Annotated in this window: 63 protein-coding genes, 6 tRNA genes and 1 pseudogene (1 of these 70 cut by a window edge); 33 read left to right on the forward strand and 37 right to left on the reverse strand. The window is 57.8% G+C overall.

Translation table 11 applies throughout. From position 1 onward, the window contains the following. A pseudogene (locus tag BM083_RS13825) lies at nt 1-432 on the reverse strand (IS5/IS1182 family transposase); the annotation flags it as partial. A 1,543-nt stretch (nt 433-1,975) separates the two neighbouring features. Between BM083_RS13825 and BM083_RS13835 the strand changes: the two are divergent. The 6 genes from BM083_RS13835 to BM083_RS13860 all read left to right on the forward strand — a co-directional run bounded on the left by BM083_RS13835 (nt 1,976) and on the right by BM083_RS13860 (nt 7,807). Continuing rightward, nucleotides 1,976-2,599: a hypothetical protein gene (locus BM083_RS13835; protein ID WP_089870100.1), complete on the forward strand. Its 624-nt coding sequence runs from the start codon at nt 1,976-1,978 to the stop codon at nt 2,597-2,599. Between the two features lie 609 nt (nt 2,600-3,208). Beyond that, nucleotides 3,209-3,541, forward strand: a complete 333-nt coding sequence (locus BM083_RS22840; RefSeq protein WP_143085734.1) for a hypothetical protein — start codon at nt 3,209-3,211, stop codon at nt 3,539-3,541. Nucleotides 3,542-3,857: 316 nt separating this feature from the next. Beyond that, the gene (locus BM083_RS13840) at nt 3,858-4,496 is read left to right on the forward strand and encodes a hypothetical protein (protein WP_143085735.1); all 639 of its coding nucleotides are present in this window, start codon (nt 3,858-3,860) and stop codon (nt 4,494-4,496) included. A gap of 476 nt (nt 4,497-4,972) precedes the next feature. Next, nucleotides 4,973-6,058, forward strand: coding sequence for a CRISPR-associated protein Cas4 (locus BM083_RS13850; RefSeq protein WP_089870103.1), 1,086 nt, complete (start codon nt 4,973-4,975; stop codon nt 6,056-6,058). Then, nucleotides 6,055-6,873, forward strand: coding sequence for a transcription initiation factor IIB family protein (locus BM083_RS13855; protein WP_089870104.1), 819 nt, complete (start codon nt 6,055-6,057; stop codon nt 6,871-6,873). Before BM083_RS13850 ends, BM083_RS13855 begins: the two co-directional genes overlap by 4 nt. Further along, complete coding sequence (locus BM083_RS13860) at nt 6,866-7,807, forward strand: recombinase family protein (protein WP_089870105.1); 942 nt, start codon at nt 6,866-6,868, stop codon at nt 7,805-7,807. The genes BM083_RS13855 and BM083_RS13860 overlap by 8 nt, the downstream gene beginning before the upstream one ends. Nucleotides 7,808-7,813: 6 nt before the next feature. Here BM083_RS13860 and BM083_RS13865 read toward each other — a convergent pair whose 3' ends face one another. Together BM083_RS13865 and BM083_RS13870 are read right to left on the reverse strand one after the other, a co-directional pair. After that, nucleotides 7,814-9,172, reverse strand: coding sequence for a recombinase family protein (locus BM083_RS13865; protein WP_177197645.1), 1,359 nt, complete (start codon nt 9,170-9,172; stop codon nt 7,814-7,816). Nucleotides 9,173-9,414: 242 nt separating this feature from the next. Continuing rightward, nucleotides 9,415-10,311 carry a tyrosine-type recombinase/integrase gene (locus BM083_RS13870; RefSeq protein ID WP_089870107.1) on the reverse strand — a complete coding sequence of 299 codons (897 nt, stop codon included), beginning with the start codon at nt 10,309-10,311 and terminating at the stop codon, nt 9,415-9,417. 415 nt (nt 10,312-10,726) lie between these two features. Between BM083_RS13870 and BM083_RS13880 the strand changes: the two genes are divergently transcribed. Next, nucleotides 10,727-10,885 carry a TRAM domain-containing protein gene (locus tag BM083_RS13880; RefSeq protein ID WP_089870519.1) on the forward strand — a complete coding sequence of 53 codons (159 nt, stop codon included), beginning with the start codon at nt 10,727-10,729 and terminating at the stop codon, nt 10,883-10,885. A gap of 171 nt (nt 10,886-11,056) precedes the next feature. Here BM083_RS13880 and BM083_RS13885 read toward each other — a convergent pair whose 3' ends face one another. Then, nucleotides 11,057-11,875, reverse strand: a complete 819-nt coding sequence (locus BM083_RS13885) for a hypothetical protein (protein WP_143085736.1) — start codon at nt 11,873-11,875, stop codon at nt 11,057-11,059. Between the two features lie 83 nt (nt 11,876-11,958). Between BM083_RS13885 and BM083_RS22845 the strand changes: the two genes are divergently transcribed. From BM083_RS22845 to BM083_RS13910, 5 genes are all read left to right on the forward strand, one after another. After that, nucleotides 11,959-12,708, forward strand: a complete 750-nt coding sequence (locus BM083_RS22845) for a hypothetical protein (RefSeq protein WP_143085737.1) — start codon at nt 11,959-11,961, stop codon at nt 12,706-12,708. Nucleotides 12,709-12,977: 269 nt separating this feature from the next. Continuing rightward, on the forward strand, nt 12,978-13,376 hold the full coding sequence (locus BM083_RS13895) for a hypothetical protein (RefSeq protein WP_089870111.1): 399 nt from the start codon (nt 12,978-12,980) through the stop codon (nt 13,374-13,376). Next, nucleotides 13,373-13,774 carry a hypothetical protein gene (locus tag BM083_RS22850; protein ID WP_143085738.1) on the forward strand — a complete coding sequence of 134 codons (402 nt, stop codon included), beginning with the start codon at nt 13,373-13,375 and terminating at the stop codon, nt 13,772-13,774. The genes BM083_RS13895 and BM083_RS22850 overlap by 4 nt, the downstream gene beginning before the upstream one ends. 69 nt (nt 13,775-13,843) lie before the next feature. Then, complete coding sequence (locus tag BM083_RS13905; RefSeq protein WP_089870113.1) at nt 13,844-14,242, forward strand: hypothetical protein; 399 nt, start codon at nt 13,844-13,846, stop codon at nt 14,240-14,242. Beyond that, nucleotides 14,235-14,648 (forward strand): hypothetical protein, encoded by a 414-nt coding sequence (locus BM083_RS13910; RefSeq protein WP_089870114.1) that lies wholly within the window; start codon nt 14,235-14,237, stop codon nt 14,646-14,648. Before BM083_RS13905 ends, BM083_RS13910 begins: the two co-directional genes overlap by 8 nt. Here the strand turns inward: BM083_RS13910 and BM083_RS13915 are convergent, their stop codons facing one another. The 8 genes from BM083_RS13915 to BM083_RS13945 all read right to left on the reverse strand — a co-directional run bounded on the left by BM083_RS13915 (nt 14,649) and on the right by BM083_RS13945 (nt 20,317). Then, the gene (locus tag BM083_RS13915; RefSeq protein ID WP_218148968.1) at nt 14,649-16,376 is read right to left on the reverse strand and encodes an ATP-binding protein; all 1,728 of its coding nucleotides are present in this window, start codon (nt 16,374-16,376) and stop codon (nt 14,649-14,651) included. Between the two features lie 125 nt (nt 16,377-16,501). Beyond that, nucleotides 16,502-17,422 carry a hypothetical protein gene (locus BM083_RS13920; protein WP_177197646.1) on the reverse strand — a complete coding sequence of 307 codons (921 nt, stop codon included), beginning with the start codon at nt 17,420-17,422 and terminating at the stop codon, nt 16,502-16,504. 19 nt (nt 17,423-17,441) lie between these two features. Then, complete coding sequence (locus tag BM083_RS13925) at nt 17,442-17,855, reverse strand: hypothetical protein (protein WP_089870116.1); 414 nt, start codon at nt 17,853-17,855, stop codon at nt 17,442-17,444. Between the two features lie 26 nt (nt 17,856-17,881). Further along, nucleotides 17,882-18,376, reverse strand: coding sequence for a hypothetical protein (locus BM083_RS13930; protein ID WP_089870117.1), 495 nt, complete (start codon nt 18,374-18,376; stop codon nt 17,882-17,884). Between the two features lie 329 nt (nt 18,377-18,705). Further along, nucleotides 18,706-19,056: an IclR family transcriptional regulator gene (locus tag BM083_RS22855; RefSeq protein ID WP_143085739.1), complete on the reverse strand. Its 351-nt coding sequence runs from the start codon at nt 19,054-19,056 to the stop codon at nt 18,706-18,708. A gap of 9 nt (nt 19,057-19,065) precedes the next feature. Beyond that, entirely contained in the window at nt 19,066-19,893 is an 828-nt protein-coding gene (xerA, locus tag BM083_RS13935) for a site-specific tyrosine recombinase/integron integrase (protein ID WP_089870118.1), read from the reverse strand. A 131-nt stretch (nt 19,894-20,024) separates the two neighbouring features. Beyond that, nucleotides 20,025-20,099, reverse strand: a tRNA-Ile gene (locus BM083_RS13940). A 113-nt stretch (nt 20,100-20,212) separates the two neighbouring features. Beyond that, nucleotides 20,213-20,317: transfer RNA gene (locus BM083_RS13945), tRNA-Asn, on the reverse strand. A 57-nt stretch (nt 20,318-20,374) separates the two neighbouring features. Here BM083_RS13945 and BM083_RS24150 point away from each other — a divergent pair. Further along, nucleotides 20,375-20,614: a group I intron-associated PD-(D/E)XK endonuclease gene (locus BM083_RS24150; protein ID WP_089870119.1), complete on the forward strand. Its 240-nt coding sequence runs from the start codon at nt 20,375-20,377 to the stop codon at nt 20,612-20,614. Between the two features lie 80 nt (nt 20,615-20,694). Here BM083_RS24150 and BM083_RS13955 read toward each other — a convergent pair. Next, nucleotides 20,695-20,767 (reverse strand) — tRNA-Asn (locus tag BM083_RS13955). 125 nt (nt 20,768-20,892) lie between these two features. On the opposite strand from BM083_RS13955, the gene cca reads away from it, so the two are divergent. Continuing rightward, nucleotides 20,893-22,293 (forward strand): CCA tRNA nucleotidyltransferase, encoded by a 1,401-nt coding sequence (cca, locus tag BM083_RS13960; protein ID WP_089870120.1) that lies wholly within the window; start codon nt 20,893-20,895, stop codon nt 22,291-22,293. On the opposite strand, the gene BM083_RS13965 is transcribed toward cca, so the two are convergent. The 4 genes from BM083_RS13965 to BM083_RS13980 form a co-directional block, all read right to left on the reverse strand. Beyond that, complete coding sequence (locus BM083_RS13965) at nt 22,272-23,285, reverse strand: histone deacetylase family protein (protein ID WP_089870121.1); 1,014 nt, start codon at nt 23,283-23,285, stop codon at nt 22,272-22,274. The genes cca and BM083_RS13965 overlap by 22 nt on opposite strands. After that, on the reverse strand, nt 23,285-23,716 hold the full coding sequence (locus BM083_RS13970) for a histone (protein ID WP_089870122.1): 432 nt from the start codon (nt 23,714-23,716) through the stop codon (nt 23,285-23,287). The genes BM083_RS13965 and BM083_RS13970 overlap by 1 nt, the downstream gene beginning before the upstream one ends. A 134-nt stretch (nt 23,717-23,850) precedes the next feature. After that, nucleotides 23,851-25,329: a single-stranded DNA binding protein gene (locus BM083_RS13975; RefSeq protein ID WP_089870123.1), complete on the reverse strand. Its 1,479-nt coding sequence runs from the start codon at nt 25,327-25,329 to the stop codon at nt 23,851-23,853. A gap of 174 nt (nt 25,330-25,503) precedes the next feature. Beyond that, complete coding sequence (locus BM083_RS13980) at nt 25,504-26,016, reverse strand: hypothetical protein (RefSeq protein WP_089870124.1); 513 nt, start codon at nt 26,014-26,016, stop codon at nt 25,504-25,506. Between the two features lie 223 nt (nt 26,017-26,239). Here BM083_RS13980 and BM083_RS13985 point away from each other — a divergent pair. Continuing rightward, nucleotides 26,240-26,332: transfer RNA gene (locus tag BM083_RS13985), tRNA-Arg, on the forward strand. A 129-nt stretch (nt 26,333-26,461) separates the two neighbouring features. Here the strand turns inward: BM083_RS13985 and BM083_RS23375 are convergent. Then, the gene (locus BM083_RS23375; protein ID WP_177197647.1) at nt 26,462-26,611 is read right to left on the reverse strand and encodes a hypothetical protein; all 150 of its coding nucleotides are present in this window, start codon (nt 26,609-26,611) and stop codon (nt 26,462-26,464) included. A gap of 233 nt (nt 26,612-26,844) precedes the next feature. Beyond that, nucleotides 26,845-27,093 (reverse strand): DUF7564 family protein, encoded by a 249-nt coding sequence (locus BM083_RS22860; RefSeq protein WP_143085740.1) that lies wholly within the window; start codon nt 27,091-27,093, stop codon nt 26,845-26,847. Nucleotides 27,094-27,318: 225 nt separating this feature from the next. On the opposite strand from BM083_RS22860, the gene BM083_RS13990 reads away from it, so the two are divergent. Beyond that, complete coding sequence (locus BM083_RS13990; protein WP_089870522.1) at nt 27,319-27,933, forward strand: DUF309 domain-containing protein; 615 nt, start codon at nt 27,319-27,321, stop codon at nt 27,931-27,933. Between the two features lie 70 nt (nt 27,934-28,003). Here BM083_RS13990 and azf read toward each other — a convergent pair whose 3' ends face one another. After that, complete coding sequence (azf, locus tag BM083_RS13995; protein WP_089870125.1) at nt 28,004-28,783, reverse strand: NAD-dependent glucose-6-phosphate dehydrogenase Azf; 780 nt, start codon at nt 28,781-28,783, stop codon at nt 28,004-28,006. Between the two features lie 93 nt (nt 28,784-28,876). Here azf and BM083_RS14000 point away from each other — a divergent pair, with 93 nt between their 5' ends. Both BM083_RS14000 and BM083_RS14005 read left to right on the forward strand, forming a co-directional pair. Beyond that, on the forward strand, nt 28,877-29,221 hold the full coding sequence (locus BM083_RS14000; protein ID WP_089870126.1) for a dihydroneopterin aldolase family protein: 345 nt from the start codon (nt 28,877-28,879) through the stop codon (nt 29,219-29,221). A gap of 95 nt (nt 29,222-29,316) precedes the next feature. Next, a complete protein-coding gene (locus BM083_RS14005) occupies nt 29,317-29,850 on the forward strand; it encodes a DUF5790 family protein (protein WP_089870127.1) in 534 nt (177 codons plus the stop codon). Nucleotides 29,851-29,866: 16 nt separating this feature from the next. On the opposite strand, the gene BM083_RS14010 is transcribed toward BM083_RS14005, so the two are convergent. Continuing rightward, entirely contained in the window at nt 29,867-30,604 is a 738-nt protein-coding gene (locus tag BM083_RS14010; RefSeq protein ID WP_089870128.1) for a creatininase family protein, read from the reverse strand. Between the two features lie 99 nt (nt 30,605-30,703). Between BM083_RS14010 and BM083_RS14015 the strand changes: the two genes are divergently transcribed. After that, nucleotides 30,704-31,021 (forward strand): DUF5789 family protein, encoded by a 318-nt coding sequence (locus BM083_RS14015; RefSeq protein WP_089870129.1) that lies wholly within the window; start codon nt 30,704-30,706, stop codon nt 31,019-31,021. A 34-nt stretch (nt 31,022-31,055) separates the two neighbouring features. On the opposite strand, the gene BM083_RS14020 is transcribed toward BM083_RS14015, so the two are convergent. The 4 genes from BM083_RS14020 to BM083_RS14030 all read right to left on the reverse strand — a co-directional run bounded on the left by BM083_RS14020 (nt 31,056) and on the right by BM083_RS14030 (nt 34,225). Continuing rightward, a complete protein-coding gene (locus tag BM083_RS14020; RefSeq protein ID WP_089870130.1) occupies nt 31,056-32,996 on the reverse strand; it encodes an ABC transporter ATP-binding protein in 1,941 nt (646 codons plus the stop codon). 155 nt (nt 32,997-33,151) lie between these two features. After that, nucleotides 33,152-33,301 (reverse strand): hypothetical protein, encoded by a 150-nt coding sequence (locus BM083_RS23380; protein ID WP_157572844.1) that lies wholly within the window; start codon nt 33,299-33,301, stop codon nt 33,152-33,154. A gap of 122 nt (nt 33,302-33,423) precedes the next feature. Further along, complete coding sequence (locus tag BM083_RS14025) at nt 33,424-33,690, reverse strand: DUF7538 family protein (RefSeq protein WP_089870131.1); 267 nt, start codon at nt 33,688-33,690, stop codon at nt 33,424-33,426. Between the two features lie 40 nt (nt 33,691-33,730). Then, nucleotides 33,731-34,225 carry a DUF192 domain-containing protein gene (locus BM083_RS14030; protein ID WP_089870132.1) on the reverse strand — a complete coding sequence of 165 codons (495 nt, stop codon included), beginning with the start codon at nt 34,223-34,225 and terminating at the stop codon, nt 33,731-33,733. A gap of 84 nt (nt 34,226-34,309) precedes the next feature. On the opposite strand from BM083_RS14030, the gene BM083_RS14035 reads away from it, so the two are divergent. The 3 genes from BM083_RS14035 (at nt 34,310) to BM083_RS14045 (ending at nt 35,561) form a co-directional block, all read left to right on the forward strand. Further along, nucleotides 34,310-34,383: transfer RNA gene (locus BM083_RS14035), tRNA-Val, on the forward strand. 472 nt (nt 34,384-34,855) lie between these two features. After that, entirely contained in the window at nt 34,856-35,428 is a 573-nt protein-coding gene (locus BM083_RS14040; protein ID WP_089870133.1) for a hypothetical protein, read from the forward strand. A 59-nt stretch (nt 35,429-35,487) separates the two neighbouring features. Then, nucleotides 35,488-35,561, forward strand: a tRNA-Phe gene (locus tag BM083_RS14045). Nucleotides 35,562-35,706: 145 nt separating this feature from the next. Here BM083_RS14045 and BM083_RS14050 read toward each other — a convergent pair. The 3 genes from BM083_RS14050 to BM083_RS23385 are packed head-to-tail and all read right to left on the reverse strand — an operon-like array spanning nt 35,707 to nt 36,979. Then, nucleotides 35,707-36,471 carry a Gfo/Idh/MocA family protein gene (locus BM083_RS14050; RefSeq protein WP_218148969.1) on the reverse strand — a complete coding sequence of 255 codons (765 nt, stop codon included), beginning with the start codon at nt 36,469-36,471 and terminating at the stop codon, nt 35,707-35,709. Continuing rightward, nucleotides 36,425-36,763, reverse strand: coding sequence for a Gfo/Idh/MocA family protein (locus tag BM083_RS23675; protein ID WP_218148970.1), 339 nt, complete (start codon nt 36,761-36,763; stop codon nt 36,425-36,427). The genes BM083_RS14050 and BM083_RS23675 overlap by 47 nt, the downstream gene beginning before the upstream one ends. 42 nt (nt 36,764-36,805) lie before the next feature. Continuing rightward, nucleotides 36,806-36,979, reverse strand: a complete 174-nt coding sequence (locus tag BM083_RS23385; protein WP_177197648.1) for a hypothetical protein — start codon at nt 36,977-36,979, stop codon at nt 36,806-36,808. A gap of 194 nt (nt 36,980-37,173) precedes the next feature. Between BM083_RS23385 and BM083_RS14055 the strand changes: the two genes are divergently transcribed. Then, nucleotides 37,174-37,599: a DoxX family protein gene (locus tag BM083_RS14055; RefSeq protein ID WP_089870134.1), complete on the forward strand. Its 426-nt coding sequence runs from the start codon at nt 37,174-37,176 to the stop codon at nt 37,597-37,599. Nucleotides 37,600-37,645: 46 nt separating this feature from the next. Here BM083_RS14055 and BM083_RS14060 read toward each other — a convergent pair whose 3' ends face one another. The 5 genes from BM083_RS14060 to BM083_RS14080 all read right to left on the reverse strand — a co-directional run bounded on the left by BM083_RS14060 (nt 37,646) and on the right by BM083_RS14080 (nt 41,629). Next, nucleotides 37,646-37,993, reverse strand: coding sequence for a hypothetical protein (locus tag BM083_RS14060; protein WP_089870135.1), 348 nt, complete (start codon nt 37,991-37,993; stop codon nt 37,646-37,648). 77 nt (nt 37,994-38,070) lie between these two features. Further along, nucleotides 38,071-38,844, reverse strand: coding sequence for a methionyl-tRNA formyltransferase (locus BM083_RS14065; protein WP_089870136.1), 774 nt, complete (start codon nt 38,842-38,844; stop codon nt 38,071-38,073). A gap of 311 nt (nt 38,845-39,155) precedes the next feature. Then, entirely contained in the window at nt 39,156-39,806 is a 651-nt protein-coding gene (locus tag BM083_RS14070) for a hypothetical protein (RefSeq protein WP_089870137.1), read from the reverse strand. 83 nt (nt 39,807-39,889) lie between these two features. Further along, nucleotides 39,890-40,345, reverse strand: a complete 456-nt coding sequence (locus tag BM083_RS14075) for a pyridoxamine 5'-phosphate oxidase family protein (protein WP_089870138.1) — start codon at nt 40,343-40,345, stop codon at nt 39,890-39,892. 63 nt (nt 40,346-40,408) lie between these two features. Then, nucleotides 40,409-41,629 carry an MFS transporter gene (locus BM083_RS14080; RefSeq protein WP_089870139.1) on the reverse strand — a complete coding sequence of 407 codons (1,221 nt, stop codon included), beginning with the start codon at nt 41,627-41,629 and terminating at the stop codon, nt 40,409-40,411. A 116-nt stretch (nt 41,630-41,745) separates the two neighbouring features. Here BM083_RS14080 and nucS point away from each other — a divergent pair, with 116 nt between their 5' ends. Beyond that, nucleotides 41,746-42,561, forward strand: coding sequence for an endonuclease NucS (nucS, locus tag BM083_RS14085; RefSeq protein WP_089870140.1), 816 nt, complete (start codon nt 41,746-41,748; stop codon nt 42,559-42,561). Here the strand turns inward: nucS and BM083_RS14090 are convergent. Next, the gene (locus BM083_RS14090; RefSeq protein WP_089870141.1) at nt 42,550-43,227 is read right to left on the reverse strand and encodes a type 1 glutamine amidotransferase; all 678 of its coding nucleotides are present in this window, start codon (nt 43,225-43,227) and stop codon (nt 42,550-42,552) included. The genes nucS and BM083_RS14090 overlap by 12 nt on opposite strands. Before the next feature lie 231 nt (nt 43,228-43,458). Here BM083_RS14090 and BM083_RS14095 point away from each other — a divergent pair, with 231 nt between their 5' ends. Both BM083_RS14095 and BM083_RS14100 read left to right on the forward strand, forming a co-directional pair. Then, nucleotides 43,459-43,989: a 50S ribosomal protein L16 gene (locus BM083_RS14095; protein ID WP_049893654.1), complete on the forward strand. Its 531-nt coding sequence runs from the start codon at nt 43,459-43,461 to the stop codon at nt 43,987-43,989. A gap of 45 nt (nt 43,990-44,034) precedes the next feature. Continuing rightward, complete coding sequence (locus tag BM083_RS14100; protein WP_089870142.1) at nt 44,035-44,910, forward strand: ATP-grasp domain-containing protein; 876 nt, start codon at nt 44,035-44,037, stop codon at nt 44,908-44,910. Nucleotides 44,911-44,984: 74 nt separating this feature from the next. On the opposite strand, the gene BM083_RS14105 is transcribed toward BM083_RS14100, so the two are convergent. After that, nucleotides 44,985-45,356: an Hsp20/alpha crystallin family protein gene (locus BM083_RS14105; protein WP_009366667.1), complete on the reverse strand. Its 372-nt coding sequence runs from the start codon at nt 45,354-45,356 to the stop codon at nt 44,985-44,987. 245 nt (nt 45,357-45,601) lie between these two features. Between BM083_RS14105 and gap the strand changes: the two genes are divergently transcribed. Both gap and BM083_RS14115 read left to right on the forward strand, forming a co-directional pair. Next, nucleotides 45,602-46,651 (forward strand): type I glyceraldehyde-3-phosphate dehydrogenase, encoded by a 1,050-nt coding sequence (gene gap, locus BM083_RS14110; protein ID WP_089870143.1) that lies wholly within the window; start codon nt 45,602-45,604, stop codon nt 46,649-46,651. A 181-nt stretch (nt 46,652-46,832) separates the two neighbouring features. After that, entirely contained in the window at nt 46,833-48,041 is a 1,209-nt protein-coding gene (locus BM083_RS14115) for a phosphoglycerate kinase (protein ID WP_089870144.1), read from the forward strand. Nucleotides 48,042-48,050: 9 nt separating this feature from the next. Here BM083_RS14115 and BM083_RS14120 read toward each other — a convergent pair whose 3' ends face one another. Beyond that, nucleotides 48,051-48,356 carry a hypothetical protein gene (locus BM083_RS14120; RefSeq protein ID WP_143085741.1) on the reverse strand — a complete coding sequence of 102 codons (306 nt, stop codon included), beginning with the start codon at nt 48,354-48,356 and terminating at the stop codon, nt 48,051-48,053. A gap of 81 nt (nt 48,357-48,437) precedes the next feature. Between BM083_RS14120 and BM083_RS14125 the strand changes: the two genes are divergently transcribed. Continuing rightward, nucleotides 48,438-48,929, forward strand: a complete 492-nt coding sequence (locus BM083_RS14125) for a metallophosphoesterase (protein WP_089870146.1) — start codon at nt 48,438-48,440, stop codon at nt 48,927-48,929. Between the two features lie 25 nt (nt 48,930-48,954). On the opposite strand, the gene BM083_RS14130 is transcribed toward BM083_RS14125, so the two are convergent. After that, nucleotides 48,955-50,028: a type II glyceraldehyde-3-phosphate dehydrogenase gene (locus tag BM083_RS14130; RefSeq protein ID WP_089870147.1), complete on the reverse strand. Its 1,074-nt coding sequence runs from the start codon at nt 50,026-50,028 to the stop codon at nt 48,955-48,957. Between the two features lie 198 nt (nt 50,029-50,226). On the opposite strand from BM083_RS14130, the gene BM083_RS14135 reads away from it, so the two are divergent. The 4 genes from BM083_RS14135 to BM083_RS14155 form a co-directional block, all read left to right on the forward strand. Beyond that, complete coding sequence (locus BM083_RS14135; protein ID WP_089870148.1) at nt 50,227-51,216, forward strand: aminopeptidase; 990 nt, start codon at nt 50,227-50,229, stop codon at nt 51,214-51,216. A 532-nt stretch (nt 51,217-51,748) separates the two neighbouring features. Next, a complete protein-coding gene (locus BM083_RS14145) occupies nt 51,749-52,411 on the forward strand; it encodes an HVO_0476 family zinc finger protein (protein ID WP_089870150.1) in 663 nt (220 codons plus the stop codon). 68 nt (nt 52,412-52,479) lie between these two features. Beyond that, the gene (locus tag BM083_RS14150) at nt 52,480-53,466 is read left to right on the forward strand and encodes a class I SAM-dependent methyltransferase (protein ID WP_089870151.1); all 987 of its coding nucleotides are present in this window, start codon (nt 52,480-52,482) and stop codon (nt 53,464-53,466) included. 92 nt (nt 53,467-53,558) lie between these two features. Then, nucleotides 53,559-53,839, forward strand: partial view of a protein-L-isoaspartate O-methyltransferase family protein gene (locus tag BM083_RS14155; protein WP_089870152.1) — the start only. The gene runs 487 nt beyond the window's last position; 281 of the gene's 768 nt are visible here — the first part of the coding sequence; its start codon is at nt 53,559-53,561; its stop codon lies beyond the right edge, outside the window.

The following is a 53,839-nucleotide window of genomic DNA, read 5'->3' on the forward strand; positions in this document are numbered from 1 at the left end:
GACATCCACGAGTGCCGTGACTTTCAACGTCCGAACATGGTAGTGCGTTTGGTTAGCGTAGTGTCTGCTCGGCTGGTCACGGTCAAAACGAGTCGAATCGAGTGCGGCGTGGCCTGTGCGTTTCTCGGCTGACACGCCGAGAAACGCACGCCACGTCTTCGTCGAAATCCGAGCGAACCACCGGCGGAAGACGGTGAAATGAGGCAACCGTGTGAGTTCGAGTTCTTCGAGAACACCGGGCATCTCGCCGAGCCAATCAAGCGTCACACGATATGATTTCCCGAATTCGATGCGGAGTGCATGAAGCGCGAGCATCGCCCATTCGGCGAACCCGCCGCCCCCTGCGGGGGCGGCAGGTTCGTCAGGATTAGCGACAACTAGTTTAGCTTTCGCGACCGCATTACGGGTGAAGAGGCGGATCTCAGATACCACAACAATCTGCCTCTTCGTATTCTACGGCAATAACGCGGTTGTCGCGCTTCCGTCTAGCGAAGCTACAGAGCCGAATATAGAGGATGAGTCTATCACTGTAAGTCAGAACGGTTGGACTATTGTGTTAATTTATCAATAGATATTTTGTCATAGAATCCCTTGCGAAGAATATCGTCCCCATGAGTCAAACTCGTCCACGTCGTGAGATTCTGAAGATTGGGTTGGCTGGAATAACCCTTTTGAGTGGCTGTACTTCGTTTTCGTCAGTCAATACTGAAGCTCAGAGAGAAACGAAAACGGATGTTTCACCAGGAAAAGTAGACTGCTCAGACGCTACACTCTCAGACCCAAAGATTACACCCCTCACCTCCGGTGACACCCTCGTTGTAACTGGACGTGTTTTCCATACACCTGCACCCGACCTTCGGGGGTATATCATTGAAAGGAGTTGTCCCGAACAACGACGGGATATCCACGAGCCACTCGATTCTATCGGCGATTTTAGATTCACCTTCGAGTACGGACATCACGGAATAAAAGACAGTGCATTCTGGTTAGAGGGCTGTGAATCACCCACTCCAGAGCCTGAAACGACGGACTGTTCAGATTCCAATTCCTGATGTTTCTGGTGACCGACTTGCGCGCTGTATTCAGCACGGCCACAGAAACCTCACCGAATGCTGTCAGAATTGTCGTGCAACACTTAGAGAGTGAGTTCAGCACACTTGTTCAGGTCTCGTCACGGATTAGCGACGGGTGAGCTACGCTGATAGATGAACCCGGCTAGTCCGAGACCCACGAGTAAAATGAGAAACCCGGGGATGAGATAGAAGAAATTCGGATTGCAAGCCTCGATTATTCTCTCGTGAGGACACATGAGGTTCTCGGGCTGGAAGGCGAGCCAAATCAAGATTCCACCACTCGTGACGCCGAGAAAGCTGAGTGCTTGAAGAAGCCGAACTTGAACCATATCTCCCAGAAATCAGGGAGAATCTAAGTATCTTCTCTAAGCACAAGTGCTGATTTTTGTCACCAAATTACGTCGAACAGAGAGCGTTGACTGATATTTTGCAGTGACCGACTCGCGCTATGAGTTCAGCACGACCTTGAAAAGCTACCCAGTTGTTGTCAGGTGTGGCGTGCAACACTCAGAGGGTGTATCGGTCAGTGGTGCGAACCCTTTTTGTGTATTATTCTATACATAATCTGTGAACGAATATTCTGCAAGAAGCACTCTTACATACGTCGCGTAGATAATCGTCCTGCTCCTCCAAGTAGTACTCATGGGGGTGTAGCCGTGGTAGTCACGTTTCGTGTCGGTCATCAATACGGCGGGTATGACGTGCTGAAGAATAAGCGTCTCAAGAATCATCACCGAACGTGGATCGACGGACGCCGTGCTGGTCAAGGATCACCAGTCTTCGGTCCATGGCGAGCAGAACGAGACGAACTGACTCAGTCGCCAGCAAATCACACACTATTTCTCTGACTGTTTAGCATAGTGGAAGAAAATGCCAAGCGTACGGAGGCTATAATTTCACCAATGAATCCGACGGACCTCACGATTGAGATTGTCGACGCGACGACTGTGGTGGGGATACAGCCCGACGACCCGAATGAACCGTTTCAGATAGATTACTCGGTCAGGATTCCAAATAATCTATTCGCAATTGAGTGTCGTGTAATCCGCCAGAGCAGTGCTGAAGCGCCCCCGGCTATCGAGATTGGATTGCGGAACGTTGCTGACGAATCCCTCGCAGTGTGGTTCGGAATCACCCCACCGTTCGATGGATTCCCAGACATGGAGACAGGAGGCCAATCGTTGTGGCTCATCCCCGAGAAAGATGAGAAAGCGTACATCGAACCGAATGCCCTGATTCCGACCCAGCCACAGGAGGGTCTGTGGCGGCTCATCCGCCGCTTCGATATCCCCCAACCAGCCACTGTCATAGAGATGGACCCGGACGAGGTGGTTCGACGGACGTATTCTATGCTGTTTCCTCCCGGATCTGAGTCGGAGGGCCAAGCCGCCACTAGCGACCTGACCAAAGTCTCTGGAATCTATACATTCGAAGATCAGCATCGAGTGAAAGCACAGCCAGGGAAAGGAGGCGAGTCCTCGTTATGGGTGAAGACGACAGTCTCTGTCCGTATCAAGAGAGAATAACAGACAGAGAGCGAGTTCAGCAGATCGATTAGTTGGTCAGGTGCCTTTTCATCGCGTTTGTGGTAGCTCAATCTACAATGGGGTTATTTTGACCGTAGAGTTTTGCTGTATCTCGGTGGAGTGATGTCTCTGTACGTTCTCACGTGGTTGCTGCAAATCACGCTCGAACCAGACACATACCGATGTCAGACCCACTTCTAACAGGCGTCGTCTTCACCACTCTACTGGCAGTGGTCTACGTAGTCTTCGAGCGATGAATTCGCGCGCTCTATTCAGCACGATCACAGAAACCTCCCCGAACCCTGTCAGGAGTCGCGTGCAACACTCAGAGGGTGAGTACAGCACGGACTCGTGATGTAGTACTCGTTCAGATTTCGGTATCTACGCTTGGCTATTGTAACAGAGGCTCTGCTGTGGCTCCGCAGAAAGTATTTATTGCAACGTCTGATAGTCTTGGTAAGAACCATGCCCTCCTCTCGGCGGAACTTTGTACAAGGGTTCGGAGTCCTATCATTGGCTTGGCTCGCGGGTTGTACATCCACCCCCTCGTCACCTGCCTCTACAGAGTCCAGTACTACTTCCTCAACGGCTTCACCTACTCAAACTGGTGTGACCCCTGAGCCGTACAGTCCAGAACTCACTGTGGTGAGTCTCTCGAACGATGTACACACCGTTGGAGTGCGGTTAGGAGAATTTGAACATATTCCAGACGGAAGGGGAACGCCAGTCGAGTCTGGAACATATGCATTCAACGACGAATTCGAGTTGGCACCAGCAGAGGAGGTAAAGCTACGTGAATACAGAAAACCCGGTGAACATTATAATCTCGTGCTAATTATTGATGGGAATGTAGTTGTTGATGAATTCTTGGACGGCTATGAGGGGTTAACGATTGAGATATTAGATGCTGAAACGGTGAACGTCGAACGATACTTTATCTGAACGAGCTACATCGGCGCAACGACAATCAGCCGATAGGGGACAGCTGCCCGTGACCGACTTGCGCGCTCTATTCAGCACGACCACAAAAACCAATCAACAATTGGGGGATTTCAACAAGGCAAGGTCAAGCTATCTGACTGACCGAGAGACTTATAAGATGTTAGATAAATCTGGATTTGTGATTAGTCATCAACAGAAACGGATGCGACTCGGGTTACTGACAGGAGGGCTTGCGTTTTGTGCCGGGTGGGCTGCTATCGCACTACTGGCCCCGCAGGCGGTTTTCGACGCTCCTCGATGGCAGAGTACGCTATGGATGTTCCTTGGCGCGAATGCTATCACACTGACTCAAGGGGCGTTCAATCAGAACACTGTCCAGCCAGTCACTGTCGCCGAACTGCCAGAGCTCGTCTATCTCATCCCAGTGGTAGCCGTCACCTTTGCCAGCGCCTACGTCTGTTACAATATTCGGACAAGTCGTGTGAAGCAAAACGTTTCAAACGCGATGGCCGCCGGAACTGGTTACTTCCTCACCGCTCTCGTAGCGATGATACTCTCCGACATTCGTCCCAGTATCACGGTTCTTCTAATGATAGCTCTCGTCTTCGGTGGCGGTCTTTGGGTCGGTTCAACCGTGATGGGCACACTCAGTCGGGGCATCCCGTTCTTAGGTGTTGCATCACTCGGGACGGTGGTGACTGTTGGCGTACTCGTTCTCTTTGGAGGTGTAGCAATCCTCTCGGTAATCCAGGACTTTCTCGTAGTTACATTCGCGCCGACTGTTGCCGTTGGTGCAGGCTTCGGAGTTAGCCGTCAACTCGAGCGTCGCGGTAGGCGATCGGACTACCCCCGGATTTCCGGGCTTCAGCAGTTCTTCGAAGAATCATGGAAGGAAACGCTGGTAGTATCGCTGATCTTTTTTGCACTCTTGATCGGTCTCACCGGGGGTATGTGAACGCGGAGGTGCTGAACCGCTGCTAAAGCAGGTTCTCGAAGAATCCCGATGTGTCCTACCAATTATATTGGCATGTTTAACAACAACTACTGGTTTTCTAAGTCAACGGCCTCCAATTCACCGCTCAGGTACATCTCACCCAATTCAGTAATCCGATACATCGCCTTTGATTCATGCACGCGATTTAACAGGCCCTTCTCCACCAAAATTCGGCATCGTTGGGAGATATATCGCCGATTGTAGTCAATATTAAAAGCGATAGTACTCGGGTTCGCCGCGATCCCCGCTTCACTTAGCAACTCAAGTATGGCATCGTCCGCTCGGGTCATCCAACTAACACGGGGACGCATTGAGACGTGATATTCAAAGCCACAGTAAAACCACACCGCTCTCAAAGAAACAAATGTACAAACGTACTCTACAACTTACGTTTGTGCATATAGTTATCTCCTCAGGGCACCTACGAGAATGATGTCATGGAGCCAACTGCCGCCACCCTCGTCCCGAAAATCGGGAAAGAAAGCTTCACTCAGTGGCAACAGCACCGTGAAATCAGGCAGAACATCAAATCCGGTAAGACTTGGTTCAATCTGCCTCCACCAGAGAAGCCCCCGGAGCGGCACAGCCCACATCAATTGAATCAATGTCACCGGAAAGTCTACTACCAGCAACTCAACGCGCCCGAAGAATCGAGAGACCCATCAGGAATCTTCTGGACAGGAACGCAGTTCGAGGAAGAGTGGATGATGCCGTACCTCGAACACATCGCAAATGAAAGCGGTGCCTACATCCGGAATTCAATGTGGGTGGACTACACAGTCGATACGGATGTCGGTCCGATCCACATCCGAGGGATGACCGACCCGGTAATCGTTGACGAAGACAGCCGCCCAATTCTCCTCACAGAGATTAAAACCAAACAATCGGTGAAGTACGCGACAGAACCAAGTGACCATCATGTCGCTCAAGCCTATGCTTACCTACGGGGATTATCTGAGGAGTGGGAAGTCGACCTCAGGGACGCGGTTCTCATCTACGGTGACCGAACAACACTCGAAATCCAGGTTTTCCATATCGAGTTTGACTTAGACCGCTGGCAGGATCTCGTGGTTGCTTGGGCAACTAATCATACTGTGTTTCGGATGAATCGAGAACTCCCTCCGGCTGACCCCGAGTTTGGGTGGGAGTGCAAGTTCTGCTCGTTCAAGCACCGGTGTGGTCGAGCGAAAGATTCGAAGTTCAGTGACGTCGATGCTTACGGGTTCTTGCCGCTCTTCAACGAGTATCCTGAAGCCAAGGTCATCGAGTACTTGGACAGTCATGATGGAGCGAAGCTTACTCCAACGCTTGCGAGTCGTTACCCGGATTTGATTGATCAGTACGAAGTATATGAGTGGGCGTGTCAGCGATGCTCTGCAATCTATTCGTTCGGCGTGATTGAATGGGACGGTAACACCGAGAGTCTACCATTATGTCCAGGGTGCGCTAATGAGGCGATACCTGTTCCGCTCGCTGAACCTGGACCGGAAGCACAGCGAATTCTAGATGAGGACGCACAATGAGTAAGTCCTCGAAAAACGAGCAGCTTTGGTTACAGAATCCCTCTCAGACAAAGCACTGTCCAAGCTGTGATTCTATTGACTTGGATTGTTCGATGAAAGGAATTGACGCGATTTGTAACGCTTGTGGATTTTTAATTCGGAGCTTCGCGAACATTGACCCTGAAAGTATTCCAAACAATCGCGGGTCCTCTGAAGCCGATGACGAGGCGAATTTGTCGTGGTTTGACTATTGCAAAGTATCGAATAGCACCGAATCTCAAATTGCAGCCGCGATTTCTGTGTTGGATGCCGTCTCAGATAAGTTCGACATTCCGGACAATGTGCGTGTTCAAACCGCTGAACTGTATGGGGCGGTCGCAATCCGAAACTTCACCGATGGACGACTAACGGAATCTATCGTCGGATCACTCATCTATCTCGTTGCTCGTAAGTCTGGAAATGCAATTCCGCTTAGCCGGGTTGCCGAGCACCTAGAACTTGAGTCATCCAGACTTGACCGTCTTGTTCGCTTAGTTCAACAGGAGTTGGGAATGGAGCACGCTGGTTGTCTCCCCGAAGATTATCTGGTTTTCCTCTGCGCAACCCTTGGGTATTCGGAGGACGCCCGCCTTAACGCGTCTGAATTACTTTGTCAAGCCCATACAGCGGGAATAACAAATGGTCGAAATCCTGTGGCAGTTGCTGGGGCGGCTTTGTACTGCTCTTCGGGTAGAGTTCACTCTCAGCAAGAGGTTGCGAAGGTAGCAGGTGTGTCAAAAGAGACCATTCGGGTCAGAATTCGTGAATTCCGCGACGAGGGCTTAATAGATGAGTGAGTCTACAAAGCACTTATCTGACATTGCTGTGGAGGATGAGCGAGTTACAGCCGCAATCTACGCACGGACATCATCAATCGTCCAAAGGTTTGGTTATTCATTGGATGAGCAAGTTCGACTTTGTCTCGAACGGTGTCAACTGCTCGGGTGGGACACTCAGTATGTCTTCCGAGATGAGGCAGAGAGTGGAAAGAACATTGATAGACCGATGTTCCAGACAATGATGACGACAGCTGAGCAGGGACTTTTTGACGTCATTGTGTTTTGGAAGCTCGACAGGTTTTCACGAAGTCTACTTCATGCAGTACAACTTGAATCCGAACTACGTGGGTTTGGAGTTGGACTTCACAGTATCACAGAACAGATTGACACAACCACATCCTCAGGTCGTTTCAATTTCAGAAACCTCGCGAGTGCAGCAGAATTTGAGCGAGATATGATCAAGGAGCGGACAAGGATGGGTCTGAAAGCGCTCGCGGTAGATGGTCGATGGCCGAACTCTCAGCCACCATTAGGATATGAACTGTCAATAGATGGGCGGCTACGTATCTCAGCCGAAGAAGCGAGACTCGTTAACCAGATTTTTGAACGGTACGTCGAGGTCAAATCAATGCCAGAGGTAGCTCATGAACTCAATAGACAGGCAGTTTCTACAAAACGGGGAAATGAGTGGACGAGTCGTGCTGTTAGGGATGTATTGAGAAACGCGCTCTACATTGGCTGCTATGTCGTTTCCGAGATTTCCAAGGATATTCCTGAGTACCAAATCGTATCAAAGGAGCTGTTTGAGAAAGCAACAACTATTCGATTCCGATTTCGAGGCCAAGGAAGCAGTCGTTCACGAATGGCGTTGCATCGGAAGCAACAATCAGTAGACCACGTGATTGATCAGTATCAATCCTTTATAAATCAAGACAGACCAGTCGAACTCTGAAGGGATTCAATTTCTTTGAGCCCTTCGCATCCTCTCCAATGAGCTTTGATTGGGCCATTTGGATTGGTGTGAGCATTCCTTACACTCGTAATTGTGGACGGTAAACTCACCAGTCTCTCTAGTTCCGTACTTTCTCAGCTCTGTGCTCTCACAATTAGGACATACAATCTCGATTCGTGGGGCGGAACTATACAGGCAATCGATTCCGAATTTGTCGGCGAAGTTGAACGGATTCATGCTCTGGTTTGAGCTTGAACTCTTTTTTGAGATCTCTTCGATAATCTCGTTTGCTTCCCTAAACACGGACTCATCAACAACTGCGAGCTCGGGACTATCTACCACTACTTTATCTCTCTCCACACGGTCCGTTTCGAGTTCCATCGTCGGTTTCCCGATGTGTAGTGGCTTTTTCAATCTCCGTTTCACTTGCCCGCCATCGAATGTAGGGATCTCGGGGTACTCCTCGCTGAGAATTTCACCGGTTGTGGAGTATGTCTTTTCCTCAAGGAAGATCTCGTACATCCGCTTGACAACTTCAACTTGGTTTGAATCAGTCTCGATCCAATTGTCACCAGATTCGTGTTCAATCGCCTGGTAACCAATTGGAATATTGGGTCGAACAGACTGCCAACTTATCTTCTCCTCAAACTTACGCACCATGGTCTCAGTGGAACGAGTCACTCGCGCTTCCATCGAGACCTGGGCCATGAGAGCCTCAAGAGTTGTGTTTATCAAATCGCTTATCTTCCCAGTAATGTCGACATTTTTCGTACCCATTATGAGCGTGATGTCGAACTTTGACTGTAGAAGGTAGACAAAATACAGCGTTTCAGCCGCGTTACGGCCGATTCGGCTGATTTCGTTCACATAGAGATGTGTGATTTTTCCTGTTTGGGCGAGCTCAAACACCTCCTTGATGCCTGAGCGGTCGAAGTCGGTGCCTGTCTCTCCATCCTCTGTTATTGGATCTCGGATTAATGTGACACCGTCCTCACGTGCGCGTACAACGAGTTTCTTGACCTGTGTTTCCAGACTGTCGCCGTCTTTTGCCTGCTCTGCTGTGCTCACACGGGCATAGATAACTCCTCTTTTACCGCTGTCTTCCACGGTAACGTTCTGAGCGTCGAGGTATTCCCGGGCAGACTCTTCTGACTCACTGGCACACTGTGTCTGACCATCCATTACTCGGTCATTCACCGACTGTTCAACGACCGTTTCTGGCTCAGGCTCACACTGGTCATCAGACGGTTGAGACTCGACATCGCCCTCGCTACTTGCTTCATTTTTCTCTGAGTCGTCGTCGTATCTGTCGAAAGACGACTGATGCCCTTCTCCGAGTGTTGCTTGATGAGGACCGAACGCCATTAGCAACCACCTCCCGGGAAATTGCTCGTATGGTTTTGTGGAAGGTATGATCCCGGGAGCGTCTTGAACTCGTGTGGGATGTATGATTTCGGAGTGCGTTTTAAGCCATGGACAGACCTTTTCACCGGAGGTATGATACGTGCAGCGTACGCTGACCGAATCATACATCGGTTATATACTCTGTCCAAATCGCCGTGGCTGTCGCTGTGAGGGGGGTGTGCGTACATAATTATCTCCTGTAATTAGTTACCGGAATTAGAGCTAATACTGTTGAGCAGATTCTCGTGCTCCTCACGAAGTTCGTCCTTGTCCATCTTCAGGTATCGAACAGTGGAGCGAATATCACGATGACCCATCAGCTCCTTAATTTGGTAAATGTCCCCACCATTTCTCTGAATCCGGTTTGCGAAAGAGGCACGGAATCGATGAGTATACACATTCTCGATACCTGCCCGGTCACCAATTCGCTTGATGACCTGAAGAAGACCGTTCCGAGTGAGACGATTACCAGTTCGTGACTCGAACACCGGATCATCAGCATCCGCGTTTCGGACATTCCGATACCGCTCAAGTACTTCTGCGCACTCGTCAGAGAAAATCGCAGTGTACTCAGTGTGACCTTTCGCCTCAGTGATTTCAGCAGTCTTCTCATCAAGATCCACGTCACGGAATTCCAAATTCACTGCCGCCGAAGCTCGGACACCGGACGAGCTGAGAAACAAAACCAGAGCCTCGTCACGAAGCTTAGTAGTGTTCGTCACGAACATCTCAAGCTCTTCCTCAGAAAGCGGTTCGGGGTCTCCGCAGTGCCGTGGAAGGGAAGAGTAGTTCCCGAGTTCATCCATGCGCCCTGCGTGCTCAAAATAGTACTCAATCGCATTTTGCGTGTTGTTGATGTGGCTGTTCGAGTAACCTTCGTCAATCATCTCCTCTCGGAACTTCATCACGTGAACATCAGTAGGGGCGAGGGTCTCAACATCTTGGAGGAATGCCTTCGCCATTGTGACGTGCTGACTGACGGTTTTCGATGAGAGGCTCTTCTTAACGCGCAGGAAGGTTTCAAAACCCTCCATGCTCTCCCGAAGACGCTCAGAAAACGACGTGGGCTCGTCTTCTTCAAGGGCAGTTACGACACTCATTGGCTCTCCTCCAATTCTTCAAGACACGTATCGGGTACCAGCATCGGAAGTTCGTGCACTCGCTCCAGTTCGGTGGCCAACACTTGCTGGCTCGGAACGTGAGCGCGGTCATTCTGGCTGTCAGATCGGTGCCGGTCGATGGTTTGAGTTTGGGTTTCACTCATGGATATATGGTTCTCTATTAGCGCAAGCGACGTCGGAATCTCCTTTCCGGCGGGCGTCCTTCGTCGCTGCGTACCTCAGGATTCACGCAATTAATAGATAAGCGTTTATGGGTCCCAGAAGTCCTCTATCCCCTAAATTGGCATAAAGAAATATATAGCAAGAACAGCGGTGGTTGCTGTGTGGTATCAAACAACGCAGTACCGAACTCAGTGACTGAGTCAGCCACAGTAATCTCGTTCATGAGGTTACGATTGAGACGCTCGGTGAGCAGGGTGAGGCTATCGCGAAGGTTGAACGCGGTTACGTCATCATTATCGACGGCAGCCAGCCTGGCAAAACGGTTGAAGTGGACATTCATGCGGTTCGTGAGAACGTCGTCTTCGCCGAGATTGTTGCATCTGAGTCGTAGCGGATTCGGTTTAGACTTTTTCTGGTGCTGGTCGCAGACACACTCTGAATCAACACTACTGTCTGCCTTCTCCAATACATCCGTACACATCAATCAGTTTGTATCCTAATAGCCCTCAATTATATTAATATTTTTGAACAAAGCTATATTTTGTATGTAAGGACGGAAAATCTAATTTCTATCTATAATCTTATCAATCTGCTTGACAGCATCATCAGTAAATCCTATGAATTCTATATTAAACTGGTCTTCAAACCACCCTCGGTTGTTCTCAATTATTCTGATAATATTGATTCCTGCCTCTTCAGCTAATCCTCCAGCAAGGTGTATAATCATTTTCCTGTCTGTCTTTGAGGAAAATGCCTTTACTTCAACCTCATCAGAGAGGGCCTCTGGGGTGATTTGTTTCACAAGCGCAAGCACTGCCATCCGACCAGTCCAGTTTTCTTCTATATCACCCTCTTCGTCATCAAATCTACCTAGATGATCTGGTGGTTCCCCAGCACCTTCCAATACAGAGGTCGATGGCCATTCGGTATCATCCTCGTCAGGGTCAGGAAGAATATCAGGATCGAATAATCGGATTTCATCTTCAGAGATTGATTCTGGAAATGGGAACCGATCTTCACCGAATGCTTGAATGATATTCCCTGCTGCAAGTGCAGGTCTCAATATGTTAATATCGCATCGCTTATTCCACATTGCAATACCTGCAAGAAGATCTTCTCCTGATTCTGCACGTGCAACTTCCTTCTGGAAGAGCTCTGCCTGTTGTAGTGCATTGTTCTTAATAGATTCCTCTACCTCTTCCTCACCTAACCGGCTCATTCCGATCTCCGAAGACTGAGTGTCAGAACGCAGATAACCCTCCTGGAACATCTCGCACACAAAGTCGGCGGCCTCGCCTTTTGAGGTCTCTTCATACTTGTTCGCTAATTTCTGAAGCATTTCCTCCCGAGAAACCCAATCAGTATTTCTGTCTTCGTCCACGAACTATGTATCAACTGAGAATGGTTAATGGTTGCTCCTGTGTAGTAATTAAAGCACAAGTATTGCGGCAGGATTATTAGTAGATGAGGTTATATGACTCTCTCTCCGCTACATTCAATAACAAAAATGTCCAGATACTATTCTTAGCATTAGTGGTATTTACGTGGTCGTTTGGTCTAATAACCATCATTTCATTGGGCATATCAGATGAGAATTTCCTCAATACGACAAGCTCCTTTGCAAATGTGGTCATTTCAGCAGCTCTAGCATATCTATACACCAAAATGATGAGTGTTCAAAACAAACAAGCATCGATACAAGGCACCCAAACAGAATTGCTGAGAGCAAATCACGCACCGTCTATCGATATTTGTTCTGTTAATATTGTAAATAACAACGAAATACAAGTTGAGCTATCAAACTTCGGTAACGGGATTGCACAGGATCTTCAAACAGAAACCGAAGTAGAGTATTCCGCTGATTGGTGTATTATGAACGTAGGATATAGTAGTTTGAAATTGTCAGATGATGATATTAATGATGAGCGAGATATATTACAACCTGGTGAAAGATGCCTACCGTATAAGGGGAACGTGGTTGTGAAATTCTACGATAAAGAAGAAGATAGAGAACAGAAGATGACTATATCTGGATTTTTCAGAGAGGTTGCTAGGCACGATGGGGAATCTAAAATGTCTATAAGGGTAAATGTATACTACGAAAATATCATGGGCAACTCTGATTGCGATGAGGCATTTGTATCGACAGATTTGGTTATTGATGAAGAGACCGAATTTGGCGCTATTTCTAAAGATGTGGAACTAGAATTCTAAGCATGAAATGAAAAAATCCATAAACAACGATGTAAGAGACAAACTCGCTTGAACGATCAGCCAGTGAAAGGTAACGGACGCGCTAAATCACCAAGCGGCCAATCGGTAATTGTAGTTATGCGACTTGGAGTGAGACTCTTCGTACTCAGTATGGACATGAGACCGCTGTATTCAATAGCTACTCGCACCCAACCGATCTCTCTGAGAGTGCTGGCAAGTTAACAAGCCACCCAAAATTATAAGTTTGTAAGTGAATAAGGCAAGAGTGGATGACTGATCAAGAAGGAAAATTAAGCGATCTACTTGTCGACGAAGAGGAACTAAACGAAGAATTGCTCTTTGAAATACTGTCTGACTACATCCGAATCGGTAGTGAGAGCGGTAATCTGGTTACTCAGCCTGCGTTTCGAGATCTCGACTCGAAACAGAAGGTACTAGTTGTTCTACTGGCACGGAAGGCGTGTACTGCACTCAACTTAGCCGACTCGGAGTGGATGACACCGACGGAGATCAGTGGCGAGAGTGGAGTAAAGAAAGGAACAGTATATCCGACAGTCAGAAAGCTCGCCGAGGATCTCAACATAGCAGAATCGGATGACGGGAATTACTGCATCCCGACGCATAATCTGGATAAAGCACGTAGCCTTATTCGAGGAGATTATCAATGACACTTGAAGACAAAATACAGAACCGTCTTGTCGCCGACACGGAATCGATTCTTGAAGATAACTTGGATCGCGTAGAGAAACTCTTCCAGTTCCATTCTGACGGTACAATAGATATTCAGCCACAATATCGGGATATCACGCCTCAGAACCGAATCATGATTTATTTCACCGCTCAAAGATTTGCTAAAGAAGGAAATATTTCGGATACAGACACTTTAGATACGGATTTCTTCTACGAGCGCTTCGATAGAGGAGAACGAACTATACGCAACGATTTACAGGCTCTTCGAGAGTCCGGCTTCATTAGCAAAGATGGGCGTAGCAGTCATCGAATTGTCGTTGAGAACCTTCCAAAAGTGCTTACTCAGATCGAAGAAGACGTGAGCACAAACGATTAAGATCGAGCTCATGCATGCCTTGTACTGTAGGACAAAATTGGAGATATAAATAAGGCTGAATTTCATTTCATGGAAAACAAAGAACCCGACAATCCGTTAGATGAGGTATTTGTTGATGAGACCACAATCGACGAAAAACGAGTTGCGTCGATACTGAACAATTACGCCCAGATTGGAGAAAATTCCGGGCGTTTGATTCCGAATTCGGAGTATGACGCTCTTACAGCAAAAGATAAGATACTGGTGACGCTTGTGGCTGAACGAGCCAAGCTGATTCGGGAAGAAGTCGAATCAGCATCTCTTGGACCATCCGCAATCAGCAATGCCAGTGGTGTCGCCGAAGGGACCGTCAAACCCACTGTGCGAGACCTTGCAGAAGATGGCTTAATTCGTGACGACGAAGATGGATACAGTGTTGAACCCTCGAAACTGAGACTTGTCGAAAACCGACTCGAAAACGATGAGTGAGAGTACAGAAGACCTTCGCAGCCAAGTCGAAGAGCTTGAGTCTCGAGTCGAGAAACTTGAAGAGCTCGCTAAGGAGGGGAACCTCCGAGACGATACGCCCGCGATGCGGGAATATGTTGAAGCAGCGAATCCTAACTCGCATGTTGAACGGGCAGTCGTCATCGGACATTTCCTTGAGCGATACGGTGGGGAGTCTTCCTTCAACACAAATGATGTCTCGGGAGGCTACGAGACTTGTCGTGTTCCGACCGCATCTAACATGAGTGACGTGTTACTACGTGCTGAAGAACGAGGCCTGATTATGGTAGTCGACTCAGAGAGTCAGCAGAAGGAATGGAGAGTAACTGCCGAAGGAGAAAGATTCGTTGAGGACCTTCGTCAGAGCAATCAAGCTACCGAGAGCTAATCACACACCCACTAACTCTTCTGCTTCTTCCCGTCGTCGAGAACGTTTTCGGATTTCGCTGATATCATCGATAGCTAAGTCAACGTAGGTCCGGCTACTGCGGGTCTCTTTTTTAACTACGTCTTCGGCAGCAAGAGCATTTACGGCGCTGCCGACATGGCTAGTCGTACTAATGTTGAGATGGTCTGCAATGTCTTCGTATGTCACAGGTTCACCATGCTCAATAATACACCCTATAGTTCCATCAACATATCTGGGTGATGAGGCGCTCTCCTTTGCAATCTCAATCGCGTCCCTCACTGCATCGTTCGAAATGAACTCACGGTATGTTTGTATTTCTTCAGATGGTTGATCTGCGTCGTAATTGCTTGCTCGGGTGGCAGCGAGCTCCGATTCCAGTTCGTCAATTCGCTCACGAAGCCGTTCTGCGTTGTCTGCGTTAGGTTCAATCCCAAGGGCATCTCCGAGTCGTTGGTACGCCTCAGTTGCCTCATTGACATTCGCTTCAAACTGCTTGAACTGGTATGAAGCTTCAACTTCTTCGTTTAACGTTGAGATTCGCTCTTCGAGTTCTTTGTTCTTACTTCGAAGCCGTTCATTCTCGGTGCGAAGTTTTCGGATAGTCTCATTCTTTTCCTCTCGAAGCTCCTCCAATGTCGCTTTGACATCACCACCTGTACTCGTGTCTACCTGTGCTAGAGCCTCACTGAACTGGTCTGCAAGTTTTGTGACGTCTTGTGCTTGCTCCAACTCTGACCGAAGTTCCTCGATTTGGTCATCCCGTTGTTCAAGCTTCTGCTCAAGCTGAGCAACCCGATCTCGGCGTTTCTGTTCGCGTTTAGAGATGGCCTCCAACTCATCAACGATGTCCCCACTTACTGACTTGAGATTCGGGCGCTCAATATCGTTGAGCCCCGGTGTTGCACCTGCGTCAAAAGTCGACTTTCGCTTGAACTGAACCCGCTTGATGAAGTCATTCCAGTCTGTCATGAGGAATGCTTCACCGTCGTCAAGCTCTTGGACAGTGTCCGCATAGTCACTGCCGAGAACACGTCTGACGGCAGCAGTATCGTTGTCCCAAGTCAGCCGATGCCACACCAGCCAGTCACACTGTGTGATAAAATCTTTCTTAACGTCTGCGGGGCGTTGACTCAACCCACACAATCCTAATCCATGTTTCCGGCCTCTTTTCGCGACTTTAATCAACATTTGTCCGCACTCATTGAGACCTCCACCTTCCGGGATGTACTCGTGGATCTCTTCAACGAGCATCAGGAACGGCTTCTTACGCTTCTTTTCGAGAGCGAATAGTCGCTGTGCGACGCCTCGTATGAGGTTCTCGGCAACAGAGCTATCAAGATAACCAGAGACGTCAAGAATGATCGGCACGTTCTCATCGAGAGCCAATTCGGCGATTTTGGCGGCATGTTCCTCGCTGACCTGCAGGTCACACTCTTCATCCGCACCGACATGGAGCATCTCATACTGTTCCTTGAGACCGTAGTACTCTCCATCAACATCAACAATCAGTAGAGGGAAACCCTGTTCGAGGAGTTCCTCTGCGATAACGCTTGCAGAGTTGGATTTACCTGCACCGGATTTGCCAGTAATAAATCCTCTCCCCGTTAGCACCTCAACAACTGGGAGAGAGGTGCCATCCTGGGAGATAGTCAATGTCCGTTCTTCCCCAGGGGGCGGTGTGTCGTTTCCACCGGTGTCCATACTCATAACTGCATCCTCATATGTTCTCGAGTGCTAAAAATGTATCTGATGTTTAACATTTTATAAGTTCATCACATATCCCGTCTTTTTCTCCTTAGTATCAGTTTCCATGTATTTTGTGGACGAGTAAGCTACTCAAAATCACCCAACGACGAATCTGAGGACTCATCAGCAGAATCGTCCTCTCCATCTTGTTCTGGCGCAGGGTTTGGTTGGTTATCCTCTGACTGCATCTCGTTCTCTAGACCATCACTCTCATCGGCTGTGTACTCTTCACGCTCAGTAGGTTGCCCAGAACTGTTCCCTTCCCATCCCTCTTTGATACCTGCGACTAAATTCTGCACATTGACAGGATCTTCTGTCCCATCCAAGTTAAGCTGAATTTCAAATGTAAACTGAGGATTTGACTGTAGCACCTTATCTAAACCCGCGATAGAAGGGTTTGTGTGGGTATGGCTTGCTCTCGAAGTGGAGTTCTCATTACTGGGCTCTGCGTTAGAAACCCCGTTTTCATCCACTTCTTCTGCTTCTTCAGGATTCTTTTCGCTGATGAGAGCTAGTAGTTCGTTAAGTGCTTCCTCATCTTCAATCTCGAGACGAGTCTGATTTCCCTTTCGTCCCACTACATATCGTCCAACACCAGCTGCTTCTAATGTTTGTAAGAACATTGTTGCAGCCTTCTCTCGAGGGCCGTCTTTTAGATCATAATCAGAATTAACACGGATATGTCGGTCTACGTCTCTCCGTTCAAACACTTCATTACTACCCGATGTTGACATTTTCATCACAAGAGTAGCGTACGGCTCAAAGTTGGCAACAGCCTCGCGAAATAGAGCCTCTCTACGTACCTCATCTTTGTTTGTCTGGGATATGTCTATTCCGAGATTAGTTGCCTTTATTCCTTTATCGGTCACTTGCATTAACCCAAGTGCCTTTGCATACTGGATATCGGAATGGGTAGTCCTCTTACTTGTCTCTGAAACGTCATATACTACTTCTTTTCTTTTTACAGTTGTCCCCACGAGTCCACAAAGGTCGGATACGCGGTCCAAGTCTGCTGTTCGAGGAATATTAGGCATCACTCTGCACCTGCTCCCGTGCATCTTTTAGATAGCTCACAGCAGCCTGAACGTGGTGGGGCCGAATCACGTACCCTCCACGCGACTCATCGGATTCAACGAACTCTAGATCTCCTGAATAGTTCTGAACCGCACTCCCACTGGAATCTAGGTGTTCTGCAAAAGCACCACTCGCTGCGCCCTGCTCAGATTCCTCGCGCTCCCCAAGAATCACACTTGCTTCACGAAAGAGCAACTGAGCGACGAATCGCTGCTTATTCCCTAACTCGAAGTACGCGTCAAGGTAAATCGGATCTCCCGATTCCGAGTCGATTCCGATGAGTCCGCTAAGCACATCGCGGAGCGCCTGCTGGTCAACATCGTGTCGGTCCATATAGAGGTCGTTAAGGGGGTTCTCGTCTGACATTGTTCTGATTCTATTGGTTGGATTGATTACTCTGAGCGCTCTTCGACGTTGAGCTCTTCATCGGCGTACGACTCTCCAGTTCGAGTGAGGTAGTAGGTTTTTTCACCGTCACGACGCCCAACTTCTCGAAGAAGACCGTTCTCGACGAGCGTTGAGAGGTCTCGGGAGAGGTTTTTACCGAGTTCCACTTTTGCCTTTAGAGCGCGGTTTTGAAGCTCTGACTTCGAGAAGTCTTCCTGGCCTTCGACAGACTCGAGATACCACCCCACCAAAAGCGCTGCATCTCGCTTATACGAGATAGTCGCAGTGGTGTAGAGTTCACCTAACGAGATTGGCTTCCTAGGTGTACTTTGCTCCATCTGAACGAGTTCTTGGTCTCCGTCGCTCTGTAAGTATGTTTGTTGTAAATCATCGAAACGCTTCTCGACGAACTCACGATTTCCCGACACCTCTACGGTAACGTCTCCTTGAGAGACGCGAATTTGGAAGGTATCTTCCTCTATGTTCGAATCTGAACCCATGTGTTCAGCAACACGTCTCTCACGCAACTACTTATGTATTACGCGTATTTATACACACTCGTCATCCTTTGTAGGAATTTCCAGTAAACGCCGCTTATGAGTGGCTATTAATGGTCTTCGAGATACCACACAATCTAATCTCTACACTAGATACGTATTGATACGCTATAATCGCCATACAGTGTGCAGGTTGTAAGATACCGTATTGTTACTAAACAGTGTTCTCTTGGAGCGCTGGTGCAATCCGTTTGTACTGGCAACGGTTCTCCAACTGAGCAAGAAAATTCCGAGCTGAGAGAGTAGTCGTGTTCCCCCTCGATCTCGACAATTTATGAGTCATCTTCTACTGAATCAGAAATCCCTCCGTCGGCCTTACCTGCTTGCTCAAGAAACTGAAACAGTATTGTAGCACTGTCATACGCCCTTAACTCCTCAAGTGCTTGACGACCCCATGGAGTAAACCAATATATCTGCATATCAGGTTGATTCTCTACTTCAACCATTCCTCGTTGTTCAAGTTCGTAGAGAAAGGTCAGAACCGTAGTCGGTGATAGTTCAGAATTCAGACTAATTAAGTCAACAACTGTACGTCCGCCTTGAGACGAAGCAACAATTTGGAGTAAGAGCAGGTAGCGATTCGGAACGTCGACGAGCCACCGTGCGTCTGCTTCGATGGTCATCTCTCCACCTTAGACATCCGTGTATCGGTCATATTGCTCGTCAAGTGCCTCACTACTCAAATGAACATATTTCATCGTGGCGGCGATGTCTTCGTGTCGCATGAGGGCCTTGACCACTGAGATGTCTGCCCCGTTCTCAATCATACTCGTGCCGAAGTAGTGACGAAACATGTGAACCGTAACTCGCTGGTCGATGTCCGCGTCACGCGCACGCCGTTTCACTATCTGCAAAAGCCCACTTCGTGTCAACCGGTTTTCTGACCGGGAGAGGAACAGCGACTCGTGTTCAGCATCTCTTTGCTGTAGATACTTTTCGATGGCGTCGGCGCAACTTTCCGAGATACGAGCGATGCCATCTTTACCGAATTTCCCATCTCGTATCCTGAGTTTCCGTTTCTCAAAATCGACGTCGGTGACATCGAGATCACAGAGCTCTGACGCTCGAATCCCGCTCGATGCGAGTGTCTTGATGATTGCATAGTCACGGTAGGTATCGCAAGCATAGATGATGCGGCGGACTTGGTTGGCCGAGAGAATCTCCGGAAGTTGCTTGGGCCGGTTCAAGCGTTTGAAGTCGAACTCCTGATCGTGAAAGCTGTAGTAGTACTCGACCGCGTTCATCGTGTTATTCACGTGGCTGTTCGAGTACCCCTTATCCATCAGTTGCTCTTGGAAGTTCTTTGCTTCGCTCTGTTCGGGAAGCACGTCCTGGCAGCGGTCAAGGAAAACAGCGGCCATCATTCTGTGCTGGTCAACGGTCTTTTCGCTCAGTCCATGGTCGACTTTCAGATACCGCCTGAAATCGTCTAATATGTCGTCTCGCTTTGTTTCGTACATGCTTGTCTCACCTTGTGGTGGCCGCAAGCGTTCGGGTTGATGCCTTGTGGTCCGGGTGCTACCGGTGAGTTTGCACGAATAACGGCAGAGAACTGCCTACAGGCCTTATAGCGAGTTGTGAAGAACCCAGATGGGCCCTATCGGATTTGAACCAATGACCACTCGGTTATGAGCCGAGCGCTCTAACCAGACTGAGCTAAGGGCCCTCGTAGAGGGCTATTCTCGGGTATCCCTTTAGCGTTGCTTTGTTTGCGCGAATCGGGGTTCAGATAGAGTGTGAGAACGAAGACGCCGCTGAGGAGTCAGCCATCGAAAAAGACGCCGTCGCCAGGACTCGAACCTGGGACCACCTCGTATCTGCGGTCAGCAGTCGAGGACTACTCACCCTAACAGCGAGGTGCTCTACCATCTGAGCTACGACGGCTTGCTGTAGGTGTCTCTTTCCATGATTGTTTGAAAGCGGTTTCGTTTCTGTCGTTGAATGAACCGTGATAGCACACAACTGGAACACTTCGATTATTTCGCAGTCGACTCTCCACATCGAGAGTCTGTGTATCTCGTCGCCGTCGACGAGGCGGCTCGCGAAAAGATGCAACTTCGACATCGACCACCTGCGAACAATCAACGAAAGGGAATCAACTGGCACACCGGGTACGAACTAGACACGGTTTTAGAGGAAAATCGGCCACGCCTGACGACGTCGTACTCTACTCGCATCTGACGTGAAACGTGAGAATCGAGTACACGAGCCTCAAGAGTCTGAACTCACAACTGACGAAGTGAAATAGACTCGAAGAGAAGCGCCGTCGCCAGGACTCGAACCTGGGACCACCTCGTTAACAGCGAGGTGCTCTACCATCTGAGCTACGACGGCTCGGTGTATCTCTACGTATTCGAGGTTCTCTGAAAGGGTTTTCGTTTTTGCTCGCCGTACGACGGTTTCGGTTCACTGCAGGCGACACCGATATCCTTTCGCCGTCACCGGCGAAATCCGGGGACATGACTACCGAGGACGCCGACGAACTCGACCGCGTCGTCGCCGACGTCCGCGAGCGTATCGACCCTAGCTCGGCGGAACGAGCGCGCCTCGCAGACGCCGCCGCCGCACTCACCGGGCGCGTCGAGGAGGCACTCGCCGACCGCTCCGTGACCGGTGACGTCGTCCAAGTCGGCAGCACCGCCCGAGGGACGTGGCTCGCCGGCGACCGAGACATCGACCTCTTCGTTCGGTTTCCCGAATCCCTCTCCCGTGAGGAGTTAGAGCGGTACGGGCTCGAAATCGGCCGCGAAGTGCTTCCCGACGGCCACGAGGAGTTCGCCGAACACCCCTACGTCAAAGGCGAGTACGACGGCTTCGACGTCGACCTCGTCCCGTGTTACGACGTGCCCGCCGCGACCGACATCCAGTCTGCAGTCGACCGGACACCCTTCCACAACGCCTACCTCCTCGACCGACTCGACGATAGCCTCGCCGCCGACGTACGCGTGTTCAAGCGATTTCTGAAGGGAATCGGTGCCTACGGGAGCGACCTCCGAACGAAGGGCTTTTCGGGCTATCTCGCCGAACTGCTCGTCCTCGAATACGGTGGCTTCGAGTCGCTCGTCGAGGCGGCCGCCGACTGGCATCCACCCGTCGAGCACGACCCCGAGAGCCACGGCAGTCGGTCGTTTTCGGACCCGCTGGTCGTCATCGACCCGACAGACCCGGTGCGTAACGTCGCCGCCGTCCTGTCGGCGGAGAACGTCGCTCGCCTCCAGCACTACGCACGCGAGTTACTCGACGACCCTCGTGAGGAGTTGTTCTTCCCACCGGCACGGACGCCCATGACCGCCGAAGCCGTCGCCGCTCACCTCGACCGGCGCGGGACCGTTCCCGTCGCACTCGTCTTCGACGCTCCGGCCGTCGTCGAGGACCAACTCTACCCGCAACTGGAGAAGTCACTCGACGGCGTCGTCTCGGAACTCGACCGACGTGGGTTCGAACCGCTTCGGGCGACGACGTTCGCCAGCGAGAGCGGCGAGGAGCGCGACGCACCGTTCGACCGTGCCGTCGTGTTCGTCGAACTCAGTGTCGCGACACTCCCGACGATTCAGCGGCACGATGGGCCACCGGTCTACGTCCGTCAGCACGCGACGGGGTTCTTCGAGAAGTACGCCGACGCCGGCGCTGATGTGTACGGCCCGTTCCTCGACGGCGACCGGTACGTCGTCGAACGCGACCGCGAGTTCACGACGGCACGGGCGTTCCTCGAGAGTGACGCGCTGTTCGACGTGGCACTCGGTGCGCAGGTACAAGCGCAGTTAGAAGAATCGTACACGGTTCTCGTCGGTGACGAAGTCCTCTCGCTGGCCGACGAGTTCGGAACCGACCTGCGGGCTTACTTCGAGCCGAGGCCGTGAGTCGAGCGGAGTTCGGCGATTAGTTCTTCGCTCTTCTCGCCGGGTTCGTCGTCGGGGGCTATCGGTTCGCGGCCGTCGAACGTCTCGTGGACCGTCGCGACGCCCTCCGAGAGCGTATCTAGTCCGTACCCGCCTTCGAGGACGAAACAGAGGGCGGCGTCCACCTGTTCGCATATCTCGCGGACGCGGTCGGTCATCAGTGCGTAGCCCTCCGTCGAGACACGCATCCGAGAGATGGGGTCGTGGCGGTGGGCGTCGAACCCCGCGGAGACGATGAGCAGGTCGGGGTCGAACCGGTCGAGAGCGGGGGTGAGGAGTTCGTCGATAGCGAGCATGTAATCTGCATCACCCGCGCCGGCGGGGAGCGGGATGTTCTGTGTCGTTCCCTCACCGTCGCCGTCGCCAGTCTCGTCGGCGTCGCCGGTGCCGGGGTAGAGGCCCTCTTCGTGGATAGACGCGTAGAACACGTCACCGCGGTCGTAGAAGATGTCCTGCGTCCCGTTGCCGTGGTGGACGTCCCAGTCGAAGATGGCGACGCGTTCGGCGAGTCCGTCGTCGATGACGTCTTGGGCGGCGACGGCGGCGTTGTTGAAGAAACAGAAGCCCATGGCGTCGTCACCGACGGCGTGGTGCCCCGGTGGTCGGCCGAGTGCGAAGGGGGTCTGCCGGCCGTCGCGGCCGTCGAGTGCCTCGCGGGCCGCCCACTGAGAGAGTCCAGCACTCTGAAGCGCGGCGTCCCACGTCTCTTCGCAGGCGACGGTGTCGGGGTCCCAGTTGCCGCCGCCACTCGCACAGAACTCCCGTACCTCTTCGACGTAGTCGTCGGCGTGGACGGCCGAGACGCCCTCTTCGGTAGCCGGGTCGGCGTCGACGTACTCGACGCCGTGGCGTTTCGCCAGTCCGCGTTTGATGGCACGGAGTCGGTCGGCCGTCTCTGGGTGGCGGGCACCGGTGTCGTGTTCGAGACAGGTGTCGCTGTAGCCGAAACGCATTATTCGAAGAGGGAGAAGTACGTCTCGATGTCTTCGGCCTGGATGGTTCTCCGGTCGGCGTGGTGGGCGAGTTTGGCGGCGGCACTCGCGACGTTGTCGGCGTAATCTTCGAGGATGTCCGCCAGGGCGATGCGAGCGCTCATCGACACACGATAACGGTCGTCGATGTCGAGGCGGGCGATTCGGTCGATGGGCGCGATGGGCAGTTCGAGGTCTGCACGCTCGACGACCTGTTCGACGCCGAAATCCTGAGCCATCAGCGTCTTTCGCCCGTCGTCGCTCGCGCACACCGCAGCATCCTTCGCGAGGTCTGCACCGTGCACTTGGATACGACGTGCGAGTTCCTCGGCAGCGTCCGCACTCACCCGGAGATTGCCGGCGTTACGCCGGATGATAGTGTCCACCGGGGCGAACGGTAGCTCAACACTCATACCCACATACCAGTTCGTCCGCTGTATAATCCTTTCCGTTAAGGCCTTTTCCACAGTCGAAACGGGAGTTGCTCTCCACTCGCCGCGTCGATTGGTTCCGATGGGTGCCGGACAGAGCGACGCCGCAGTGCTCGTCAGAACACGTCGGCGGCGTCGATGGTCCCCTCACGGAGCGTTCCACGGACAGTGACCTCTTCGCCGAGCCGAAGCTTCGCGTCGGTCTGGACGCTCCGCGTCTTCGTTCCGTTGTCGAGAACGACGGGGTTGCCAGCCTGAACGACTGTCCCGGTGAACTCCACCGTCTCGCCGTCGGCGTCGGCGGCGTCGGACGTCTCGTCGGCCTTCGTCGCGACGGCTGCGGCCGCGCCGGACCCGCTCGCACTCTCACCCTCGCCAGCGGCGGCCGCTGCGTCGGCGCTCGTCGCGTTCGAAGCGCCGTCGCCGCCGAAGGCGTCGAGTCCCTGTTCGGCGGAGGCCGAGTCGCTCTCGTCGTCGCCGCCGATGCTGTCGCGCGTGACGCTCACCGTCGAGCGCCATCCGGCGGAGGCTTCCAGGTCCTCTTGCCAGCCGTCTTTGATTTCGACGTCCGTGAGGACGACGTGGTCGGCGAGGTCGACGTCGGTGTCGGCCTTCTCGCCCCAGAGAGCGACCCGAATCTCACCCGTGTCGTCCTTGACGCGGATGTTTCGCACTTGGCCCTGCGACCCGTCGTCGCGGTCGAACGTTCGCTTCGGGTCGGTCTCGATGACGCCGCCCGCGATGTCGACCGTCTGGCCGATCTCCAAGTCCTCGATGTCGGCGGTGTCGGGGACGTACTGGACCTCCTCGTCGAGTTCCTCGACCGCACCGCGCGACCCGACGTGAAGTTCGAGCGACCCGTCTCGCTCGCGAACGTAGCCGTCGACGACTTCGACCGTCACGCCGGTAGCGAGTTCGTCGGCCCGGTCGGCCTGCTCGTCCCACAGGGTGACGCGCACGCGTCCCGTCTCGTCGCCGACGGTGAGGTTGGCGACGCGGCCCTCGGAGCCGTCGTCGCGGTCGAACGTCCGAATCTCGGAGGTGTCGAGCACCTTGCCTTTGAGGTTCACGTCGGAGAGACCGAGCGAGAGGTCTTCGACGCGGTAGGTGTCGAGCACCTGTACGTCGACGTCCTCGCCGGGAGCGGGTTCGGCCTTGTCGACGCTGACTTCGACGCCGTTGAACCCGTCTTTCGGGCGACCTGCGAGACGCAGTACCTCACCGACTTCGAGCGTGTCGACCACGTCGGCGGCCATCTCGTCCCAAAACGAGATTCGCACGCGACCCGTCGAGTCGGCGACTTCGACGTTGACGACGCGCCCGTCCTCGTCTTCACCGTCGCGCTCGAAGGTCCGGAGTTCGCCGATGCTGACGACTTTCGCGAGGAACTTCACCTCGTCCATGCCCGGTTCGATGTCCGCGATGCCGCTCACCTCGCCACCCTGGTCTGTCAGTTCGTGGGCGATGAGCATCGCTGCGGTCTCGTCGTCGGCGAGACCGCCCATCTGTTCGACTTTGTCGTTGACTGCCGCCTCGAATTCCTCGAAAGAAACCTCCGTGTCGAGGTCCTCGTAGACGTCCTCTATCGCGCCCATAATCGTGTAGCCAAGCAAGGTGAGAGCGCGCTTAAGCGTTTTCTTTGCCAAAATGGGTCGTCGCCGTCGGGCGGTTTCTTTCGCCACTGAGTCGCCCGATTCGGTGTCGATACCATAGGCCGTCTGGTCCCGCTCTCCGACAAAAAGGTTCGCCTGCGTGCTGACACGTCGAGACTACTGGTCGGCAGTCGTCACCGTCGTCTGCTCGCCCATGCTGTCGTGGACGACTTCGACCGTCGACGGAAGCGAGTCGTCGAAGGAGATGGTGGCCTCGTACTTCCGCTGGACGAGCGCCTGCGTACAGGCACCGTCGCCCTCTGCTTCGGTGGTGACGACGACGCGCAGCGCTCCGTCTTCGACCGTTGCATCCTGCAGGACTGGTTGGTGGCAGCCGTTCGGCCCTTGAATACAGCCAGTGACGACGACGTCGGGCGACTCGAAGGCGACGCTCGCCGTACCCGAGTCCGAACAGTCACCCATCGCTTCGAGAGTCGTCGACGCAACTGATGGGGCGCTCGGCGTCGCCGTTGGTGTCGCGGTCGGTGACGTCGTCGGTTCGTCCGACGCCGTCGACTCGTTCTCGTCCGAGTCACTTCCACCGGTGTCACCGCCGCCTGCGAGGCATCCTGCGCTCGCACTCACACTCAGTGTTGCTACGGCCGTCGTCAGGAACGCTCGTCGGTTCATATCTGTTAATTCGGTGGTAATTCTAAAGAGCTTTTGAAGGCACAAACAGCTCTTTGTCTCTCTGCTCGCTTCCCGAAGACTCCCTTTCGAGTACGTCATCTCAGGCACACGAGGGCAACGCCGTCGTGCGATTCTCTACCGTGTGTCCGTACACTCACACGGCGACTATACCGAGGTGCTTAAGTAAATGGGTCGAATTGGTTGAGTTGCAGACGCAGTGCGAGACTGCGTGTATGCACACAAGTCCTGGTAGGGTAGTGGACTATCCTCTTGGCTTGCGGAGCCAGGGACCGGAGTTCAAATCTCCGTCAGGACGTCATTCTCTAGGAGACTACCACCACGAGAGCCCTCTGTGGCTCTCGTCCGTGTCGTCTCCCGTGCCGACTCGACACGGAGATTTGAGCAGCGAACGAAGCCGAGCGTATGCGAGGCGAAGTGAGTGAGTTCAAATCTCCGTCAGGACGTTCGTTTCATCACCGGCGGCTTTGCCGCCGGTTTTCAGCGGGACCAACGGTCCCGCGCCATTCACGACCTGACTTGCCCCACGCTCGCGTCCGCTCGCGTGGGACTCCGTCAGGACGGTCAGTTCCGTCACCGACAGCTTCACCGCTAGTTTTCAGTGGAACAATCGGTCCTGCAAACCTGTCTGATCTGCCAACTCGACAGCCGTTGCTCGCAAACGTGTACCCTCGAACCCTCACGAGCAGCGCAGTTGCTGTCAACAGTGTCGATGGCTCATCGATCGTGGATCGTCGGTGAACCGCCTGTGTCGTCGCTCAGGACGTACTCGGTGGCGGCGCGACGAGTTCGGGAAGGCGCGGTGGAGGGTCAGTTCTCGTGACCGTGGCGGCGGGGAACGTCTCGTTCAGGACTGCGGCGGGTGACACTCGGGCGGGTCGAGGTGCTCAGTCGCTTCGGGAGGCGACGACCCGACAGGCGGAGGCGTCGACTGCGTTTCGGCGCAGGTTGCTGCTTGACCAGCCACGCGTCGTGGCAGTCGGGGCAGTAGTAGCCGTGATACCGGTTCGTGTTCAGGTACGCGGCTCCGCAGTCGATGCAGGTCGGGTGAAGAGTCATCGGCCGACACCCGAACGAGTCGTTCGAAGGGCGATACTTGCCATGTGTTATCACACAGGTTACTGTCGGTCGCGGAACTATATATGTATTCTCTCTCTTACCAGTCGGTAGGAGTACGCTAACCCCCGCCGACGGCGTCACGAAGCGTTATTGCCGTCCATCGAAAACACTCGACGAGCGATGGAACGCACAGACGTGCCGAGTGAGACGAACGAACACGAGTCGATAGACGACGCGCTTCGAGCGGGAGTCGCACTCTACAACGACGGTGAGCATCACGCCGCCCACGACGCGTGGGAGGACCACTGGCTCGAACTGGAGAAGGGGTCCGACGACGAACAGTTCCTCCACGGGCTGATTCAGTTTACCGCGGCTATCTACCACGCCCGGCGCGGCAACTGGTCGGGCGCGACGGGTCTCGCCGAGAGCGCAACCGAGTATCTCACCGCGCTGCCAACTCCCTACCGCGGTGTCGACGTCGACGCCGTTCGCACGTCGCTCCGGTCGCTCCGCAGCGACCCCGAGCGTATCGAACGTGGACGACCGCCCGCACTCACTGTCGACGGTGACGTACTGACCGCTCGTGACCTCGACTTCGACGTCGCTGCGGTGGCCGCGGCAGTCATCGCCGAAGAGTACGACCGATACGACGAAGCCGTCGTCGACGCGGGAATCGGGTTCGCACGCGAGGAGTTGGGCGGGGCACAGACCCGCTACATCACCTTCGTGATGGACTTTGCCGCCGACGCCGTGCACCGAGACATCATCTATCAACGGTTGGCAGAACACGTCGAGCGACGAGAGCAGCGAGCGAACGACGTCACCGGGTTGTTCGACTGAGCGAGAGGCGGAGAGGGGAACGGAGGAGAGACGAGAAGACGGCGCGGAGGAGAGTGATGCAGAGCGCGGGTTACTGGTTCTTCGGGTGCTGTTCGAACTCTGCGGAGTTGTCGACGGGGTCGTAGCCGAGTACCTCGCGCGCCCGGTCGATGGAGTAGTACTTGCGTTCGTTGTCGCTGATGCCGTAGACGACTTCGTAGCCGTAGTCGGCCTGTAGACAGCGGTCGAAGAGGTGCGCACAGTCACGGTAGGAGAGCCACATCGCCTGTCCGCGTTCGTAGTTCCACGGCGGGTGACCGCGAGTGAGGTTGCCGATTCGGACGCAGACGACCGAGAGGTCGAAGTGGTCGTGGTAGTAGCGTCCGAGCGTCTCACCGGCGGCTTTGCTCACGCCGTAGAGGTTACTCGGGCGGGGGGCTTCCGACCCGTTGAGTCGGTACTCGTCGTGCGGGCGATACAGGTCGGGCGTTCGGTCGTCTGTCTCGTAGGCACCGACTGCGTGGTTCGACGAGGCGAAAGCGACTTTCTTCACGCCCGCTTCGACGGCGGCCGCGAACACGGTGTGCGTCCCGTCGATGTTGTTCCGGAGGACGCTGTCCCACGGCGCTTCGGGACGGGGGTCACCCGCGAGGTGGATAATCGCCTCGACTCCGTCGACGGCCTCTCGCATGGCGTCGTCGTCGGTGACGTCGGCGACGTAGACGGCGTCGTCGTCGACGCCCTCGGGGATCTTCTCTTTCGGAAGCGGTTCACGGTCGAGCAGTCGCCAGTCGTAGTCGTCGGCGAGGTCGCGCAGGATGGCCTGTCCAACGCGCCCGCCGGCACCCGTCAGCAGAACCGGGTCGTCCATTCAGGAGCATATTGGTTCGTCAGAGGCTAAGTAACGTCCGGTTCTCCCCTACGACTCGACAGAATTTAGCGACCTGCAGTCGACTCAGTAGCCATGCCGACAGACGCACAGGAGGCGTGTTTCGAGGCGGGTATCAAGTTCGGGACGCTCTATCACCAGTTCGCCGGCACGCCGGTCAGTCCCGCGTCGTCGCACAGTCTGGAGACGGCGATGGCCGAAGCCATCGAGAATCAACCACACTGTGCGGCCGTCTCCGTCGATATCCTCGACGAGGTGCTCGAAGAGACGCTCGCTGGACAATCAGCAGACTACACAGAACTCACGGGACGCTTCATGGAAGTCGAGATGCGCATCGAGTACGACGGGGTGACTGTCCACACACGCATGGAGATGGACGGCGACTACCCGTTGATGAAACTCGTGTCTGTCGACGAATAGGTGCCACGAGTTCGACCATCTCGGCGGGCGACCCGACTGATTACACTTTCACTTTCGGGCACGTTTTTAAATGGAGGAAGGACAAAAGAAGGGTTATGAGTAGTCAGTCGACGCTCGAAAACGACGACCTGTTCGGCGAAGCGGCGGCCGAGATGCGCGCGGATGTCGAAACGCATCTCCAGCAGGCGTGGGACGAACTGCCGGACAGCGACGACGTCTGGAACACAGAGGCTGACAACGTCCTCGGTGTACTCAACGGACTCCGCTCGGCGCTCGACGCTGGCGAAGCCGAGAAACATCTCCACCAGGCGAAGAAGTGGTACACGATGGGCGAACGTGCGGACGCCTTCGAGGACGCCGACGACCTCGTCGAGGAGATTCAAGCGATAGAGGAGGTCATCGAGATGCTCGACGACGCCCGCGAACAGGTCGGCGGGCTGACGAGCACGATGCCGCAACTCCGCTCGGCGCTCGACGACGCGGGCGTGGACGCGGACGACAGCGAGGACGCTGACGACGAGGACGAAGAGTCGGAGGCCGACGCGGAAGAGAGTGAAGCCGAGGACGACGACGAAGATGACGACGAAGACGAAGGCGACGAGGACGACGAGGACGAAGACGACGAGTAAGCCCCGGTAACACTCCTCAGCGGTGGTCGGGACGAGCGACGTCTCGCGTAGCGACTGCTTCGAGGAGTGCCACGAGTGACTCACAGGCGAGCGTCAACAACGTCTCGCCACGCTCGGCGTCGCCGTCGGCCGGGTCACCGACGACGCCGTTCTCGGAGAACTCTGCCGAGTCGTGCGCGAGATTGACGTGTGACTTCCAGTCGCCCCAGCGGTCTGCGGCCCCGGCACGAGCCTCTTCGATTCGGTCTTCGTGGACCGTCTCCGGCGCGATGTGACGCAGTAGCGCCGTCTCCAGTGGCCCACCGTGTCCCATATCTGCGGCGTGTTCACCGACCGCTTCGAACCAGGTGAAGGCGACGGCGTAGGCGTCGTCGTGGCGCGTGATAGTCCCTGTAACTTCTCGGAGGGCATCGACGTTACCGCCGTGGCCGTTGACGACGACGACTCGGTCGAAGCCGTGACTGGCGAGACTCTGGACGGTCTCGCGGACGTACGACCGGAACGTCTCGGGAGAGACCCACAGCGTCCCCGTGAACTGGCGGTGCTCTTCGGCGATTCCGACAGGGATGGCTGGGGCGACGACCACCTCGTCGTCGTAGGCGTCGACGGCCGCGTCGGCGACGGCGGCGGCCGTCACCGTGTCGGTTCCGAGCGGTGCGTGTGGTCCGTGTTGTTCGGTACTCCCGACTGGGAGCACGGCGAGGTCGGTGTCGCAGGCGTCGACGTCGGTCCACGTCGCCTCTGTGAGGTGCATACCGACCGCAGACGGGCGAGTGGCTTGTAAGCCTCGGTGACGGTGAGAGATAGAAACGGCCACAGCCGGTTTCAACGACGCCGACGTAGGTCGACCTGTATGACCGACAGCGATTCTGACGACCGTGAGCAGGGTATCGACTTCGGTGACTTGGAAGACGAACTCGAATCGCACGACTATCCGGTGGCGAAAGACGACCTCGTCGAGGAGTACGGCGACCGAGAACTCGACCTTCCGGAAGGGTCGACGACGTTCGGAGAGATTCTCGATGGGTACGAACCGACAGACGGTGACTTCGAGAGCGCCGACGACGTCCGCTCGGCCGTGATGAACATGGTCGGCGACGACGCGGTCGGTCCGGAAGGCTACAGTGACCGCGGGACCGGAACCGACGAGGACGAGAGCGGCGCAGTCTGAGCGAACACGGCGTTTCGAGCAGTCTCTTTTCGAACTAGTCGTTCTGTGCTTCCGTCCGGGCTTGTCGGCGACTGGCCCGCTCGACGAACTCGTCGGGGAGTTCGTCAATCTCGCCAGCTTGCACACCCCAGAGATGCGCGTAGAGACCGTCTTCGGACAGGAGGTCGTCGTGCGTACCACGTTCGACGATACGGCCGTCTTCGAGGACGACGATCTGCTCGGCGTCTTTGATAGTCGAGAGGCGGTGGGCGATGGCGAACGTCGTCCGGTCTCTGGTGAGTCTGTCGAGCGAGCGCTGGATGAGCATCTCCGTCTCGGTGTCGACGTCGGACGTCGCCTCGTCGAGGACGAGGATGTCGGGGTCTTTGAGGATGGCGCGAGCGATAGAGAGGCGCTGGCGCTGTCCTCCCGACAACTTGACGCCGCGCTCGCCGATTTCGGTGTCGTACCCCTCGGGGAGGTTCTGGATGAAGTCGTGAGCTTCGGCCGCCTTCGCAGCCTCGACGAGGGCTTCGTCGTCAGTATCGAACGTCCCGTAGGCGATGTTCTCTTTGACCGTCCCGTAGAACATGAACGTCTCTTGGCTGACGTAGCCGACGGACTGCCGGAGGCTCGGAATCGTCACCTCACGCAGGTCCTGGTCGTCGACTTCGATGCTTCCCTCGTCGACGTCGTACATTCGGAGAAGCAGTTTCAGTACCGTCGATTTCCCCGCGCCCGTCGGTCCGACGAGTGCCAGCGTGTCGCCGCCGTCGACGGTGAACGAAACGTCTTCGATGATGGTCTCGCCATCGTCGTAGCCGAACGTGACGTCGTCGTACTCGACGCGGCCGTCGGAGACGACCAGGTCGTCGGCGTCTGGGTCTTCGACGATACGCGACGGTTCGTCCATCAGGCCGAAGATACGGGCGCTGGAGGCGCGAGCGCGCTGATACATGTTGATGATCTGCCCGAACTGGGCCATGGGCCAGATGAACTGCTGCGTGAGCAGGATGAACGTGACGAACTCCCCCTCGCTGAGCGTCCCGGTGAGTGGGCCGGGACCGGTGCCTTCGAGCACCCAGAGGCCGCCGACGAAGAACGTCACCGCGAACCCGATACCGGCGATGATGCGAAGTGCCGGGAAGAACTTGATCCGCGTGTTGATTGCGTCCCAGTTGGCGTCGAAGTAGCCCATCGAGGAGTCGTCGACGCGGTCGGACTCGAACTCCTCCGTGTTGGAGGTCTTGATGACTTGAATCCCGCCGAGATTGTTCTCCAGTCGGGAGTTGAGTTGACCGACCGAAGAGCGCACTTCTCCGTACTTCGGCTGGATAATTTCGACGAACTTCCACGTGAACAGGGCGATGAGCGGGACAGGAACCAACGCGATGAGTGCGAGTTGCCAGTTGTACGAGAAGAGGATGGCCGCGATGGCGAGCACCATGACAGAGAGGCGGAAGAAGGAGTTCATCCCGTCGTTGAGGAAGCGCTCTAAGCGATTGACGTCGTTCGAGAGGATGGACATCATCTCGCCGGTCTGTTTGTCGGCGAAGAAGTCCATGTTCAGCCGCTGCATCTTGTCGTAAGTGTCCGTTCGGATGGCGTGCTGGATGTGTTGTGCGAAGGAGTTCCATCCCCAGTTACGAACCCAGTGGAACGCCGCCCCGCCGAAGAACCCGAACACGATGAGTCCGATGGCGAGGTAGAACTGTCCAGTCTGTGACGCGGGGATGTAGGGTGCGACCCACGCCGTGGGGACGACTGGGAGCGCCTCGGCGAACGCCTTCTCATCGCGGAAGATGGCGTCGACGGCGACGCCGAGGACGACGGGTGGGATGAGGTCGAGGACGCGTGCCGCGATACTCGCGACGACGCCGACGACGAACTGGAGGGTGTTGTCGCCACCGTACTCTGAGAAGAGACGACGCATCGGGTTGTCGGCCCGTTCGCGTTGTTCCTCGAACGGGTCGTCTTCGTCGAGAGAAGTACTCATTGTACTGTGGCCGGGCCGCGCGAACAAAAGTGATTCCCTACGAATCGAAACAAGAGGGAACTGCTAGCAGACGGACTATCGGGCAAGCTGCGTCGTCGATAAAAACAGTCGATTTGAGGGGTCTCTCCGCTCGTGTACACTCTGGTCGTGTTCGTTCACTCACCCTGTTTGACAATCGGCGTGAGCGTCAGTGCGTACACCGTGTCGCACTCCGAACAGCGTACTCGGGTCGTAATCTCTTCGTCGTTCCCTCGTGTGAAGTCGGAAACCGATTCGCCGCACCCACACTCGAACTGAAATTCCATCTGGTCACCCACCGTATTGTCTCAGTCATCAATCAAATAGCTTCGCCCCTGCTATCGAGTCTCACGGGTGGATACCGAGCGGGCAACAGCGACCGATTGACGGCCCGTGAAGACTGGGCGCGCTACACGACACGCGATTCGACGTCGGGATCGATACCCGCCTCGGTCAAATCCTGTCGAATGCGCTTTCGGAGTGGGTCTGGAACCGTCTCTCTCCCCACTGGAACTGCCGTCTCGCCGTCGCCTTTCACCTTCCAGTAGAGGATGCAGTCGCTCGGTTCGTAGTACTCGATACTGTAGTGATCGTCGGCGCCGCGATAGTGTACGCGTGCGGCGAACCCCTCGGCGTGCCACCCTTCGAGACTCGTGAGGGCGTCGACGGTGTCCATACGTCTCCATGCCGCCCCGGGGACGAGGGGGTTTCGGTCGTTACTCCTCGCTCTCGATACGAATCTCGTCGCCAACTTCGATGCCGTGGTCGCTCGTGTATTCGTAGGGAACTTCGAGGACGTACTTCCCGGTTCCTTCGTACCGGGTCAGTTGCCCCTCGCTCGCGTTCGGTTCGAGCGTGGCGTGGTGAATCGCCGTGATGGTGCCGTTGGCGTCGGCGAACACGATGTCGATGGGGAACGCCATGTCGCGCATGACGTACGCACGCTGACCCTCCGAGTCGTGGACGAACAGCATACCTTCGTTCGAGCCGAGTGACGCCGTGTCGCTCAACCCGGTGTACCGCTTCTCGAAGGTGTCGGAGACACGAACGTCGACTGTCGCGAGCGTCTCGCAACTGGGGTCGTCGACGACGGTGACGGTGGTTCGTTCGTACTCATCCTCCGAGAGGTAGCCCAAGTCGTAGGCGGCAACACCGCCCGCGGTGAGGAGGAGGACGGCGGCGATGGCCGCGAGGATCGTCTGAGAGGACATGCCAGACAGAAGGGGCGACGTGAGAGTAAGCGTTCCGGGACAGAAAGTAACCGTTATGCGTACGGCCCGGATTTGTCGGGGTACGGGCTCGTGGTCTAGTTGGTTATGACGCGGCCTTTACAAGGCCGAAATCGGTGGTTCGAATCCGCCCGAGCCCATATTTCTGTGGCGAACAACGTGAGCCCAGAAACATCTGTGAGGGCGGTCGAACCTTGCGGCAACCGAGCGTAGCGAGGTTGACGGAGTGGTTCGAATCGCCCGAGCCCATGTGAGTGTCGCTCGCGACAGCGAGCGACCGAAGTTCTACGTGAGGAAGGATTCGAAGCAGGGAACGAAACGAGCGTAGCGAGTGGAGTGACCGTGGTTCGAATCCGCCCGAATCCACGACAATCCGCGAGCGACAGCGAGCAGTGTTCCGTGTACTGAGGGCGGTTGGAACCTGACGACGAGTGCGGCAAATTCCCGTCGGTTGCGTCCGCTCGAAGCAGACAGTCTAATCGAACAGAACGGATCACCAACCCGGCAACAGACCTATTAGCGGCGAGTGGTGACCCGAGGTATGGACACACCGCAGGACCGACTTCGGGTACCTCCGGGACGTGGGCCGCGCGGGACGCACAGGAGTCGAGCATGAACGGACGCTACGTCGCCGTCGGCGTCGCCCTCCTCGTCGTCGTCGCAGGCGGGCTAGTCGGCGTACTGTCGACCGGTGACGGCCCGGTAGACGGCGTCGTCGACTCCGTACTCGGGAACGACTCGGCGAGCGACGACACCGAGACTGGCGATGCCGACGACCAGTCGTCGAGCGGTGGCGACGGCGGGAGTAGCGGTGGTGACGCCGCCAGCGACGGCGGGTCTGCCAGCGAACCCGAGACGGAGTTCGCCTTCGCCGTCCGCAACATCGAGAACTGTGGGCAGACCTGCCGAGACGTGACGGTCGAACTGACGAACACGATGGACTCCCCCGCGACGGACGTCGAGGTGGACACGCGCATCACCACCGGCGGCGACGAAATCTGGTCGGCGAGTGAGTCGTTCGACGAAGTCGACGACGGAGCGTCGAAGACGGAGACAAAGCGTGTCAAACTCGGCTACTTCGACGCCGCGAAAGTCAAACAGAACGGCGGGACGATTCGCATCAAGACGACGGTGACGTGGAACGGCGGCGAGCAGACGTTCAGCGAGACGCGAAAAGTCGCATAGGGCGCGGCGGTCCAATTCCGAAATCCTTTTGCACCAGTCCGGCATCAGTTGGAGTGTAAGCCGCCTTAGCTCAGACTGGGAGAGCACTCGACTGAAGATCGAGCTGTCCCCGGTTCAAATCCGGGAGGCGGCACTTCTCTGATTTCGACCGACGAGCGTAGCGAGTCACGTCGAAATCCAGTGTGATACGTGTCTGGGGTTGTCCCAGAGAACGGCCGTAAACGGTGACGGTAACACGCCGATTTCTCCACCCTGTTCTTGCGGATGTCCCGTGCAGACTACTCCGACAGCGACACGGGAGCGTTCGCTGTGGCAGACTCGTAGATGGCCTCGACGATTTCGACGGCCTTGCGCGCCTCGGAGTGGTCGAGAGCGAAGCGCTCCCCGGTGGCACGGGCGTCGAGGAAGGCGCGGTAGTTCGCGGCTTCGAGAGGAACAGGTGCGTCACCACCGTCTCCCTCGGGACCGAAGCGGGCGCGAACGTCCGCGTCGCTCGCTCGCTCCTTCCGAAAGCGCCACGTCGAGAGGCCGCCACCGCGGGTTTCGGCGGTTCCGTCCCGACCCGCAATCCGAAACTCCATCTCCGATCCAGGGAACATCGAGGTAGCTGCGAGAATCTGTCCGAGGGTGCCGTCGCGGTAGCGCAGGGTGGCGACGGCCGTGTCTTCGACTTCGATGTGGTCACCCTCGTGAGCGCGAGTGTCGGTGAACGCGAACACCTCGGCGACGGGGTTGACCCCGGGGGCGAGGTCCATGCCTGCGCCGGCGAGCCACTGGATGGCGTCGACGGCGTGGATGGACTGGTTTATCAGGGCACCGCCGCCGTCCAACTCTCTCGTGCCCTGCCACGCGTCCTCGTAGTAGTCGTCGTCGCGCCACCACGGGACGTGGGCGGACGCCACCGAAAGCGTCCCGAAGCGCCCCTCCGTGACGGCGTCTCTGATCACGCCGAGCATGGGAGTGTATCGGCGCTGGAAGATGCCGCCGAGACGGACGTCAGCGGTCTCGCAGGCGGCGACCATCCGATCGATACGCTCGGTCAATCTCCAGCGGCTTCTCACAGAGCACGTCGACGCCGTGTTCGGCGGCCGCCAGCGTGGGGGTGAGGTGGGCTCCGCTGGGCGTGCACACAGCCAGCACGTCCGGAGTCTCGGCGTCGAGCATTGCCGCCGTGTCGGTGTAGTAAGAACAGTCGAACTCGGCGGCGAAGGCTTCGCCTTTGGACTCGGTTCGACATGACCCGGCGACCAGTTCGGCGTCGTCGAGAGTAGCGATGGCTCGCGCGTGGGTTCGGCCGGCCGATCCGATGCCAGCGATAGCGATCTGGTGGTTCATTTGCGTCTGTTTGCGTCGCCGAGAGAAAAGTCCGTAGGCGTGTCAGTATCGTCTGACCTCGATGCCAATCGCCTCGAAGGTGACCGGTATGGAGGTGGCCAGTATGGCCTCGTCGTAGCGGTAGAGTTCCAGAGGGTCGGTAGTGATGGGTGCCTCGTCAGTGCCGCCCGCAGAGACAGTGACGTTCGACCCGCTGTGATAGACGCCGAGTGCCACACGAGTCGTCCCCGTCCTGGGAGCGAAGCGAGTGGCCGTTATCGACGAATCAGTAACACGACCAGATTTGAATCAGAGAGCGAGCGTGGTTCAAATCCCAGAGCCAGTGTTGTTCTACAGCCGACAACGACGAGTCACTGGTCCCGTTTCACGTGTGCGGTACTTTTCACCTCCCCCTGCAACCGTGAGACCGTATGACCGACACGCTCGCGTTTCTCAAGCGACTCAAGCGCCCGTTGCTCCCCGTCATGGGACTCATCTACGTCGCCGCCGGCGTGATGCATTTCGTCTCGCCGAAGGCGTTCGCCCAAATCGTCCCGCCGTCGCTCCCGCGCCCGCTCGCACTCGTCTATCTCTCCGGTGTCGCAGAGATCGTCCTCGGTATCGGCGTCCTGATTCCGCGGACGCGTCGCCACTCTGCGTGGGGACTCGTTTTGCTCTTGCTCGCCGTCTTCCCGGCGAACGTCTACATGGCGACGAGCGACGTGGTGATCAAAGGCGCGCCGGAGTGGCTCAGGAACCCCTCCGACGCGGCGACGTGGGCGCGACTGCCGCTCCAAGCCGTCTTGATTCTCTGGGCATGGTGGTACACGCAACCGCCGGCCGACGAATCAGCGTAGAGTGGGATGTTGGCCGAGAGGGACGTGTAAACGCAGAAACGACCGGTTACAGACAGCTCTCGTGGACGATTCGGTTCTCCGTGTTCGGACGTCGTGACTGTCCCACGACAATCGGTTCGCTGCAGGCTGCACAGCGCATTCCGTCGTCAGCGTCGCTCGTTGCGGTCTCAGTCGCTGCCGTTGTCGACTCGACTTCCGTCTCGGTGTCACTCGCAGACTGTTCTGCTTCGGGCTTGGCCACGACAGTGTAACCGATTCCGACCGCGCCGATGCCTGCCAGCACACTGACCAGTCGGTTCTTTCGATACGACGCGGCTGTGACGAGTGCCAGCGCGGCAGCAAGAAGGATACGGGCGAGTCGAGTGTTGTCGTCGACGGTTTTGTCGGACTCCATACGGGTAGATTGTGCTCCACACCCTTGTAGTTCGTTCCTTTCTCGCCACCGCGCGCCGAGCAACACGAGAGTTGCGGTCACAAGAACCGGTTGCCACGTCGTTTGAACGTCTTGCGTTGCTCGACAGACGGCATCGGACAGTAGTGTTCGTCCGTCGATGGATTTGGGCGAGTATCGAAGTCTGCGTCGGGGAACGCATCGACGAGGTCGATTGCGAAGTCGCTCACGACGTCACTGAGCCGTTGGGTCAGCGAGTGAAGCGTCTCTTCGTCTCGAATCGGGAGCGTTCGCTGCTCGATAATCGGGCCGGCGTCGAACGCTTCGACCATGACGTGTGCCGTCCAGCCGGTTTCGGCTTCGTCGTGATACAGTGCCCAGAATTCGGGTGCCGCGCCTCGGTACTTGGGAAGGAGAGAGGGATGGAGGTTGATGGCCCACTCGGGAGCGTCGAGGAGTTCCGACCCCAGTCGTTGTGCACAGACGAGTGAGAGGAGTAACTCGGGCGCTGCCGAACGGACCCGGTCGACGAAATTCGGGTCAGAGATGTCCGAAACCGTCTCCACCGGAACGTCGTGAGCCTTCGCGGCAGCGCGAACCGAGTGAAGTCGACCAGTGAGGCGACGCTGGTGCGCCGGAGAGAGTAACCCGAGTGCTGCTCCTTGCGCGTAGAGTCGCCCCATTCGAAGGCTATCGACCGGGCCGAACATCCGATACTGCTGTCGAATCATGAGGTCCGACGACGGTGGCGCGAGGACGACCTTCTCGATGCGCTCGCTGTGCGCATCGAGGATGCGATCGATTGCCTGTGGAAGATAGAGCGGGACGTCGATGGTAAAGAGCCAGACGGTCATAGGAGAGACTATTCAGTACACCGATAAGAATCTCAGCACTTCTGAGACGGTCCGTACCGAACGACAGTCGGTTCAGCTAGAGGGCTGTCACAGCAACGACCGGAGTAGCCGAAGCGGGAACGTGACAATCGCGATGACGATGCTAATCGCTTCCTGCGCGAACGACCGAAGTGTAGCGAGCATTGCGAGAGGACGTACTCCGAAGACACGCATCCGGGGTCTGGCTGCACCTGCAAGGCGCATATATACCCGAGCAGCAGACCGTCCAGAGTCGAAGCAGCGGGTGGTCTCCCGACGAGAGCGTAGCCACACTACAGGTCAGCGTCGAACGCCGAGTCGTCCGTCGATGTGAGTGCCGAGACGTCGACGGTTCGAGAAGCAGAGAAGGCGTCGCCGACGACGGTGAACGACGGAACGGTCGGCCTGTCGACGTCACCCGCTTCGACGACGAGACCAGAGACGCCTCCGAAGACGGACTGTAAGCCGCATCGGACGCTCTGAACCTCGTCGTTCGGAACGACGAGTCGGGTCTCCGTGAGTCGAGCGACGTCCCACGACCCGAGTTCGGCCGGGACGTCTCCGTCTTCCGGGTGGAGTTCCACGCGGAACCCCCACGGCGTCATGACGAACGGCCGGCGGCCGTCGGCGTCGCGGATACTCCAGTCGTCGGTACGACGGACTCGGCTGACGACGGCGTCGAACGCCGAGGTGACGACGCCGAGATGGTCGAACCGGAACTGCCGACCGGGAGCGAGCGTGAGGTTGACCGCACCGGTTTGGAGGGTTTCGAGTCGAAGCTTCCACGCCTCGGGAATCGGGTCGTCCGGTGCGAGTGACGTGAACTCACCGTCGTCCCAGCCAAACCGACGAGCGAGCGGGATACCGGTGTCGGCGAGCGCCGTTTCGAGACTATCGACGTCGGGCGTGTTGTAGTGGAGGTGAAAGAGACGGGTCGAGACCATGGTGTCTCCGTCGCAGAAGGCGGACAAAAGCGTTCGCTGAACGCGGCTTCAGTAGAGTGGCGGTGGTCCGGACGCGACGTGGATTACGCCGACCCACCGGACCGCTGTCCGGATATCTCGCTGACGACGAACTTCCAACCGAGGATGTCTTGCATCGGTTCGGTCTCGGAGAAGAGACTCGGGAACCACGCGTTGGCGTCGAGTGCGTCGCGAACGGCCGGCCACTCGTCGTCGTCGACCGGTTCGGCACGGCCAGTGACGATGACGCTCTGCCAATCGTGTTTGTCGGCGACGTCGTAGACGAGGAAACTCGCCGTCTCCGTCTCGCGCAGGAACGCCTCTTTCTTGCTCTCCTCGCCCGGCCGCAGTAGGACGAAGTAGAGATTCTCGCCGTCGTAACCGAACGAGATAGGAATGCCGTAGGCCTCGCTATCTCGGGCGAGCGAGAGGACACCGAACCCCTGTCGACGGAGGACGTCCTCGGCCTCGTCGGCGCTCATCTCGATTCCTTGCAGTCCGGCGAACGTATCGGAAGGCATAGACGAGATACGTACCGTGTGGATATAATCGTGTCAACAGTTCTCAGTAGGCGAGAATGCGAGTCATCCGCGCCCGCCAGCGAGTTTCTCGGCGTCGGGGAGCGTCCGTAGTCTGAGCATCGCGAGTGTGCCGACCAGCGGACCGACTGCGAGCGGAGCGAACGCCCAGCGCCATCCGAACGCCGCCGCGACGACGGGGACGAGTTGAATCGACCCGATAGTGAGCAGGAAGCCGACGGCGGTCTGTAACGTCAACGCGGTGCCGACGTAGCTCCCTTCGGCGAGTTCCGAGAGCGCCGCCGAGAACTGCGCGGAGTCGGCGACGATGGTGAACCCCCAGACGAGGACGAAGGGAACGAGCAGGGTGAGTGAGGTGCCGAAGAGGAACCCGGCGGCGACACAGCAACCGCCGCTGACGACCATGCTCGCACTCGTGAGCGTCGTTCGGCCCAAACGGTCGGCGGCGAGGCCCGCGAGTATCGCCCCTGCGCCGCCGACGGCGATGGTGGCGAACGCGACGAGCGAGACGAGCGAGGGGTCGACCGAGGGAGACCCGCCAGCGTCGACGCTGGTCGCGAGATACACCGGAACCCACGTCCACACGGCGTAGAGTTCCCACATGTGTCCGAAGTAGCCTACGTTGGCGAGCAGTGCGCTTCGGTTGCCGAGGAGGCGTCTCACCGCCAACGGGTCGAACGGAGCGGCAGGCGACTGGTACGGACCGGGCTCGACGAACAATGCGAGGAGCGCGCCGACAGTCGCGAGTGCGGCCGCACCGAGAAGCACGGTCCGCGGTTGACCGACGCCACCGACTGCTCGCAAGAGATGCGGGAGCGCCGACCCGACGGTGAGTGCGCCGACGAGCGTCCCGATGGCGAGTCCGCGTCCACGCTGGAACCAACCAGCGAGTAGTTTCATCCCGGGTGGGTAGACGCCCGCGAGGGCGACACCGGTGACGAACCGAAGCACGATTGCCGGAAGCGCGCCGTCGACGACAACCGCCAGCGTCGCCGTCGCCGCCGCACCGACGAGCGCAGACGCGGCGACGAGGTGCCGAGGTCGTATCGTATCCGAGAGCGTCAAGAGCGCCGAGAGGAGTGCGCCGACGACGAACCCCAGTTGGACGGCGTTAGTGAGCCACGCCGTCTCGACGCTCGTGAGTCCCCACATCTCGGCGAGTTCGGGGGCGACGGCCGACGCACTGAACCACAGCGCCATCACGAACAGTTCGGCCGTCGCTATCAGTGCGAGTGCTCGCCACCTGTCGCCCACCGGCCGAGTCATCGTCTGTCTCTCGTCGCGAGAGGGCAAAGGTCTGTGAGGTGTCTGTGGGTTCTGTAGCCGACCCAGTCGGACGCGTCGCTTTTACCCGCGGGTCTCCAATCGCTCGACGGCACCCGATGCACGCGACGACGCTCCACCGACCGACACACCGCGAGACGCTCTGGGCACTCGAAGAGGCGTTCGAGCGTGGCGACCTCATCACCGTCTTCGGTCGCTGTACCGTCGACTACGACGGGCGAGCGTCGAGTACGCTCGGACCGGGCAACCGCCTCGTCATCCTCAAACCCGACGGGTCGACGCTGGTCCACACCGACGAGAAGCGCACCCCGGTCAACTGGCAACCCCCTGGCTGCGAACACCACGCGAGCGTCCGCGACGGCCGACTCCGTATCCGGGGGACGCGACAGACACCGACAGAGACGCTCGACGTCGACTTCGAGCAGATTCACCAATTTTCGGCACTCTCCGTGACCGGCGGGCGCGACCTCGACCTCCAGGGGAGTGAGGAGGACCTCCGTCAGCACATCCTCGGTGATCCGTCGCTCGTCGAACCGGGGTTCACACCGCTGGAGACGGAACGCGAGAGCACGGCCGGACCGATGGACATCTACGGGAAGGACCGAGACGACGTGCCCGTCGTCGTCGAGTTGAAACGTCGCCGAGTCGGTCCCTCGGCGGCGAGTCAACTCCAGCGGTACGTCGAAGCGCTCCACCGCGAGTTGGGCGACGGGGTCGAGGTTCGCGGGATTCTCGTCGCACCGTCGGTGACAGACCGGACGAGTGCGCTCCTCGCCGAACAAGGGTTAGAGTTCGTCGCGCTCGACCCAGATACGGGGCAGCCTCCGGAAGACGAAGCGTCGGGAGACGTAGTGAGTGACTCGGAGGCAGAAGACGAGAAGGAGACGGCGGACGAGGACGACTCAGACGTCTGACCCGGCGAGTCGCGCGAAGTTCTCGAACGTCCGCTCGACGGTGACGGCCGAGAAGTCTCTGGACCCCTCCCAGCCGAAGTCGTCGGCGATGCGGGGAAGTAGGCGGTCGGTGAACTCCGGATGGTACTGGACGGTCCAGAGCGGCGCGTCCTCGTGGCGACTTCCGAGGTACGGGTAGTAGTCGGCCGAGGCGATGGGTTCCATCCTCTCGCCCAGTTCGGTGACGTGGTCGCCGTGGACCATCGGAAGGGTCGAGGAGACGCCGTCGAACAGCGGGTCGTCTGCGAGTTCGGCGTCGACGAGTTCGGCGGTGAGACCGCGGTGTTCGACCGACCCACCGAGTGCGTCGTTGGCGAGTTGGTGGCCGAAGCAGACGCCGAGTGTGGGAATCTCGGCGTCGACGAGCGAGCGCACGAGCGTCCGGAGGTCGTCCATCCACGGGTAGTCGCTGGACTCGTAGACGCCCGCAGTGCTACCGCTGAGAATCACGCCGTCGAGTTCTGACTCGTCGTCGCCGGTGACTCCGGCGAGTTCGCCGACGTCGTCAATCTTGGGAACGTCGCCGTGAGCCACGTCGTGGACGCGGTGTTCGGGCAGATGGCGAGAAATTTCGGGGACGAAGTAGCGTTTGTCGCGGTCGACTTCGTTCTCCAGCACGAGGAGCATCGGTCCCTGTTGACGGTACGGGCTGATAAACTCGGGTGTCGTCGGCAGGGCTGGTCGGTCGGTTGGACGCGACGGTGGCGGTGCTGGAGACACCGGCTCGTCTCATCGAGTCGACACGCCAGTCTGTCGTACCCTCTCAAACCCGAGTGTGAGGCCCTCACAGGGCGCGAGACCGAGGGACTGTATCGAAGGCTTTATTCACGGAGTCGGCGTTTTCCTGAACAAGTAACCATGTCAGACAAACCGGCCTCCATGTACCGGGATATCGACAATCGCCCGTACACGCGAAAGGAGTACATCACGGGCATTCCCGGCTCGAAAATCGCACAGCACAACATGGGTAACCTGCAGACTGGACCCGAGGACTACCCGGTCCAGATCAGTCTCCGTATCGAGGAGCAGTGTCAGATTCGTCACGGCTCGCTCGAAGCGGCACGACTGTCGGCCAACCGCCTGCTTCTGAAGCACGTCGGCCAGCCGAACTACAAGATGGTGCTCCGCAAGTTCCCCCACCACGTCCTGCGTGAGAACAAGCAGGCGACGGGTGCGGGTGCGGACCGTGTCTCCGACGGGATGCGCCAGTCGTTCGGGAAACCGGTCGGCACTGCCGCCCGTGTCCCGCGTAACGGCGCAATCTTCACGGCCTACTGCAACCCCGAGGACGCCGAGACGGTCAAAGACGCGTTCCGCCGTGCCTACAACAAGATGTCGCCGCCGTGCCGCATCGTCGTCGAGAAGGGCGAAGAACTGCTCGTCTCCTAGACGGCAATCCGTCCCGTTTTTCTCCTTCCGCTACTCCCGTAGCGTATGCTACGCCTCGCGGTTACCACCCGCGCGGAGACGTTCGAGCGGATGCGTGACCCACTCGCCGAGCGCGGTGTCGACGTCGTCCACGTGCAAGCGAAAGAGCGGACGCTCGCGTTGACCGACCACGGTGACTCGTGGCCCGACACAGACGTGGGCTTCGTCTACCCCTCACGACTGATGGAGGGCGGTGCCGTCGACGCGTTCCTCGACGTCCCGTGGGTAAATGGTCGAGAAGCGATTCTCACCTCCCGAAACAAAGCCGGTGTCGTTGCCGCACTCTCACAGGCCGACGTTCCCGTCCCGCAGACGACGATGGTGTCGAACCCCGTCGGCGAGCGCGACGTGGTCGAGGCACTCGACGTGTTCGAGCGCCCGGTGGTCGTCAAACCGAACTCCACCACCAGAGGAATCGGCATCGCGAAGGCATCAGACCTCGATTCGGTGCTCGGTGTCGTCGACTATCTCGACCTCTTGCACGACTACAAGGCGACGAGCGACCGGTCGTATCTCCTCCAAGAGTATCTCCCCGACGCCCGCGACTATCGGGCGATGGTCGTCGACGGCGAGTTCGTCGGGGCCGTCGAACGGCGTCTCCCGGAAGACGCGCTCGCAGAGGGACGGTGGAAACACAACGTCCACCGCGGCGCGGAGGCCGTCGGTGTCGACTTACCGGACGAACACCGTCGACTGGCCGAACGCGCGGCCGAGGTGCTGGACATCCCGTATCTCGGTGTCGACCTGCTGGAGACCGAAGACCGCCTCGTCGTCAACGAGACGAACGCTCGGCCGACCATCGACACGGCAACGAAGTACGAACCGGGGTTCTACGACACGTTAGCGGGTCTCGTGAAGCGTACGGCAGAGCGGACGGCGTAGTCGGGAGAGAAAAGCGGGTGGCAGTTGCTCGCCGTGTGAGAGGAACGGACAGAGAACGCACCGAAGTTACTCGACTATTCGACGTCGATAGCCGCCGAGTCCTCGATGCGGTCTAAGGTGACCTGGAGGACGCCGTTGTTGAACGACGCCTTCGCAGAGTGTTCGTCTACGCGCGCGGGGAGTCGGATACGTTCGTCGTACTCGCGGCGGTCTGAGGCGGCGCTGATGGTCAGCACTTCGCCGTCGCATTTGAGTTCGATGGCGTCCTTGTCGACACCGGGAAGGTCCGCGACGAGTCGGATGACATCACCTTCGTCGAAGACGTCGACGTGGGTTTCGGTGGCGAACCCGCTCTGGTCGCGCGCGCCACCCGTCATGCCGTTCATCATCCGTTCAATCTCGTTGAAGATGTTGTCGAACGGATCGTCGCGGTCGTCTCTATCCATGTGCCATGGTATGCCACTCGCGCTCAAAAGCTTTCTGAAACATGGTATCTGTGCACGATACCCATAGTTGCTATCGAGGCCACAAGAACTGTGCACAGTCGCCGCGAACCGTCAGTATCGATACCGCACTCGGCGGTTCCCAGGCGGCTGACGAGACGAACTAACTCGAATATCGATTACACACCTGCCCATCCGAAAGCGATAAACGGGCGGGTTTTAATAGTTTGAACGTAACTAACTCACATATGAGTGAAAAATCGCACCTGAACGCGGGCGACAGCGTCGACGAGGAGGAGGTCGTTCGTGTCGGCCTGAACGGTTTCGGACGTATCGGACGTAACGTCTTCCGCGCGGTCATGGACGACCCGCGCATCGAACTCGCGGGCATCAACGACGTGATGGACTTCGAGGACATGGCGTATCTCGCCAAGTACGACACCGTCATGGGTCGACTCGACGGCGTCGAACTCGAAGACGGCCACCTCACTATCGAGGGAACGTCGGTCCCGCTCTACAACGAGCAGAGTCCCGCCGAACTGCCGTGGGACGAACTGGACGTCGACGTTGCCCTGGAGTGTACGGGCATCTTCCGGACGAAAGACGACGCGAGCGAGCACCTCAAAGGCGGCGCAGACAAGGTCGTCATCTCGGCCCCGCCGAAGGGTGACAAGCCCGTCAAGCAACTCGTCTACGGTGTCAACCACGACGAGTACGACGGCGAGGACGTCGTCTCCAACGCCTCCTGTACGACCAACAGCGTGACGCCGGTGGCGAAGGTACTCGACGAAGAGTTCGGCATCAACTCCGGCCTGCTCACGACGGTTCACGCCTACACGGGCAGTCAGAGCCTCATCGACGGCCCGAAGGGCAAGACTCGCCGTGGCCGCGCCGCCGCCGAGAACATCGTTCCGACCTCGACCGGTGCCGCACAGGCCGCCACCGAGATTCTGCCTCAACTCGACGGCAAACTCGACGGGATGGCCATCCGTGTTCCTGTCCCGAACGGTTCCATCACGGAACTCGTCGTCGACCTCGACGGCAACCCGAGCGCAGAGGACATCAACGAGGCGTTCCGCGACGCCGCCGACAACGAACTTGCGGGCGTACTGGGCTACACCGACGACGAAGTCGTCTCCTCGGACATCCTCGGATGGCCGTTCTCTTCGACCGTCGACCTCCAGTCCACGAACATCGTCAACGACGGCGAGATGGCGAAGATTCTGACGTGGTACGACAACGAGTACGGCTTCTCGTGCCGCATGCTCGACATGGCCGCGTACGTCATCGACGAGTAACTCCCGCGAGACGCGTCGCGCCCAGTTCGGTACTTTCGCTTTTTTCCCAGCGACGGAGCGACAGCAGTCCGCTCCGGAGTCGAGTGCGTAGCCTAACTGAGACCATCGAACTTGCCCGACCCCAACACACCGTTCGCCCGCTTCGTACCCACTAAGTGACTCGCCCGCGTCTCGCCGCGTGATGACGTTCAAGACGCTCGACGACCTCGAATCCGGACAGCGCGTGCTCGTACGCCTCGACCTCAACTCGCCGGTCGAAGACGGCGAAGTACAGGACAACCGCCGGTTCGACCGCCACGCGACGACGGTCAAGGAACTCGCCGAGAACGACCACAGAGTCGTCCTGATGGCCCACCAAGGTCGCCCGGGTGACGACGACTTCGTCTCACTGGAACAGCACGCCGACATCCTCGCGGGACACATCGGAATGGATGTAGAGTTCGTCGCCGACACCTACGGTGACGACGCGCTCGACGCGATTCGCTCGCTGGAGGGCGGCGACGTGCTTCTCCTCGAAAACACCCGGATGGTCGACGAGGAGCTACCGGAAGAGGACCCCGAGACGAAGGCCGAGACGGCATTCGTCAAGACGCTCTCCGAGGAGTTCGACGCCTACGTCAACGACGCCTACTCGGCGGCACACCGCAAACACGCCTCGCTCGTCGGCTTCCCGCTCGTCCTCCCCTCGTACGCGGGTCGTGTCATGGAGTCCGAGTACGAGGCGAACTCCTCGATTGCGACCCGGGAGTTCGACGGCGACGTGACGATGGTCGTCGGCGGGACGAAGGCGACTGACGTCATCGGCGTGATGAACGCCCTCGACGAGAAAGTCGACCAGTTCCTGCTTGGAGGAATTGCGGGCGAACTCTTCCTCCGCGCCGACGGCCACGACGTCGGCTACGACTTGGAGGGGATGAACCTCTTCGACGAGCAGTGGGAGAAAAACGAGGAGACGATTCGGAACGTCCTCGACGAGAAGGGCGACCAAATCGTGCTCGCGACGGACCTCGCGTTCGAGGACGAGAACGACGAACGCGCCGAGATTCCGGTCGCAAGCATCACCGAGAAAGACACCGCCTACCTCGACGTCGGCAGCGACACCGTGGCGACGTACACGCCGTACATCCACGACTCCGAGGCCGTCTTCGTGAAAGGCGCACTCGGCCTGTTCGAGGACGAGCGGTTCGCCACCGGCACCACGGGCGTGCTGGAAGCTATCGCCGATACAGACTGCTTCTCCGTCGTCGGCGGCGGCGACACCTCCCGCGCAATCGAGATGTACGGCATGAGCGAAGACGACTTCTCGCACGTGTCGATTGCGGGTGGAGCGTACATCCGTGCGCTGACCGGTGAGTCGCTGCCTGCGGTGGAACTGCTGCAGGAGAACTGAGCCGTCTCGTCACTCTGACGACTGTTTTTCGGCGAAGATACTGGCTGCACCGTCGACGAGAAACACGACGCCGACTGCGAACACGACGAGTGTGAAGAGGGCGCCGAGAGCCTCGCCGTCGGGATAGCGACCGGATGCACGAACTGCGAGAGTCAGACTCGCTTCGTACGTTGTCATCCCGACGAGGGCTGCACCGACGAGAACATTAGCGCTGGCACCGAGGACCGTGGAAGGCCCGGAGTCGAGAAACTCACCGATCGGGTCGTTCCGTCTGTCGCCCGCGTCGTCGGTGTCCACTGAATCGCTGGAGGGCATCTCACCGAACCCTGCCGAGCGCCACCACCTCACTCTTCTGGTCGGCGACGTGTTGATTATGGGCCCACCGAAAGGACAGCTATGCTCGTCGGCATCTGCTCAGACACGCACGACAACCTCGACATCGTGAACGCCGCTGTCGACTACTTCACCGAACAGGACGTCGACGCCGTGGTCCACTGCGGCGACATCGTCTCGCCCTTCTCGGCGACGCCGTTCGATACGGAGTTCGACTTCTACGCCGTTCGCGGCAACAACGACGGCGAGTGGAACCTCCAGAACGTCGTCGGTGGGTTCGGAACCTATCTCGGTGAGATGGGCGCACTGGAGTTCGACGGCGTCGACGTCGCCGTCTACCACGGGACGAGTGAGGGCCTCGTCGACGCACTCGTCTCCTGTGGCGACTACGACTACGTCTTCCGGGGACACACTCACCAACGAGTCCACGAAGAGCGTGAGGGAACCGTCCACGTCAACCCCGGTGGGCTTCCGATTCCGGCGGCGGACGACGAGTACTCCGTCGCGACGCTCGACACGGAGACGGGTGACGTCGAGCTGCAGAAAATCGAGTGAGCTCAGGCGAGGCAGTCGAGACCGTTCAGTCGTCGGCGTTGCGCGGCGTGATACGCTTGCGGACGCCGCCGAAGACGCTCTCGAGGCCGACGCCGAGGTTCTCGTCGGTCTTTTCCATGCTCTCCTGTTGGTCGGCCGCGTCCATAATCGCGCGGATGGCGTCGACGTTCTCCGGGATGACGTCGGACTCCTGGTGGATGGACTGGAAGAGATACAGGTCGTTGTCTTCCACGGAGAGCGACTCGTCCCAGATACAGTTCTCCCAGAGGTCACCGCGCGGACGACCCGTGTCCATCGCGAACTCCTTGAGTTGACCGGTGCCGCCGATGCCCGCGATGTCGGGGACGAGGAACAGTCGAGACTCCTCGTGGAGAAGGTCTCGGACCTCGTCGACGGACGGTGCCTCCGAGAGCGTGACGTTGACGCTGTGGAGGTGCATCAGGGTCGCAGGAACCTTCACGCCGACGGTGTCGATGTTCAGGTCGGGGAGGATGGTGTTGACGTCGGGACCGTGGTGGGAGGGAACCGTAACCGGGTCGGGGAGGATGTCGTTGATGGGTCCACGAGACGCGTCGGCCGGGTCGCCGCCGCGGCGGATGAGGGTGATGCGTGCCTTCTCGACGCCGAACGCCTCGTCGAGCGGGGCCATGAGTCGGGAGAGACCGGTCGTGTTACAGGAGACGACGCGGACGAACTGGACGTCGTCGTTGCGGGCGACGTCGTAGTTGGCGCGGGCGTTGAAACTCGCGTCGACGGCATCGGCGCTCTCGCCGCCTTGGAAGAGCGCGCGAGTGTCGTAGCGGCGGTAGAGTTCGCGGTTCTGTTCGCCGATGCCGGAGGGCGTGCAGTCGACGACGACGTCGGACTGCATGACGAGGTCGTCGATTTCACCGGCGAGATCGATACCTGCGTTCCGGAAGGCGTCGGACTTCTCGGGAATCGCCGCGTAGAGAGGGTATCCCTTGCGAACGGCGGCTTCGGCTTCGTAGTTCGGGCGGGTCTTCGCGACACCGACGAGTTTCATGTCGGGCTGTGCCCGGACGGCGTCTGCAACTCGCTTCCCGATTGTCCCGTATCCGTTTACGCCGACCTTGATCATTTCGTCCGTCTCTGGACCACGAAGATAGATAGTTATTCCGGGTCTAAGTGTGCAGAAATTAACTCCGCGGCGAGTAACGGACGTGAATTTTTACGAATCCGGGTAACGGCTCTGCGACTGTCACGTTACCTCGTGGCACGCAGCGACGTATCGAGTGCGAGCGGAACAGCCTAAACCTGCCACGCACACTCCCCGTGTATGAGTGAGACGAACGATACGAACGATACGAGCGACCACGTCGACGCGACGCTCCGTGACGCCGCAGAGACGGCTATCCGGCAGTGTATGAACCTCCACGCCGACGAGAGTTGTGCGATTATCACGGACGACAAGCGCCGACCCATCGGCGAGGCACTGTACGAGGTTGCCAGCGAGGTAACCGACGACGTGACCATCGTCCGCTATCCACCGGGGACCCAGCACGGCGAAGAGCCACCGGAACCCGTCGCCGCCGCAATGCGGAACACCGACGTCTTTCTCGCACCGACGACGAAGAGCCTCAGCCACACCCGCGCACGCGGAAACGCGAACGACGCAGGTGCTCGTGGGGCCACCCTTCCCGGCATCACAGAAGAGGTCATGCTCGTCGGGTTAGACGCCGATTACCGCGCGATTAAACAGCACTGTGACGACGTCCTCGCACAGGTCGAGGATGCCGACGAGATTCGCGTCACCACGCCCGAAGGCACGGATATCACCTTCACACCGGGCGACCGCGAGTGGTTCGCCGACACCGGTATGGTCCACGAACCGGGGCAGTTCTCGAACCTCCCCGCAGGTGAGGTGTTCGTGAGTCCCGAAGACGTGAACGGGACCTACGTCGTCGACGGGACGATGATGCCCTACGGTCTCTTAACGGACGGCCAACAACTCCGTTTCGAGGTGGAAGACGGCTACGTCACCTCCATCAGCGACGACGAAGTGCGCGAACAGGTCGAGACGGCCGCCGAAGAAGTCGGACAGGACGCCTACAACCTCGCGGAACTCGGTATCGGTACGAACGTCGGCGTCGACGAACTCGTCGGGTCGGTCCTCCTCGACGAGAAAGCCGCCGGCACGGTCCACATCGCCATCGGCGACGACGCGGGAATCGGCGGCGACACGGACGCGCCGCTGCATCTGGACGGGATTTTGAAAGAGCCGACGGTGTACGCGGATGGGGAGGAAATCGAGTTGCCGAAGCCGTAGATAGAGAGGCTGACGAGTCGGCTTTTTGGCCGGTTGCGACCGACAGCACCTGCTGTGGCGCGTGGCTTCGCGGCGTCTCGTCGCCGCGAGATGCTCGTGCGAGGGATGAGTACCGCAGGGAGCGAAGCGACTGAGGAACGCAGTCGGGTGGGGAGGATGTGGCTGTGGGCGGGCCTGAAAGGGGACGCGTCACCGGAAGCTCTGCTTCCGGTTGCTCGCGAGAGCGAAGCTCTCGCCCTGTTCTCGGCGAAGGTGGACGACGCAAGCACCGCAGCGAGCGAAGTGAGTGAGGAGCGCAGCGAGGCCCCCGAGTCGAGAACGCGTGGGCTTTCCAAGCAGTTGCTGACCCAACGACACCGAAAGAGAACGCGTGGGATTTCGAGGAATCAGAAGCGTCGCCAGTGACGATTCGAAGGGACGGACAGCCCCTGGGACGGGACACTCCAGCAAACGCTCGTGAACATCGTGCCACACCCACTCGCACCAGCACACAAAGAGCGGGTTTTTACGGCGTGACCGGATATGCACGGTTATGAGCCATCCAGGCCCCGACGCCGGCGAACGCGTCCCCCTGTCGTGTCCGTCGTGTTCGCCCTACGAGGCGACCGTCCACGAGGTGTTGAAACCCGGCGGTCACGTCACCGTCCGGTGTACCGAATGTAGCCACGTCCACAAGGAGAAACTCGAAATCGAGAAGGAGGTCCAGAAGGACGTCATCGTCTCCCAAGAGGGCGACTCCATCCGAACGACCGTCGACGCCCCACCGGACGAGACTATCGCTGTCGGCGAGGAGTTCATCGTCGACACCCCCGAAGCCATCATGCAGGTGCGCATCACCTCCATCGAAGTCGGCGAGGAACAGCGCGTCGACGAGTCGAAGGTCGAAGACGTCGACACCATCTGGACCCGCGTCGTCGACAACGTTTCCGTCGGCGTCACCGTCAACCCGAAAGACGGCCGCCGCGACGAGACGCGGAGTCTGAAGGTGCAGGTCCCGGGTGACTTCGAGTTCCGCGTGGGCGAGACCGAGGAGTTCGGCGACGAGAAGTTCTACATCAAGTCCATCCAAGTCCGCGACGACGCGGGCAACTACCGGTTCGACCAGTTCGACCAAGACGGCGACATGGTGTACGCGAAAGACGTAAAGCGCGTCTACGGCCGCGACGAGACCAGTTCCGCCTGGTCTGCGTGGTAATTCGCTAACTCCCACCACCGAACGGCGAGAGTGGCCAATTTTTGTCGGCAGCGACCGACCGCAGAGCTATGCCTACGCAGGACCGTGAGGGACTTCCAGTCGAGCAGGTGGCACTCCTCTGGGCGGCCCGCCGAAGTGGCGTCCTCGACGCACTGCTGGAGAGCGCCGGAACGCCCGAAGCCGTCGCCCAGACGACCGATGTCACTCCCTACGCCGCTCGCGTGACCGTCGACGCACTGGAGACGATGGGCTTTCTCAAGCAGGTCGGCACGGAGTACGAGATAACCAACCGCGCACTCGGCTTTCTCGCGAAGCGTGACGTCCGTTCCATCGGCCGTCTCCCGCACGCACTCGATTTGTTCGAGTTGTGGTCTGCGCTCCCGGAGACGATGGCCACCGGCGATACGCCAGCAAAGCCACCGAACTGGACGCGAAACCGTCTCGGTGCCCACGCCGCGACGGACGAGGCTGTCGTCCGCGCCTGCGTGACCGCCGCCGTCAGAGAGCATCGCAGACGGAAACGGAGTGCGGACCATTCGGACCCGACACACGTCCTCGACCTCGCCGGTGGGTCGGGTGTCTACGCCCGTGAGTTCGCTGCCCGCGGGTTCGACGTGACACTCGCCGACGACGCCGAAGTGGTCGACGTGGTCACACCGCTTCTCGAACCGACGTCAGTCGGCCTCGAAGCGACCGGCCTACCCTCGCTCGCTGGTTTCGGTGCAGAGCGCCGAGTCGACCTCGTCTTCGGTGTCGACGTGCTTCGGCGGTTCTCCGCGCAGACGAACGAGTCACTCGTCGGCGAGGCGGCCGAACGCCTCGCGCCGGCCGGGACGCTCGCCTTTGTCGACACGGTCAGGCGACGCGACGACGACGGTGGCGAGATGTCGGTCCGAGTCGCCGTCGACGCACTAGCGACCGGTGGAGGCGGAGTTCACGACGAGGCGACGGTCAGAGCGTGGTTCGAGGACGCCGGTCTCACCGACGTCGCTGTCCGAGACGTCCCCGGGACGGACAGGCAGGTAATCGTCGGACACACTCCGTCCGGGAGGTAGCGCTCCACGACGTCGGCGTCATTACATCGAAGAGTCGGAAACCGGCGGACGCAAGCGCACAGTTGATTAGGACCCAACACCGAGTCGGGAGTATGGATCCCGCCGTGCTCCGTGACGATATGGTCGACGGACTGGAGGAGGCGCTCTCCTCCGAGTTGGTCGACGAGGACGTCGCCATGGCGATGCGCACCGTCCCCCGCCACGAGTTCGTCGGCGACCGCGCCTACGAGAACCGCGACAGCGAACGCGGTGGGACACGCGTCCTCGCGCCTGGAACCGTCGCTCGAATGCTCTCCGGTCTCGACGCCGAACCCGGCGACGACGTGCTCATCGTCGGTGCGGGTGTCGGCTACACCGCCGCCGTCGTCGCAGA

Source organism: Halogranum rubrum, assembly GCF_900114455.1.
Taxonomy (GTDB): Archaea; Halobacteriota; Halobacteria; order Halobacteriales; family Haloferacaceae; genus Halogranum; species Halogranum rubrum.

What these genes read in the sequence shown, in the direction of transcription:
- BM083_RS13835 (WP_089870100.1), top strand. Translation starts at nt 1,976, where the DNA reads ATGAATCCGACGGACCTCACGATTGAGATTGTCGACGCGACGACTGTG.
- BM083_RS13840 (WP_143085735.1), top strand. Translation starts at nt 3,858, where the DNA reads ATGTTCCTTGGCGCGAATGCTATCACACTGACTCAAGGGGCGTTCAAT.
- BM083_RS13850 (WP_089870103.1), top strand. Translation starts at nt 4,973, where the DNA reads ATGGAGCCAACTGCCGCCACCCTCGTCCCGAAAATCGGGAAAGAAAGC.
- BM083_RS13855 (WP_089870104.1), top strand. Translation starts at nt 6,055, where the DNA reads ATGAGTAAGTCCTCGAAAAACGAGCAGCTTTGGTTACAGAATCCCTCT.
- BM083_RS13860 (WP_089870105.1), top strand. Translation starts at nt 6,866, where the DNA reads ATGAGTGAGTCTACAAAGCACTTATCTGACATTGCTGTGGAGGATGAG.
- BM083_RS13865 (WP_177197645.1), bottom strand. Translation starts at nt 9,172, where the DNA reads ATGGCGTTCGGTCCTCATCAAGCAACACTCGGAGAAGGGCATCAGTCG.
- BM083_RS13870 (WP_089870107.1), bottom strand. Translation starts at nt 10,311, where the DNA reads ATGAGTGTCGTAACTGCCCTTGAAGAAGACGAGCCCACGTCGTTTTCT.
- BM083_RS22845 (WP_143085737.1), top strand. Translation starts at nt 11,959, where the DNA reads ATGAGGTTATATGACTCTCTCTCCGCTACATTCAATAACAAAAATGTC.
- BM083_RS13895 (WP_089870111.1), top strand. Translation starts at nt 12,978, where the DNA reads ATGACTGATCAAGAAGGAAAATTAAGCGATCTACTTGTCGACGAAGAG.
- BM083_RS22850 (WP_143085738.1), top strand. Translation starts at nt 13,373, where the DNA reads ATGACACTTGAAGACAAAATACAGAACCGTCTTGTCGCCGACACGGAA.
- BM083_RS13905 (WP_089870113.1), top strand. Translation starts at nt 13,844, where the DNA reads ATGGAAAACAAAGAACCCGACAATCCGTTAGATGAGGTATTTGTTGAT.
- BM083_RS13910 (WP_089870114.1), top strand. Translation starts at nt 14,235, where the DNA reads ATGAGTGAGAGTACAGAAGACCTTCGCAGCCAAGTCGAAGAGCTTGAG.
- BM083_RS13915 (WP_218148968.1), bottom strand. Translation starts at nt 16,376, where the DNA reads ATGAGTATGGACACCGGTGGAAACGACACACCGCCCCCTGGGGAAGAA.
- BM083_RS13925 (WP_089870116.1), bottom strand. Translation starts at nt 17,855, where the DNA reads ATGTCAGACGAGAACCCCCTTAACGACCTCTATATGGACCGACACGAT.
- BM083_RS13930 (WP_089870117.1), bottom strand. Translation starts at nt 18,376, where the DNA reads ATGGGTTCAGATTCGAACATAGAGGAAGATACCTTCCAAATTCGCGTC.
- BM083_RS22855 (WP_143085739.1), bottom strand. Translation starts at nt 19,056, where the DNA reads ATGACCATCGAAGCAGACGCACGGTGGCTCGTCGACGTTCCGAATCGC.
- xerA (WP_089870118.1), bottom strand. Translation starts at nt 19,893, where the DNA reads ATGTACGAAACAAAGCGAGACGACATATTAGACGATTTCAGGCGGTAT.
- BM083_RS24150 (WP_089870119.1), top strand. Translation starts at nt 20,375, where the DNA reads ATGAACCGTGATAGCACACAACTGGAACACTTCGATTATTTCGCAGTC.
- cca (WP_089870120.1), top strand. Translation starts at nt 20,893, where the DNA reads ATGACTACCGAGGACGCCGACGAACTCGACCGCGTCGTCGCCGACGTC.
- BM083_RS13965 (WP_089870121.1), bottom strand. Translation starts at nt 23,285, where the DNA reads ATGCGTTTCGGCTACAGCGACACCTGTCTCGAACACGACACCGGTGCC.
- BM083_RS13970 (WP_089870122.1), bottom strand. Translation starts at nt 23,716, where the DNA reads ATGAGTGTTGAGCTACCGTTCGCCCCGGTGGACACTATCATCCGGCGT.
- BM083_RS13975 (WP_089870123.1), bottom strand. Translation starts at nt 25,329, where the DNA reads ATGGGCGCGATAGAGGACGTCTACGAGGACCTCGACACGGAGGTTTCT.
- BM083_RS13980 (WP_089870124.1), bottom strand. Translation starts at nt 26,016, where the DNA reads ATGAACCGACGAGCGTTCCTGACGACGGCCGTAGCAACACTGAGTGTG.
- BM083_RS22860 (WP_143085740.1), bottom strand. Translation starts at nt 27,093, where the DNA reads ATGACTCTTCACCCGACCTGCATCGACTGCGGAGCCGCGTACCTGAAC.
- azf (WP_089870125.1), bottom strand. Translation starts at nt 28,783, where the DNA reads ATGGACGACCCGGTTCTGCTGACGGGTGCCGGCGGGCGCGTTGGACAG.
- BM083_RS14000 (WP_089870126.1), top strand. Translation starts at nt 28,877, where the DNA reads ATGCCGACAGACGCACAGGAGGCGTGTTTCGAGGCGGGTATCAAGTTC.
- BM083_RS14005 (WP_089870127.1), top strand. Translation starts at nt 29,317, where the DNA reads ATGAGTAGTCAGTCGACGCTCGAAAACGACGACCTGTTCGGCGAAGCG.
- BM083_RS14010 (WP_089870128.1), bottom strand. Translation starts at nt 30,604, where the DNA reads ATGCACCTCACAGAGGCGACGTGGACCGACGTCGACGCCTGCGACACC.
- BM083_RS14015 (WP_089870129.1), top strand. Translation starts at nt 30,704, where the DNA reads ATGACCGACAGCGATTCTGACGACCGTGAGCAGGGTATCGACTTCGGT.
- BM083_RS14020 (WP_089870130.1), bottom strand. Translation starts at nt 32,996, where the DNA reads ATGAGTACTTCTCTCGACGAAGACGACCCGTTCGAGGAACAACGCGAA.
- BM083_RS23380 (WP_157572844.1), bottom strand. Translation starts at nt 33,301, where the DNA reads ATGGAATTTCAGTTCGAGTGTGGGTGCGGCGAATCGGTTTCCGACTTC.
- BM083_RS14025 (WP_089870131.1), bottom strand. Translation starts at nt 33,690, where the DNA reads ATGGACACCGTCGACGCCCTCACGAGTCTCGAAGGGTGGCACGCCGAG.
- BM083_RS14030 (WP_089870132.1), bottom strand. Translation starts at nt 34,225, where the DNA reads ATGTCCTCTCAGACGATCCTCGCGGCCATCGCCGCCGTCCTCCTCCTC.
- BM083_RS14040 (WP_089870133.1), top strand. Translation starts at nt 34,856, where the DNA reads ATGAACGGACGCTACGTCGCCGTCGGCGTCGCCCTCCTCGTCGTCGTC.
- BM083_RS23675 (WP_218148970.1), bottom strand. Translation starts at nt 36,763, where the DNA reads ATGAACCACCAGATCGCTATCGCTGGCATCGGATCGGCCGGCCGAACC.
- BM083_RS14055 (WP_089870134.1), top strand. Translation starts at nt 37,174, where the DNA reads ATGACCGACACGCTCGCGTTTCTCAAGCGACTCAAGCGCCCGTTGCTC.
- BM083_RS14060 (WP_089870135.1), bottom strand. Translation starts at nt 37,993, where the DNA reads ATGGAGTCCGACAAAACCGTCGACGACAACACTCGACTCGCCCGTATC.
- BM083_RS14065 (WP_089870136.1), bottom strand. Translation starts at nt 38,844, where the DNA reads ATGACCGTCTGGCTCTTTACCATCGACGTCCCGCTCTATCTTCCACAG.
- BM083_RS14070 (WP_089870137.1), bottom strand. Translation starts at nt 39,806, where the DNA reads ATGGTCTCGACCCGTCTCTTTCACCTCCACTACAACACGCCCGACGTC.
- BM083_RS14075 (WP_089870138.1), bottom strand. Translation starts at nt 40,345, where the DNA reads ATGCCTTCCGATACGTTCGCCGGACTGCAAGGAATCGAGATGAGCGCC.
- BM083_RS14080 (WP_089870139.1), bottom strand. Translation starts at nt 41,629, where the DNA reads ATGACTCGGCCGGTGGGCGACAGGTGGCGAGCACTCGCACTGATAGCG.
- nucS (WP_089870140.1), top strand. Translation starts at nt 41,746, where the DNA reads ATGCACGCGACGACGCTCCACCGACCGACACACCGCGAGACGCTCTGG.
- BM083_RS14090 (WP_089870141.1), bottom strand. Translation starts at nt 43,227, where the DNA reads ATGCTCCTCGTGCTGGAGAACGAAGTCGACCGCGACAAACGCTACTTC.
- BM083_RS14095 (WP_049893654.1), top strand. Translation starts at nt 43,459, where the DNA reads ATGTCAGACAAACCGGCCTCCATGTACCGGGATATCGACAATCGCCCG.
- BM083_RS14100 (WP_089870142.1), top strand. Translation starts at nt 44,035, where the DNA reads ATGCTACGCCTCGCGGTTACCACCCGCGCGGAGACGTTCGAGCGGATG.
- BM083_RS14105 (WP_009366667.1), bottom strand. Translation starts at nt 45,356, where the DNA reads ATGGATAGAGACGACCGCGACGATCCGTTCGACAACATCTTCAACGAG.
- gap (WP_089870143.1), top strand. Translation starts at nt 45,602, where the DNA reads ATGAGTGAAAAATCGCACCTGAACGCGGGCGACAGCGTCGACGAGGAG.
- BM083_RS14115 (WP_089870144.1), top strand. Translation starts at nt 46,833, where the DNA reads ATGACGTTCAAGACGCTCGACGACCTCGAATCCGGACAGCGCGTGCTC.
- BM083_RS14120 (WP_143085741.1), bottom strand. Translation starts at nt 48,356, where the DNA reads ATGCCCTCCAGCGATTCAGTGGACACCGACGACGCGGGCGACAGACGG.
- BM083_RS14125 (WP_089870146.1), top strand. Translation starts at nt 48,438, where the DNA reads ATGCTCGTCGGCATCTGCTCAGACACGCACGACAACCTCGACATCGTG.
- BM083_RS14130 (WP_089870147.1), bottom strand. Translation starts at nt 50,028, where the DNA reads ATGATCAAGGTCGGCGTAAACGGATACGGGACAATCGGGAAGCGAGTT.
- BM083_RS14135 (WP_089870148.1), top strand. Translation starts at nt 50,227, where the DNA reads ATGAGTGAGACGAACGATACGAACGATACGAGCGACCACGTCGACGCG.
- BM083_RS14145 (WP_089870150.1), top strand. Translation starts at nt 51,749, where the DNA reads ATGAGCCATCCAGGCCCCGACGCCGGCGAACGCGTCCCCCTGTCGTGT.
- BM083_RS14150 (WP_089870151.1), top strand. Translation starts at nt 52,480, where the DNA reads ATGCCTACGCAGGACCGTGAGGGACTTCCAGTCGAGCAGGTGGCACTC.